Consider the following 57671-nt stretch of genomic DNA (forward strand, 5'->3'; position numbering starts at 1 on the left):
GGAGCTTTCCTCTGCCGGGAGCTTTCCCCTGCGGGGGGCTGTTCCTCTGCCGGGAGCTTTCCCCTGCGGGGGGCTGTTCCCCAGCGGGGGCTTTTCCCCTGCCGGGGGCCTGCCCGTGCCCGCGTCTATGCCACCGCTCCTGCTCCTGCCCCTGCCCGTCGCCCCGCCCCCGTGTGCCTGTCATCTCCGTGTCTGAAATCCGCCAGCCGACCTAGGTGCCTCCGTCGCACAATGGTCTTGTGATTGATGAAGAGACCAGGTATGAGGTGGTGCGTAGTCGGGACGGGCGGTTTGATGGGGCGTTTTTCTTTGGGGTGGAGACGACCGGGATCTACTGTCGGCCCAGTTGCCCCGCCGTCACGCCCAAGCGGCGGAACGTGCGGTTCTTCGCCACCGCCGCCGCCGCTCAGGGGTGCGGGTTCCGGGCCTGTCGGCGGTGTCGGCCGGACGCCGTGCCCGGGTCCGCCGAGTGGAACGTCCGCGCGGATGTCGTAGGGCGCGCCATGCGCATGATCGGGGACGGTGTCGTCGACCGCGAAGGCGTCGCCGGGCTCGCCGGGCGGCTCGGGTACAGCGCCCGGCAGGTGCAGCGTCAGCTCACCGCCGAACTCGGCGCGGGCCCCGTCGCCCTCGCCCGCGCCCAGCGCGCCCATACCGCCCGCGTGCTCCTCCAGACGACCGACCTGCCCATCACGGAGATCGCGTTCGCCGCCGGATTCGCCAGCGTGCGGCAGTTCAACGACACCATCCGGGCCGTGTACGCCATGACTCCGACCCGGCTCCGCGCCGCCGCACCCCGCCGCCCGGCGTCCGGCCCCACCGCCGGTATCCCGCTGCGCCTCGCGCACCGCGGCCCCTACCAGTCCGGCGCCGTCTTCGACCTGCTCGCCGACGAAGCGCTCGCCGGGGTCGAGCATGTGTCCGGGGCGCCCGGGAAGCGCACCTACCGCCGCACCCTCCGCCTCCCGTACGGCACCGGCATCGCCGCCGTCGACGAGCGGCCCGGCGTCTCCGGCGCGGGCACCGCACACCGGAGCGGCTGGCTCGACGCGCGCCTCCACCTCAGCGACCCCCGGGACCTCACCACCGCCGTCCAGCGGCTGCGCCGCCTCTTCGACCTGGACGCCGACCCCTACGCGGCCGACGAACGCCTCGCCGCCGACCCCCGCCTCGCGCCCCTCGTCGCCGCCCGGCCGGGCCTGCGCTCACCGGGCGCCGCCGACCCCGAGGAACTGGCGGTACGCGCCGTCGTCGGCCGCGTCGAGGCGGAGCAGTTGGTGCGGCGGTACGGGAAGGCCCTCGACGCTCCCTGCGGACCGCTCACCCATGTGTTCCCCGAGCCGGGCGTCCTCGCGCAGGCCGAGCCGGACGGCACCCTCGGCGCCCTGACCGCCGCCCTGGCCGACGGCGCCCTGCGGCTCGACGCGGGCGCCGACCGCGACCAGGCCGAGGCCGCCCTTGCCGCCCTGCCGGGCATGGACGCCCGTACCGTCGCCGTCATCCGCACCCGCGCCCTCGGCGACCCCGACGTCCCGCCGCCCGACCGGCCCGTACCCGAAACCTGGCGCCCCTGGCGCTCCTACGCCCTGCGCCACCTGCACACCGCCGGAGAGACGGAATGACCCCCATGACGACTGCCACCACGCTGTACACGACCGTCGCGAGCCCCGTCGGCGACCTCCTCCTCACCGGTGACACCTCCGGTGCGCTGACCTCCCTCTCCGTGCCCGGTCAGAAAGGTGGCCGGACCGTGCGTCCCGAGTGGCGCCACGCCCCGGACGCCTTCCGCGACGCCGAGCTGCAGCTCGCCGCCTACTTCGCCGGTGAACTCACCGTATTCGAGCTGGAGTTGCGGCCCGAGGGCACCGAGTTCCGCCGTCGGGTGTGGGACGCGCTGGACGACGTACCGTACGGCGCGACCACCACCTATGGCGCCCTGGCCGCGCGGATCGGCGCCTCGCGGATGGCGGTGCGCGCGGTGGGTGGGGCGATCGGCGCCAATCCGCTGCTCCTGGTCCGCCCCTGCCACCGCGTCATCGGCGCGGACGGCTCCCTCACCGGGTACGCGGGCGGCCTCGCCCGCAAGGAGTTTCTGCTCGGGCTTGAAGCGGGTGTCACTCCTCGTCCAGTCCCCAGCTGTGGATCCGCCTCGGATGGATCCTGATCACTTCCTCGCTCATGTGCGTGCCCAACTCGTGTGGCCCGGTGATGAGTTCGGCCTTGCCCCGGATGTCGACGCCCCGTACCTTCCACGGGCGTTCGCTCACGATGTCGTCGACGACCAGGGCGACCTTCGGATTCGCCGTCAGATTCCGCCACTTCTTCGTGGACCCCATCGAGAAACCGCCGATGAGGATCGTGCCGTCGTCCTGCGGGAAGAACCCGACCGGGTTGGCCTGCGGCTGCCCGTGCGGATCGACGGTGGCGAGCCGCCCGAGCCGCTGGGTCCGCAGGTACGCACGCTCGGCCTCGCTGAATTCGGTCATACCGCGAGCCTCGCAGAGCGCCCCAGGTCATGCCAGCCGACACCGGCCTCAGGGCGTCACCGACCTCACGGCTTCGCCGGTTTGCGCGCCAGGACGCAGACGTACGCCCGCTTCTTCCCCTCGTCCGGCCCCTGCTCCAGCCGCGCGGAGACGACCAGCCCCGCCGCCGCGAGCAGATCGGTGAGGCGGTCGAGGGGAAGGAAGTGGAACTTGTACGAGACCGGGTGGCCGTAGTGCTGGTCGGGCTGTACGTGCTCGTTGTCGCCGACATAGACGCCGATCAGCACGTGGCCGCCCGGTGCCAGCGTGCGGTGGAATTCGGCGAACACCGCCGGTAGCTGCTCGGGCGGGGTGTGCTGGATCGAGTACCAGGCCAGGACGCCGCCCAGCGTGTCGTCGCCGATGTCGAGCCCCGTCATCGAGCCTTCCTCGAACCGGAGTCCGGGGTGGGCCCGCCGGGCCAGCGCGATCATCCTCGGCGACACGTCGACACCGAACGCGGAGACGCCCAGCGTGGTCAGGTACGCCGTCACCAGGCCCGGCCCGCACCCCACATCCGCCACCGGGCCGCGCCCGCCGCCCCGCACCATCTCGGCGAACGCGGCGAACGTGGCCCGGGTCAGCGCATCCAGCTCGGCCGGCCGGGGAACCCGCTCCAGATAGGTGTCGGCGACGGTGTCGTACGACTCGCGTACGGCGGAGAGGTAGGAGAACTGGGTCATCCGCCGAACATAGGGCCTGGCCATCCGCGAAGCGACAGGGCCGCTCCCCACGCCAGAAGGCGCGTCAGCCAGGAAGCCCCCAGCGGGCCACCGTCCCATCCCCTGGTACCGGTGCGATCCGCAGATCCGGACGGTCTCCCGCCCGGGTGATCAGCGCCGCGTCCCCCTTCCGCAGCGCGATCCGGATCGCCCCGTCCCCGGCGTCCTCGTACCGCAGCGCCCGTCCCCGCCCGTCCCGTACGTCGATCGCGCCCGCGATCCCGTGGCGGACCACGCACGGCGCTCCCGCCTCGCTGGTCAGGCGCACCCAGCGCGTCGCGCCGTCCTCGCGCACCGCGCTCAGCAGGAACGCGCCCTGCGTACGGAAGTCGTGCACCACCAGGTCACGCCACGCGGCGGGCACCGCCGGGAACACGCGGACGACGTCACCCCACGACTGGCACACCATGTCGTGCAGGGACTGCGCGGCCGACAGCGGTGTCTCGATGACCGGGCCCGACTCCTTGTACATGGTGTTGGCCTGGATGTAACGGCTCATCAACTGGCCGAGGTACTTCAGGGCGTCGTCGCCCTTGCCGAGCAGCGCGGACATCGACGCGGCGCCGGTGAAGGTGTAGCCCTGGAGGGCGCCCTCGAAGCCGACCCAGTGGGCCAGGGACTTCTCGATCAGCGCGGTCTCCTGCGGTGTGCGGCCGGTGAGTTCGTACAGCGGGTACACGGCGAGCAGATGCGAGTAGTGCCGGTGCGACTTCGCGAAGGGGATGTCGGCGCCGATCATGAAGCCGTTGGCGTCCGTCGGGTACGGCGTCCTGCGCGCCAGGACCTCGCGCCAGCGCGGCGCCGCCTCGTCCTTGATGCCGAGGAGTTCGGCGGAGTCCAGGAGCGTTCGGCAGCCCCAGGTCAGCAACATCAGGTCGTAGTTGCAGTCGCGGGAGTTGCCGCCGTACTCCGGTGAGAAGGTCGCCGGGAGGTGCAGCTTCCCGTCGGCGCCCGGCTGGAGGAAGTGGAGGTAGTAGGCGACGGCCTTGCGCAGCAGGGGGAACAGGACATCGCGCAGGATCGACTCGTCCATGGTGTGCCGGTAGCTGAGCCATACGTTGTGCAGGGCCCAGACGAGGTTGCCGACCTCGGGCGTCGGCGCTTCCTGGCCCGGTATGCCGACGCCGTACCCCTGATCGCTCGCGGTCGCACCGCCGTTGACCAGGCGCGCGTCCGTGGTACGCGGAATGCCGAGCGAGTCCGCGCGGTACGCGGGCGCCATCTCGGCCGTGAGATGGTCCCGGAACTCACTCAATGCCCGGGTCACGGCGTCGAGTTCGAGATGGTTCGAGCCGTGGATCAGCCAGTACTCCAGTTGGACGTTGAGATTCCACCAGGTCGCGGGCCACGGTGTGGGCTCCAGCCAGGGCCCCGACGTCGCCATCACGGGCGCGTCCCGGCGGGCCGCCGACGCCGTCTTGTACAACTGGATCCAATAGAACCGCTGGATCCGCGCGTCCGGCAGCGACAGGAAACTCTTGCGGTAGAAGGCGTGCCACCAGGCACGGTGCGTGAGGGCGAGCGCGTCGTACGGCAGCAGCGCGGCTCCCCTGACCGCCCGCAGCGCCTCCGCCTTCGCGGTGGTACGGGGATGGGAGTGCGCCACGGTCACGTACAGCGTGCGCCGCGCGCCCCGGGTCCGTTCGCGCCACGCGGTGACGTGCTGTCCGCCCGCGAGCAGCGGCTGTACGGCGACCGATGTGCCGTCGACCGTGGTGACATCGGCGGGCGGATTGCCGGTGTATCCGTCGGGCAGCGGCTTGAACGCGGCGCGCGGGCTGATCGCCTCGGCCGGATGGAACACCCACCGGAAGCCCCGCTCGCCCGCGCTGGGCGTGACCTCGACGGCGAGGACCGAACGCGAGGTGTGGACGAGGGCGCGCAGGGTCAGGGTGCCCCGGTCCGTGGTGAGGGTGCCCGTGAGTTCCGCGTCGCGCAGCCCGAGGCGCCAGTCGAGGGCGGTGATCGTGCCGACCGGTTCCAGCGTGAAGTACCCGATCGGCAGCCGCGCGAGACCGAACAGCGAACCGAACTCGGGCCGGTGGTCCTGCACCTCGGAGTGCTGCACAGGGAAGCGGACGGCCTTGGTGGGGGCGGCCGGGTCGGCGTAGATCCCGGAGCCGAGGAAGCCGTTGCCGAGGTACGGGCCCTCGTACCAGGTCTTCGGCGCGCGCTGCCAGACGAGGTCCGCGTCGTCGAGCACCGCCCGCCACGGGTCACCGGACGGCCGCACGTCCGTCGCCCCGGCCGGCGACGCGGTCGTCCCGTACTCCGCCGCCGACGCCTGCGCGGGCACACCTCCGGCGAGTACGGCCCCGCCGCCCAGCGCGGTTCCGGTGGCGAGGACGGTTCGTCTGGACGGGCTGGGCATACGGGCCTCCCGGCGGCTCGGGCACGAAGGGTTCATCGAGCTGATTCATCGAGCTGATTCATCGGAGTTGATTCATCGGAGCTATCCCCCGCTGCAAGGTAGAGAGGGTGTGACTCGACGTCAACAGGTAGAGATAGATCCGATGTGCCGTTACGTATGTGGACCGGGGGCGGGGACATGGACGGACGTCAGCCCCAGATCACCGCTGCCAGCCATGCCCCGAAGATCAGCAGACACGCGAACAGCTCCGCGAGCACGCTCCAGCCCCCGGCCCGCATCGCGGTGCGCACGGCCGTCACCGCCTCACCGTGACCGCCCAGGCGCAGCCGCTCCGACACATAGATCCCGCCGATGAATCCGAGGATGCCGCCGAGCACCGGCACCACGAAGAACCCCACCAGCGCGCCGCACCCCGCCCACACCGCCATCCGGTGCGTCGCGCCGCTCTGCCGCAGCCGGCGCGGCGGCAGCTGCCAGCGCACGGCCTGCGAGACAAGCAGTACGAGGGTGGCGCCGACGAAGAAGGCCCAGGTCGGGCGGCGCGGGTCCTGCAACGCCCACCACAGCACGGAGGCCCAGACCAGCCATGAGCCGGGCACCCCCGGCACCAGCACTCCGCACAGCCCGAGCAGCATCACCACCCCGACGAGCAGGAGTTCCCACGCTCCCATCTGCCCAGGGTGCCGGAGGGCGGCCGAACCCGCCCCTCGCGTTAGCCCTCCGGAGTCGGGTCCGGTCGCGCGGGCACGTCACGCCGTACCGCCGGGTCCCGATGCGCCCGCGCCTCGCGGGCCACCCAGTCCTTCTCGTACGCGTGCCAGCCGAGCTGCAACCGGGTCGTCACGCCCGTCAGTTCCATCAGCCGCTTGACGCGGCGCTGCACGGTCCGCAGACCGAGGTCGAGCTGTTTCGCCACGCTCGCGTCGGTCAGCCCGGCGAGCAGCAGCGACAGGATCTCCAGATCGGTGCCGTCGGGCCCGTCCGGGTGCTGCTCCGTGATGCCGCCGCGCTGGCCGATGCGGAGCGGCAGCGCGTCCCGCCACACCGCGTCGAACAGGCCCGACAGCGACTCCAGGAGCCCACTGGCGTGCACGACGAGGGCGGCCGGCTCGGCGGTCCGCGAGGTGAGCGGCACCATCGCGAGGGTCCGGTCCGCGATCACCAGCTTCGTCGGCACCCGGTCCACCACCCGTACCTGCTCGTCGCGGCCGATCGCGGCGGACAGCTCAAGGAGGCCCGTGGGCAGGTTCAGCACCTCGCGTTCCACGACGACCCGATAGGCCACGCCCCGGCCCGCGGCCTGCTCCTCGGCCTTGTTGTCCATGCCCGACACCACCACCGGCTTGCCCGTCACCAGGGCGCACACCTCGTCGCTCGCGCCGAGCTGGAGCTGGAGGAACCGCTGCGCCACAGCGCCCGCGCCGGTCACCACCTCGACCAGGTCGTGCACGGCGGGCTCGGCGGCCTGCGCCCGGTACTCCTCGGCGAGCAGCGCCGCCGCCAGCTCCGCCTTCTCCAACTCGTGCCGCTGCTGGGTGAGGAGCGCCCCGAGCGCGACGCCCGGCGGCGCCGCGACCCAGCGCCCCGGACGCGCCGACGACTGCGCGGCGAGCCCGTGCCGTTCGAGCCGGCGCAGCGCCCGGTCCGTGGCGTCCTCGGCGAGCGTGAGCCGGCGCGCCAGATCCGGCACGTCGGCGGCGCCCACCGACACCAGGGCGCGGTACGCCGCCTCATGCACTTCATCGAGCCCCAGCGCGGCCAGCATGTGGCGACGTCCCTCCCCGAGCGTTCCGTTCCGGCGGCCCGTACCGCCCCCCGGTGGCGGAAAGCGGCCACGGCGTAAAGCCGCCCCGGCACATCATCGCCGCACCACCCGCCTCTCTGCCAAGGTGGCGCCACCGCAGCACCAACATCCGCCCGTAATGCGGAGCTTGGACCGTATTGGCCTGGGCTTTGTCGTACGGGCACCGGCTCGTCGTCCGGCCGGGCCCCGGCCCGTTCCCGGACGTCGGCAGAACCTTGGGGAGAGCGATGCGCGCGATATCGCGTACGGCGCTGGGCGCGGCGACCGCCGCCGTCCTGGCCGTCACGGCGGCCGTGCCCTCGGCGGCGGGGCCGCTGGGGGACACGGGCACGACCGGAAGACCGCTGACCGGCGGCGCGGCCCCGGCCGCGGGCGAGGGCGGCGGCGCCGTCGTCACGCTGGTCACCGGGGACCGGGTCGTGGTCACGACCGACGCGTCCGGACGCCCCGCCGCGTCCGCCCTGCCCGGCGCGGACGGCACGCCCCCGCTGCTCCAGACCCGGCAGGCGGGGGACGACCTCTACGTCTATCCCGCGTCCGCCGTCCGCGCCCTCGCCGACGGCCGCGTGGACGAGGAACTCTTCAACGTCACCGGCCTCGTCCGCCAGGGCTACGACGACGCGCACAGCGCCGCCCTGCCGCTGATCGCCGTGTACGACTCGTCCGTAGATGTCGCCCGCAGCGCCCCGGCCGCCCCGCGCGGAGCGACCCGCGGACTCGTCCTCGACTCCGTCGACGGCGTCGCGCTCAAGGCCGACAAGAAGAAGGCCGCCGACTTCTGGGCCGACCTCAGCGCCCCGCGCTCCCGCGCCGCCGGTGACCTGAAGAAGCTGTGGCTCGACAGCAAGGTGCGGGCGAACCTCGACAAGTCGACCCAGCAGGTCCACGCCCCCGAGGCGTGGGCGGCCGGCTTCGACGGCGAGGGCACCAAGGTCGCCGTCCTCGACACCGGAGTCGACGCCGAACACCCCGACCTCAAGGGCCGGATCGCCGCCGCCGAGAACTTCACCGACTCACCGGACACCGAGGACCGCAACGGCCACGGCACCCACACCACCTCCACGGTCGGCGGCAGCGGCGCGGCGAGCGACGGCAGGAAGAAGGGGGTCGCGCCGGGCGCTCAACTCCTCAGCGGCAAGGTCCTCAACGACTACGGCTCCGGCGCCACCTCCTGGATCATCGCCGGCATGGAGTGGGCCGTCGACCAGAAGGCCGACGTCGTCTCCATGAGCCTCGGCAACCCGGCCCGCACCGACTGCACCGACCCCATGAGCACCGCGACCGAGGAACTGGCGCGCACCGCGAAGAACACCCTCTTCGTCATCGCCGCCGGGAACACCGGACCGGGCCTCAACTCCGTGTCGTCGCCCGGCTGCGCGCCCAGCGTCCTCACCGTCGGCGCCGTCGACCGCGACGACTCCACCGCCTCCTTCTCCAGCCGCGGCCCCGCCTACGGCTCGCACACCCTGAAGCCCGAGATCACCGCACCCGGCGTCGCCATCTCGGCGGCAGCCGCGGGCGGCCGGGGCGTGTACGCGTACCAGTCGATGAGCGGTACGTCGATGGCCACGCCGCATGTCGCGGGCGCCGCCGCGATCGTGAAGGAGCGGCACCCCGACTGGAGCGCCCAGCAGATCAAGGCCGCCCTCGTGTCGTCCGCCGACAGCGCGATCCCCGGTGACGTACGCGAGACCGGCGGCGGGCGCCTCGACGTGAAGGCCGCGATCGACCAGAAGATCCTGGGCGCGCCCGCCGTGCAGGGCGGCAGCTTCGGCTGGCCCCAGGACAGCGGCGACCGCACCACGGTCCAGGTCCCCTACACCAACACCACCGGCAAACCGGTCACGTTGAGCCTCGCCGTGCGGGGCGTGACCGGCAACGACGGGTCCGCCGTCCGCTCCCCGGTCGCCCGCATCGGCAAGCGCACCGTCACGGTGCCCGCCCACGCGACCGTGAACGTCCCGCTGTCCCTCGACCCCGACGCGTCCCTGCGCGCCGCCCAGTACGGCGACGTCACCGGCCGCGTCCTCGCCACCGCCGCGGGTGTCACCGTCTCGACCCCGTTCGCGCTGTACGTACAGCCGGAGACCGTCAGCCTCCGCGTCAAGCTCGTGGACCGCTCGGGCAGGCCCGCCGCCGCGTCCTCGTCGGTGGACCTCATCGGCACCGACGACGCGACCGGTGAGCGGCGCTTCAACGACGGCGCGAACGACCAGACGTACCAGGTGCGGCCCGGCAGCTACTTCCTGTCGTCGTTCATCGAAACCCCCGACGCGACCCCGGCCCCGGTGGGCGGTTCCGCACTCGCCGACTCGCTCACCTACGCCGCCCGGCCCCAACTGGAGGTCACCAAGGACACCACCGTCGTCCTCGACGCCCGCAAGGCGCACCGGCTGACCGTCCGCACCGACCGGCCCACCGAGGACCGCACCACTTCGCTCGCCTTCGCCCGCACCTGGGACGCGTCCTGGCTGCACGCCGGGTCGGTCACCGGGGGCCGCCAGGTCCAGGGCTACTACGCCGACGTCCAGGGCCGCGCCCACGACGGCGACTTCGAGTTCGGCAGCTACTGGCGCCGGTACGCCCCGCAGCTCGACTCGTTCGGCGTGACCGGCGGGCCCCGGCTCCACCCGGTCACCGGCTCCACCGGATCGGCCAACCTGGACGGCACCGGCAAGGCCCGCATCGTGGACGCGGGCAGCGGTACGGCCGCCGAACTCGCCGCCGCCGGGGTCAAGGGCAGGGTCGCCCTGGTGAAGGTCCCGGACGACACCACCTCCGTCGCCCAGCAGGCGCAGGCCGCCGCGACCGCCGGAGCCGTCGCCCTCGTCGCGTACCACGAGTCGGCGGGCCGCTGGTACCCGTCGGGCGGCTTCACCGGCGCGGCGCTGCCCGTGCTCGGGCTGCCCGCCGCCGAGGCGAGGACCGTCATCGGCCGCCTCGCCCAGGGCCCGGTGACCGTCGACTGGAAGGCCACCGCCGCCAGCCCGTACGTCTACAACCTGGCGTTCCCCGAGGACGGCCCCGTCACATCGGACCGCTCCTACCGGGTCCGCGACGACCGGCTCGGCCGCACCGACGCCACGTACCACGCGATGGGCGTCGCGGGGGACTACCTCGACATGGTCACCGCCCACCGGCCCACCGGCGACGTCTACCTCACCGGCCTCTTCGACCAGGTCGCCGCGCCCGGCAAGCGCACCGAGTACTACACGGCGGGGGACACCGCGTTCTCCCAGATGGTCTCCAGCAGCTTCCCGTTCGGCGAGTTCATGAAGGGCTCCGCACACACCTACCGGGCCGGGGAGCGGCGTAACGAGAGCTGGTACGGCGGCGGTGTCGTGCCCGGAACTCCGCGTGACGCGGACGGGAAGCCCGTGCTCGCCGCCGAACGGCAGGGCAACCGCATCGGGATCGCCCCCGCCTTCTGGAGCGACGGCGAACACGACGGCGTCCAGGGCAGTTTCGGCGACATCGGCAATGTGAGCCTGCGCGTCGACGGCGAGGACGCCGGGAGCAGCGGCTACCCGTTCGGCGTCTTCGACGTCCCGGCCGCCGAATCCACACTCGAACTCACCCTGGAAACTCTCAAGTTCGGGCAGCCGGCGAAGGTGTGGCAGCGGTCCACCGGGACGCGGACGACCTGGACGTTCCGGTCCGGGCTCGACGAGAGCGCGTACTCGCAGGGGCTGCCGATCCTCTTCCCCTCCTACGGGCTGCCGGAGGACGGCATGAAGACGCTGCCCGCGAAGGACGGACAGCGGATCACACTCGGCGCCACCGGGCACGCCGGATACACCCCCGGGGCGCTCACCTCGGCGAAGCTGTCGTACTCCTACGACGACGGCGACACCTGGACCGACGCGCCCACCGCGCGGCGCGGCGGATCCTGGACGGCGACCGTCGACCACGCGGGGGCCACCGGACGCCACGTCACGCTGAAGGTCCAACTGACGGACAAGCACGGCGCGTCCGTCACCCAGACCGTGACCCGGGCCTACGACGTGCGCTAGCCACCGTAGCCCCAGGTCACACCGGCGACCGCCGGGCGGCACTCCCGTGGGGGGTGGAGCCGTCCGGCGGTCGCGCGCTTGTCGCTTGTACGCGGTCGCTACGGGTTTTTCCGGATGCCCCGTTTTCGCACGGGCCGCGCGGTGGACAATAAGGGCATGAGCCAGCAGGGGGACAGCCGCACCGGCCACGAGGACGACTGGTGGGGGGAGTTGTACGGGGAGCGGTCCGACGACACGGCACCCGCCCCCACCACGGACACCTTGGACGACAGGTTCAGCTCGGCCACATCCGCCGTGAACGGCGCGCGGGCCGAGCCCCGCGACACCGCCCCGCCCCCGCCGCGCCCCCCGGCCCCGCCGACCCCACCGACCGGGGACGCGCCCTCCGGGCTCGGGACGGCGCGGGCTCCCTGGGAGGCGCCCGCCGGCACGGCGGGACCCCGCACCTTCCCCGACCGGCCCCGGAAACCGCCCGCCGACCACCCCACCGAACCGCCCGGCGCCCTGCCGGGACCCCGCGCGGCGGACCCGCCCCCACCCCCGCCGGTGGAGCCCCCTCCGCCCCGCCGCCCCGCACCCGCCTACGTCGGCGACCGGCCCCCCACCTACGAGGCCGAGCCCACCGCCCTGCCGCCCGCCGACCCCGAGGACATCGGCGAGACCGTCGCCGACACCGTCCTCGACGGCGCCCGCTACGGGAGCAGCACCCTGCGGGCCGCGTCCGTGCGCGGGGACTCCGCCCGCTACCGGGGCGAGCCCCGCCGCGACGCCCTGCTCACCGCCCGTTTCGGTACCGGCGAGGGAGCGCTCGTGCTCGTCGCCATGGCCACCGGCGCCCGCGCCACCGCCGGAGCCCACCGCGCAGCCGCCGACGCCTGCGCCTGGATCGGCGGAGCCGTCGGCCGCAGCCACGCCCGGCTCGCCGAGGACGTCCGCGCCGGGCGCCGAGGCGACCTCAAGTCGGGCCTGCACCGCCTCACCGACCGCACCCTCGGCAAGCTGCGCGCACGCGCCGCCGAGTTGGGCGTCGAGCCCGGCGAGTACACGGCGAGCCTGCGCTGCCTGCTGCTGCCCGCCGACCCGGCGTGCCGTACCCGCGTCTTCTTCGGCGTCGGCGACGGCGGCCTGTTCCGGCTGCGCGACGGCGCCTGGCAGGACATCGAGCCGCAGCCCGCCGACACGGCGGGCGAACCCGTCGTCGGCTTCGGCTCCCCGCCCAGCGAGACCCCGGAGGGCGACCGCCTCACCATGGACCTGGGCATCACCACACCCCCCAGCCCCTACGAACCGGCCCCGGAGCCGCCCCGCGCCCCGTTCCGCTTCCGCGCCTCCGTCGCCCGCCCGGGTGACACGCTGCTGCTGTGCACCGGCGGCCTCGCCGACCCGCTGCACGGGGAACCCGGCCTCACCCGGCACCTCACCGCCCGCTGGTCCTCCGCCGAGCCACCGGGCCTCGCCGCGTTCCTCGCGGACGCCCAGGTCAGGGTCAAGGGCTACGCCGACGACCGCACCATCGCCGCCGTTTGGGAGGCGTGACGGCGCGCGCTGTGAATTCATGGACCCAGGCCCTGCCGTCCCAGGGAGGGCCGGCAGGGACAGCCAGCAGGGACACCTGAGGGGTACGTGAAGCCATGGCCAAGCAGAACGTCGCCGAGCAGTTCGTCGACATCCTCGTCCGCGCGGGCGTCAAACGCCTCTACGGCGTCGTCGGCGACAGCCTCAACCCCGTGGTCGACGCGATCCGCCGCAATGCCGCCATCGACTGGATCCACGTCCGCCACGAGGAGACCGCCGCGTTCGCGGCCGGCGCCGAGGCGCAGATCACCGGCTCGCTCGCCGCCTGCGCGGGCTCCTGCGGCCCCGGCAATCTCCACCTCATCAACGGCCTCTACGACGCCCACCGCTCCATGGCCCCGGTCCTGGCGCTCGCCTCGCACATCCCGTCCGGCGAGATCGGCCTCGGCTACTTCCAGGAGACCCATCCCGAGCAGTTGTTCCGCGAGTGCAGCCACTACAGCGAGATGATCTCCAACCCGAAGCAGATGCCCCGGCTGCTCCAGACCGCCATCCAGCACGCCGTCGGCCAGGGCGGCGTCAGCGTCGTCACGCTCCCCGGCGACATCGCCGACCAGCCCGCCCCGGACAAGGCCGCCGAATCCGCCCTGGTCACCAGCAGGCCCACGGTCCGCCCCGGCGACAGCGAGATCGACAAACTGGTCCGGATGATCGACGCGGCCGACAAGGTCACCCTCTTCTGCGGCAGCGGCACGGCGGGCGCGCACGCCGAGGTCATGGAGTTCGCCGAGAAGATCAAGTCCCCGGTCGGCCACGCCCTGCGGGGCAAGGAGTGGATCCAGTACGACAACAAATTCGACGTCGGCATGAGCGGACTGCTCGGCTACGGCGCCGCCTACGAGGCCACCCACGAGTGCGACCTGCTGATCCTGCTCGGCACCGACTTCCCGTACAACGCCTTCCTGCCCGACGATGTGCAGATCGCCCAGGTCGACGTGCGGCCCGAGCGGCTGGGGCGCCGCTCCAAGCTGGACCTCGCGGTCTGGGGCGACGTACGCGAGACGCTGCGCTGTCTCACCCCGCGCGTCAAGGAGAAGACGAACCGCCGCTTCCTCGACAAGATGCTGAAGAAGCACGCCGACCATCTCGAAGGCGTCGTCAAGGCGTACACCCGCAACGTCGACAAGCACATCCCCATCCACCCCGAGTACGTGGCCTCGGTCCTGGACGAACTCGCCGCGGACGACGCCGTCTTCACCGTCGACACGGGCATGTGCAATGTCTGGGCGGCCCGCTATCTGTCGCCGAACGGCCGCCGCCGCATCATCGGCTCCTTCTCGCACGGCTCCATGGCGAACGCCCTGCCGCAGGCGATCGGCGCCCAGTTCACCGACCGGAAGCGGCAGGTCGTGTCGATGTCCGGCGACGGCGGATTCACCATGCTGATGGGCGACTTCCTCACCCTCGTCCAGTACGACCTGCCCGTGAAGGTCGTCCTGTTCAACAACTCCTCACTCGGCATGGTCGAGTTGGAGATGCTGGTAGCGGGCCTCCCGTCGTACGGCACCACCAACCGCAACCCGGACTTCGCGGCCGTCGCCCGCGCCTGCGGTGCCTACGGCGTACGGGTCGAGAAGCCCAAGCAGCTCGCGGGCGCCCTGAAGGACGCCTTCCGCCACAAGGGCCCCGCACTGGTCGACATCGTCACCGACCCGAACGCGCTCTCCATCCCGCCGAAAATCAGCGCCGAGATGGTGACCGGGTTCGCGCTGTCCGCCTCGAAGATGGTCCTGGACGGGGGCGTCGGCAGGATGGTGCAGATGGCCCGCTCCAACCTGCGCAACGTCCCCCGCCCGTAGAGAAGCCGACCCCCGCGGCTATACGGGACGCAGCCGCAGCGTCAGGATCTGGAACGGCCGCAGCGCCAGCCGGAGACCCGTGTCACCGGTGTCGGCGGGGGCCAGTGGCCGTTCCAGCAGATCGGTCACCTCGGCCCGCGCCACCGGGAACGACGCCGTGAGCGTCGCGTCCGCGCGCCCGCCCCGCGACTCGTACAGCCGCACCACGACATCGCCGCTGCGGTCCTCCGCGAGCTTCACCGACTCGATCGTCACCGCCGGATGGTCGACCGCGACCAGCGGCGGCAGCTCCGGCGCCTCGGCGACCCGCAGCGGCAGATTCAGCGCCAGACCCTCCGCCACGGCGTCCCCGACCCCCGCGCCCGGCAGCAGCGCGTAGGTGAACCGGTGGGTGCCGAGGTCGGTCTCCGGGTCCGGGCTGTGCGGCGCCCGCAGCAGCGTCAGCCGGACCGTGGTGCCCAGACCCCCGTCGTACGGGGTACGCGTCACGTCGTGCCCGTACGTCGAGTCGTTGAGGACCGCGACCCCGTACCCCTCCTCGGCGACCCGCAGCCAGCGGTGCGCGCAGATCTCGAAACGGGCCGCCTCCCAGCCGGTGTTGGTGTGCGTCGGCCGGTGCACATGCCCGAACTGGATCTCGGCGGCCGACCGTTCCGCGTGCACGTCCAGCGGAAAGGCCGCCTTGAGCACCTTCTCGGACTCCCGCCAGTCGACATCCGTCACGAAGTCGACCCGGGCACTGCCCGCCGTGAGCCGGATGTCCTGCGTGATCCGCGAACCGCCGAACACCCGCACCACCCGGACCACGGCCCGCAGCGGCCCGGACTCGACCAGCTCCACGGACTCGGCGGCCGTCAGATCGGTGTGCCGGCGCCGGTAGTGCCGGTCGATGTCCCAGGCGTCCCACTTGTTGGGGTGATCGGGGTGCAGTTGAAGGAGGTTCGCGGGCGAGCCCGGCGCCAGGACCTCGCGGTCCGCGCGCAGATCACGGACCGACGCGACGAGCCCGGCCGCGTCGACGGTGACGCGCAGCAGACCGTTGTCGAGGACCAGGGAGCCGTCGGGCCGGCCCACCAGCGCGGTCACCTCCGTCTCCGGGACGGCCGCCGTGATCCGTGCCGACGCCAGCGCGCCCACGGTCACCAGCGCGGCCGGCGCTCCTTCCGGCGTGACCACCTCGGTCCGCCCGTACGGCGACGCGTTGAGCACCGAGGGCCCGCCGCCACCCAGCGCGCGGACCGCACCTGCCGTGATCTCCTCCAACTCGGCAAGCACCCGCGCGTAGGTGTCCCGGGCCTCCCGGTGCACCCACGCGATGGACGACCCCGGCAGGATGTCGTGGAACTGATGCAGCAGCACCGTCTTCCAGAGCCGGTCGAGCGCGTCGTACGGATACGCGTACTCCGTACTGCGCAGCGCGGCGGCCACGCACCACAACTCGGCCTCCCGCAGCCGGTGTTCGGAGTACCGGTTGCCCTGCTTCGTCTTGGCCTGCGTTGTGTACGTCGCCCGGTGCAGCTCCAGATACATCTCCCCGGACCACACCGGCGCCTGCGCCCCGTACTCCTCCTCGGCCGCCGTGAAGAACGCCGACGGACGCTCGATCTCGACCGTGGGTGAGCCCTCCAGGGAGCGCAGCCGGCGCGCCTTCTCCAGCATCTCGCGGGTCGGACCGCCCCCGCCGTCGCCCCAGCCGAACGGCACCAGGGAGCGCGTCGCCCGCCCCTTGTCGGCGAAGTTCCGCTCGGCGTGCGCGAGTTCACGGGCGTGGAAGTGCGCGTTGTACGTGTCCACGGGCGGGAAGTGCGTGAACACACGCGTGCCGTCGATGCCCTCCCACCAGAAGGAGTGGTGCGGCATCTTGTTGGTCTGGTTCCAGCTCAGTTTCTGCGTCAGGAACCACCGCACCCCCGCGAGCCGCGCGAGCTGCGGGAAGGCCGCCGTGTACCCGAAGGAGTCCGGCAGCCAGATCTCCTCCGTCTCCACGCCCAGCTCCTCGGCGAAGAACCGCTTGCCGTGCACGAGCTGGCGGGCCAGGGCCTCACCGCCGGGCATGTTCGCGTCCGACTCCACCCACATCGAACCCACCGGCGCCCAGGTGCCGTCCGCGACGGCCTGCCGGATCCGCTCCCAGATGTGCGGCTGGTTCTCCTTCACCCACGCGTACTGCTGCGCCTGCGAACACGCGAAGACCAGCTCCGGGTAGTCACGGGCGAGGGCGGTCACGTTGGCGAAGGTCCGGGACGCCTTGCGGACCGTCTCGCGCAGCGGCCACAGCCACGCCGAGTCGATGTGCGCGTGCCCGGCGGCCGACACCTTGTGCGCGCTCGCCGACGCGGGCCGCGACAGGGCCTCCGCCAGCTCGGCGCGGGCGGCGGACGCGGTGCCGGACACGTCGTGCAGATCGAGCGCGTCGAGCATGTTCTCCAGGGCCCGCAGGATCTCGTGCCGCCGGGGCAGCGCCGGGTCCAGCTCGTGCATCAGCTCCGACAGGACCTCGACGTCGAGGATCAGATGCCACACCTCCTCGTCCAGTACGGCGAGGTCGGCGGCGGCGAACCGGTACAGGGGCCGGTCCCCGGCCGTCAGGACGTCACCGAGCGGGGTCGGCAGGAAGTCGTGCAGGACGGCCGGGTTCGCCGCCGCCTCCAGGAGCAGCGCGACCGGCTCGCCGCCCCGCGCGGGGGAGCCGACGGTGAGATGCCGGTTGCGCGGGTGGATGCCCTTGATCGGTACGCCGGACGTGTCGTAGAGCATGCCCTCCGCCTGGAAGCCGGGCCCTTCCCCGGTGAAGCCCGGGTCCACGACCACCTCCACGGTCCGGCCCGCCCACGCCTCGGGCACGGCGCCGTCGAGCCGGAACCAGCTCGTCGACCAGGGCCTGCCCCACTCCGTCCCGGTCGTGAACGGCTCGTACGCGGCGGACAGGGCATCGGCGACGGGCACCGGCTCGCCCGGCGCGTGCCACACGGTCAGGGTCAGCGGAACGCGTTCGGCGTACTGGGCGGGGCGGACGAACTGGCGCATGGCCCGATCGAGTCGGCCCTCCACCAGCAGTCGGTCGTCGTGCACGGCGGCTCCTTCAGGTACTCGTTCAGCGACTCGCGCGGGTACTCGCACAGATGGTCCACCGCAGTGCCTTCCCCGCGCGGGGCCGGCACACCCGGCCGATGCGGGAGCAAAGCCATGCGTGCCGACCGCCGGGACGGGCATGCATCCCGTGTACGTGTTCGAGCAAGGAGGGTGGCATCGGCGTGCAGGCGGGGGTCATGACGGGGGAGAGCACGGACGACCCGGGGGAAGGACCGGAGAGCGGGGAACGTATACGACGGCTGCGGCGGCGTCTCGCCCGGTCGGATCTGCGGGCGGTGCCCGAGGCGCGGCGCGCGGTGCGGGAGCTGCTGAGCCACTGGGGGAGGCCGGACGGGGCGGCGACGGCGGAGTTGCTGACCAGCGAACTCGTCACCAACGCCCTCGTCCACACCGATCAGCACGCGATCCTGACCGTCACGGCGGACCCGGACCGGCTGCGCGTGGAGGTACGGGACTTCACGGAACGCCGCCCGAAGCCGCGGGTACCGGCCGCCGACGACGGTACGAGCGGGCGGGGGCTGTTCCTGGTGGAGGCCCTGGCGGACGCCTGGGGGGTCCTCGGGCAGGGCGTGGGGAAGGTGGTGTGGTTCGAACTGGACGGCGCCTGGACCTGACCGTACGGACTGACCGTACGGGCGCCGGGCCCCGGGAATGCGGTCGGGGCGGGGTACGGACCATGCCGTACCACCGCCCCGCTCCACCGCTCACTCGGCCGACTACTGCTCAGCCGAACTGCTGTTCAAGGTCCTTGAGCTTGCGCTCCAGGGAGTCGAGCCGGGGCAGTGCCTGGGTGTCGTCCTCGGCGGTGAGGTCGACGGTCCGGGACTCACTGCGGTAGTCACTCCGGAACTCACTGCCGGAGCCGATCGCCTGCAGCGACGGCCGGGCGCGCAGCGGCAGTTGCTCCGGCTCGGATATCGCAGGCTCCACGCCGGCCTGCCCACCGCCGGATCCGGCGGTGACGGCGGGCGGACCCTCGACGTGCGGGACCTGGCGTCCGCCGCCGCGCGGCCAGCCGCGCCCGTGGCCCCGGCTGAGCGCCTTGAGCTGCGCCCGCTTCAGCTTGTCCTGGTCGCGCCGGAGCAGTCGGTTCTGCTCGTTCGCCCGGCGGTCCTCACGGACCTCCTCGACGGCCTCGTCCAGGGTCCGCACATTCTCAAGCAGCATCAGCGACCAGGCGGCGAACGTCTCACGGGGGGCGCGCAGCCAGCGGACGATACGGATCTGCGGCAGCGGACGCGGTACGAGACCCTGCTCACGCAGGGCGGCACGGCGGGTCTGCTTCAGCGCGCGGTCGAACAGGATGGCGGCCGACAGGGACATTCCGGCGAAGAAGTGCGGGGCGCCCGCGTGGTCGATGCCGCGCGGTGCGTGCACCCAGTTGAACCAGGCGGCGGCGCCGGCGAACAGCCAGACCAGGAGCCGGGAGCCGAGGGCCGCGTCACCGTGGCTGGCCTCGCGTACCGCGAGCACCGAGCAGAACATGGCGGCGCCGTCGAGGCCGAAGGGGACCAGGTACTCCCAGCCGCCGGACAGGTTCAGATTCTGCTGGCCGAAGCCGACCAGGCCGTGGAAGGAGAGCGCGGCGGCGACGGCCGCGCAGCAGAACAGCAGGGCATAGGAGGCGGTCCCGTATATGGCTTCCTTGCGCCTGCGGCGCTCCTCGGTGCGCTCCCACGAGTCGTCGGCGGCGTCCTTCTCCTTGGCCTTCCTGGTCCGCGCGAGCACCGCGACCGCCGCCAGAATGCCCAGGAGCAGTACGGCGCCCGGAAGCAACCAGTCCAGCGATATGTCGGTCAATCTCATGGTGTGGGTCCCTCGCATCGCAGTAGGGCGTTTCGGGCGCCATAGTGGCTCAATCCCGGTTCCGCTCTGGGGGTTTCGGTGAAAGGGAACGCCAAAGGTGGTGCCGGGGTACGCCAAGAGCAGGCATCTTATCGAACTCACGCTTGCGGATGGCGCGTTCCGTTCGATTAACGCCACCCTTACGAGGGGTTCACGTGGAAGGAGCGGCACACAGCCGTGTCACGCGCTCCTCGTCACCGGTACGGGGGCAGGTGACGCACGTGTCCTCGGGGCGCAGCGTATAGAAGAGGCAGCAGCTCGCGCGGTCCCGGGTGGGCAGGGACTCGCCCTGCGGGCCGGTCAGTGTACGGAAGCCCGGGGTGCCGACGTACGGTTTGGTGGCGCCGGGCAGCAGGGCTTCCAACTCCCGCATGCCGCGCGGCTCTTCGCCGACGAGATCGGCGATGTACCAGAGTCCTTCGACGATCTCGTCGGTCGCCATGCCCCACAGGGCGCGGCCACGGCGCCGCATGCGCGGGCCGAACCCGCCGAGCACCGGCGCGAGATGTTCGGCGACGGCGTCCCGCACCTCGGCGCGCAGGGCTTCCTCGTCCGGTACGGTGCGGGCGCCCGGGAGGGTGGCCGCGGGGTCGTCCGGCAGACAGGCGAACTCCTCGACGCGCACGGCCCAACGGCCTTCGGCGCGGTGGTGGGAGACCTGTTCGGCGGGGAGGCGGGGGACCCTGCGGTGCAGGAACCAGGGGACCGTGATCAGCAGACAGGCCGGCCAGGCGTAGCGGTGCAGGCCGAAGCTGGCGACCACGTCGGGGCGGGCCCGCTGCCCGTAGTCCTCGACGACCTGTGCGTCGTCCCAGGCGAGGAACGCGTCGAGGGCGGGGCCGCCCGCCGCGAGCGCCGCCGCCGGGACCCAGCCGCCGTCCGCCGGCAGCGCGTCGGCCGGGCCCAGCTCCTCGATCCGCAGCTCCGGGAAGACCTCCGTCAGCCGGGTGTACGCGTCCTTGACCGGCGATCCCGAGAACACCGTCGGGTGTACGGGACGGCCGGAATGCCGGGCGTGCGGGGCGCTCGCGGCCAGGGCGGGAACGGTCATGCGGGACCACCGAATCACGATCGTCAGCAGGTTAGGCTTACCTTACCCGAAGTGATCGCAGTTTGAACTGCGGTCGGCTCGGCCTATCGTTCTGCGGGTGAGACCACACAGCCGCCAGGGCGTCCCGGACCGGACCGCGACGGGTGAGGCGCGGGCCGCCGAGGCGCCCCGGGTACCGCCGCAGGCCCCGGTTCCGGTCGCGCCCGACGGAGAGGTCCGGGGTGAGCACGTCCGGGGTGAGCACACGCACTCCGAGAGCCCGATGCCGCGCCCCCGGGTCCCGGTCGTCCAGCGGGCCAGTGTGCGCGGACAGGTGCTCGCCGCCCTGCGGACCGCCCTCGTGGACGGGGACCTGGTGCCGGGCGAGGTCTACTCGGCACCGGTGCTCGGTGAACGCCTCGGGGTCTCGGCCACGCCCGTCCGCGAGGCCATGCAGCAGCTCGCCGTCGAAGGCGCCGTCGAGGTGGTGCCGAACCGGGGCTTCCGGGTCACCCGGCGCAGTGCGCGGGAGCTGGCCGAGCTGGCGGAGGTACGGGCGCTCATCGAGGTACCCGTACTGCTCCGGCTCGCCCGGACCGTGCCGGCGGCCCGCTGGGCCGAGCTGCGACCGCTCGCCGACGCGACCAGCGCCGCCGCGGCGGTCGGTGACCGGGCGGGGTACGCCGAATCCGACCGCGCCTTCCACCGCGGGCTCCTGTCGCTCTCCGGCAACGAACAGTTGGTCCAGGTCGTCGAAGACCTCCACCGCCGAGCCCAGTGGCCGGTAATGACGGGCCCCCTACCCCACCGCCGAACCAACCTCCTGACGGACGCGGCCCAACACGTGTCCCTACTGGACGCCCTGACAGCGGGCGACACCACAAGAGTCCAGTCCGTACTACAGACCCACTTCACGGCGTCCTGATCAACGGCCCCGCCCCGCTGCCCTCCCACCCGGAGGGCCTGGCGGAACGGGTGACGGCGTCCGCCGTTTCGAATGCCGCCGGACTCTGACCGTGGTGGCGCACCACCGCTGCGGCGGGATTCATTTCGGCGGGGCCTCGGATGGCGGTGTTGGTGCGCGCCGCGTGGTGGCGTTCCGTCCGGTGGAGTGTGTGACGGCGTGGGCTGTCTCGTGTGTCGGGCTTGGGGGGCAGGTTCGGGTGGGTGGTTCGGTGCCCCGCCGTGGCCCTTCTCGCCCGGAGGGCGAAGTTCTTTCCGCCGCAGTGGTGGCGCGCCCACTGTGCGGTGGGTCCGGCGGTATGGGTGACGGTGTCTGCCGTCTCGTATGTCGGGCTTGGGTCGGCAGGTTTGGGTGGGTGCTTCGGCGCCCCGCCGCGCCCCTTCCCGCCCGGAGGGCGAAGTTCTTTTCGCCGCAGCGGTGGTGCGCCACCGTGTTGCGGGTCCGGCGGAATCGGTGACGGCGTCTGCTGTCCTGGGGTTCGGCGGGGCCCCGCCGCGTCGGGGCGGGCGGGTGGGGGGAGTACCGGTCGAGGGCGGGCCTACGGGAGTGGGGCCATGTGCTTCGGGATTCCGTCCAGGAGGCGGAGCAGGCGCGTTGCCTCCTGGCGGAGGCGGGTGGCCTCCGGCTCCGGTTCGGTCTGGGCGAGCGCCGCGAGCGCGGGGGCGGTGCCCACCAGGAACCCCAACTCCTCAAGGAGCCGCAGCGATTCCGTGAACCCGTGCCGCGCCTCCGCCAACTCCCCGTCCAGGAAGGCCAGTCCGGCGAGGTGATGCCAGGTGAACGACAGCAGCAACTGGTCGCCGTGCGCCGTGGCGCCGGCATGCGCCCGCCGGTACGCCGCGCGAGCGGACTGCGGGGACTCCGACAGGTTCTCGGCGATCAGCCCCCGCCGGAAGTCCAGGAGAGCCCGCCCCCGCGCCCCGGGGGCGATCAGCGCGGCGGCCCGCCCCAGCGCGGACCGCGCCTCGTCCGCCCGGTCCCGCACCCCGAGCAGCGTCGCCGCGTACGCCAACTGCCCCCGCTCGCAGGCCGCGGCCCCCCGCTGGTCGTCGTCCCCGGCCAGCGCCTCCGCCGTCCGCAGCGCGTCCTCGGCCTCCGCCCAGCCCTGCTCGGTGTACAGGCACCGCTCCACCAGAAGCGACGCCCGCTGCAACGCCGCCCCCGCGTCGGTGACCGCGAGCCGGTCGAGAAGCGCCGCCGCGTCGGTCCAGCAGGCGCGTGAGCGCAGCCGCCATACCGCGGTCTGGAGGGGATCGTGATTTTTGGTCGTTCCGGTACCAGACATGGCGGTATGCGCCACGTTGCCCTCCCCGAGCACACCCTTGTGATCCTGAGCCGATGCGGAATCTCAGCACGGATGCACGCGCCCGGCCAAGGGGGTGGGTGAAGGATTTCACAAAGTCATGGATCACGCGCCGTCCACGGCGCCCCTTGATCCACCCGCGGCACACCCGCCGCACCCCCTCGCCCCCCTTGCGGCGTCAGCTCATCCGCAGGGCGAGGAAGAAGTCGAGCTTGTCCTCCAGGCGCGAGAGATCACGCCCCGTCAACTGCTCGATACGGCCGACGCGATAGCGCAACGTGTTGACGTGCAGATGCAGCCGCGCCGCGCACCGCGTCCAGGACCCGTCGCAGTCGAGGAACGCCTCCAGCGTCGGGATCAACTCGGCCCGGTGCCGCCGGTCGTACGCCCGCAGCGGATCGAGCAGCCGCGCCGTGAAGGCCCGCCGCACGTCGTCAGGGACGAACGGCAACAGCAGTACGTGCGACGCCAGTTCGTGGTGTCCCGCCGCGCACACCCGCCCGGGGCGCGCCGCCGCGACCCGCCGTGCGTGCCGGGCCTCCTCCAGGGCGCCGCGCAGCCCCTCGGCGGAGTGCACGGCCGCGCTGACGCCGATCGTGAGCCGCCCGTCGTCCGCGAGCCCGGCCGTCAGAGGCCCCCGTACCGACCGCAGCAGTGTGTCCGCGAGCAGCCCGGTCTCCTCTTCGGCCTCCGAGTCCCCGGAGTCCGGGGAGTCCCCGGCCGCCCCCACCCCCGTACCGGACAGCTCCGGCACCGCGGGCAGCGGTACCAGCGCGACCGCCTCGTCCCCGGTGTGCGCCACCGCGATCCGGTCCGACGGCTCGGGCCCCGCCGACAGCGGGTCGACAAGGATCTCCTCCAGGAGGGACTGGGCCACCGGACCGCCCTCGATCTCACCGCCGTCCCACTCGACGCGCGCCACGACCACCTGCCAGTGCGGCGCGCTGCCGAGCCCCGGAAGCAGCACCGGCGCGGCGACCCGCAGCCGCGCCGCGATCTCGGCGGGCGCGGCGCCCGTCTGGACCAGCTCCAGGATCTCCTGGGCGAGCCGCCGCCGTACCGTACGGGCCGCGTCCCGCCGGTCCCGTTCCACCGCGATCAGCTGGGTCACGCCCTGGAGCAGGTCGAGCCGTTCGTCGGGCCAGTCCCCGGCGTCCGCGTCGACGGCGAGCAGCCAGTCCGACAGGACCGTCTCGCGCACGTCCCGCGACGCCGCCACGGCGCCGCGCCCGCTGCCCCGGATCGGGAACAGCGAGTACACCGTCCCGCCCACGGTCACCCGGTGCGGCCCCCGCCGCCCGGACCGGGTCGCGGCCAGATGCCCGGCGGCGAGCGCCTGGCACACCTCGCCAAGCAGCGCGGGCCCCGACCCCCGCGCGCCCGCGACGGTCCGCCCGGCGGGCGACAGCACCCAGGCCCGCAGATCGAGGTCGGTCCCGAGCAGATCGAGCACGACGTCCGGGCCGCCGCCCGCGGGGCCCGAGGTCATCAGGCGCCGGTGCCGGTCCACGACGGCCGCCAGATCCCCGGCCCGCTCGCCCGACACCTGCCGTACGACGTGCTCGGTGATCGTCGCGAACGCCACCCGCTCGTTCACCGCGAACAGCGGCAGCCGGTGCCGGGCACAGGCGGCGACGAGGTCGTCCGGGATGTCCCCCAGCTCGGCCTCGCCCGCCGCGAGCGCGGCCACGCCGGCGGCCGACAGGATCCGTACGAAGGGTTCCGCGTCGTCCGCGCCGCGCCGCCAGGCGAGACCGGTGAGGACCAGCTCGCCGCCGGAGAGATAGCGGCTGGGGTCCCGCAGGTCCGTCGTCATCACACCGCGTACGGTGCGGTCCAGCTCGTCCTCGCCGCCGAGCAGCCGCAGCCCCAGCGCGTCGGTGTCCAGAAGTGCGCGCAGCCGCATGTCTCGTCGCCGCCGATCTGTCGCGATGCCGTGCGTCCGCATCTCCATACATCCATGCATTCGCGCATCTGTTCGAATGGCCGTGGGGGTGGCCGGTGCTTGTGGTTTCCGAAGGAAGTCGAGGGGGTTAAAGCGCCTCATCCTTCATACGAATCTACAAGAGGGAGCGGTTGGCCAGCCAACTCCTTCATGGTTTCGGTGACTGACACTGGTGGTGTACGGAGCTGTGTACTGACCCCACTCCGGCCTCGGGACCGCTCTCCCGGACGCGGGGAAACGGCCCACGACACGAATGAAGAGAGCCGCCATGGACTTCCTTCGCCCTGCCAGCTGGGAGGAGGCGCTCGCCGCCAAGGCCGAGCACCCCACCGCTGTGCCGATCGCGGGGGGCACCGATGTGATGGTCGAGATCAACTTCGACCACCGCAGGCCGGAGTACCTTCTCGACCTCAACCGCATCGGTGAGCTGAGCGAGTACGAGGTCGGCGCGGAGTCCGTACGGCTCGGCGCCTCCGTCCCGTACACCCGGATCATGGAGAGTCTCCGCCGCGAACTGCCCGGCCTCGCCCTCGCCTCGCACACCGTCGCCTCACCGCAGATCCGCAACCGGGGCGGCGTGGGCGGCAATCTGGGCACCGCCTCACCCGCGGGCGACGCCCACCCGGCGCTGCTCGCCGCGGGCGCCGAGGTCGAGGTCGAGTCGGTGCGCGGCTCCCGCCGTATCCCCATCGACGCCTTCTACACGGGCGTCAAGCGCAACGCACTCGCCGCCGACGAACTCATTCGCGCCGTGCATGTCGCCCAGGCCGACGGACCGCAGCAGTACGCGAAGGTCGGCACCCGCAACGCGATGGTGATCGCCGTCTGCGCCTTCGGGATCGCCCTGCACCCCGCGACCCGGACCGTCCGTACCGGCATCGGCTCCGCCGCGCCGACACCCGTTCGGGCCAAGGACGCCGAGATCTTCCTGACCTCGGTGCTCGAAGAGGGCGGCTTCTGGGAGAACGGCCGGGTGATCACCCCGTCGGCCGTGAAGCAGTTCGCCGACCTGTGCGCGGCGGCCTGCAACCCCATTGACGACGTCCGCGGCACCGCCGCATACCGCAGGCACGCCGTCGGCATCATGGCCCGCCGCACGCTGACCTGGACCTGGGAGTCCTACCGCGGTACCGCCCGCGCCACCGAGGGAGCTGCGTAATGCGCGTGAACTTCACGGTCAACGGCCGTCCGCAGGAAGCCGACGACGTCTGGGAGGGCGAGAGCCTGCTGTACGTCCTGCGGGAGCGCATGGGCCTGCCGGGCTCGAAGAACGCCTGCGAACAGGGCGAGTGCGGCTCCTGCACGGTCCGACTCGACGGCGTCCCCGTCTGTTCCTGTCTGGTCGCCGCCGGACAGGTCGAGGGCCGCGACGTCGTCACGGTCGAAGGACTCGCCGACTTCGCCAGACAGCGCGCCGAGCGCACCGGTTGCGCGGGCCACTCCGCCGGCGAAGGCACCCCGCTCTCGCCCGTCCAGCAGGCGTTCATCGACGCGGGCGCCGTCCAGTGCGGTTTCTGCACCCCGGGCCTGCTCGTCGCCGCCGACGAGATGCTGGAGCGCAACCCGAACCCGTCCGACGCGGACATCCGCGAGGGCCTGTCCGGCAACCTGTGCCGCTGCACCGGCTACGAGAAGATCATGGACGCGGTCCGGCTGGCGGCGGCCCGCCAGGACCGTCAGGGAGAGGCGGTCTGAGATGGGCACCACCGGCACCCCCACCCACCTCACCCAGGGCACCCGCACCAAGGGCGGCATAGGCGAGTCCACCCTCCGCCCCGACGGCACCCTCAAGGTGACCGGCGAGTTCGCGTACTCGTCGGACATGTGGCACGAGGACATGCTGTGGGGCCAGATCCTGCGCTCCACGGTCGCCCACGCGGAGATCGTGTCCATCGACACCTCCGAGGCCCTTGCGCAGGCGGGCGTGTACGCGGTCATGACGTACGACGACCTGCCCACGGACGTGAAGAACTACGGCCTGGAGATCCAGGACACCCCCGTCCTCGCCCACGGCAAGGTCCGCCACCACGGCGAGCCCGTCGCGATCGTCGCCGCCGACCACCCGGAGACCGCGCGCCGCGCCGCCGCCAAGATCAAGGTCGAGTACCGCGAACTCCCCGTCATCACCGACGAGGCGTCCGCGACCGCGCCCGACGCGATCCTGGTCCACGAGGGCCGCACGGATCACCACATCGGCCATGTCCCGCACCCCAACATCGTCCACCGCCAGCCGATCGTGCGCGGCGACGCCGGTGAGGCCGCCGGGCGCGCCGACGTCATCGTGCGCGGCGAGTACACCTTCGGCATGCAGGACCAGGCGTTCCTCGGCCCCGAGTCCGGGCTCGCGGTGCCCGGCGACGACGGCGGCGTCGACCTGTACATCGCCACGCAGTGGCTGCACAGCGACCTGCGGCAGATCGCCCCTGTCCTCGGACTGCCCGAGGACAAGGTCCGGATGACGCTCTCCGGTGTCGGCGGTGCCTTCGGCGGCCGTGAGGACCTGTCGATGCAGATCCACGCCTGTCTGCTCGCCCTGCGCACGGGCAAACCGGTCAAGATCGTCTACAACCGCTTCGAGTCGTTCTTCGGCCATGTCCACCGCCACCCCGCGAAGCTCTTCTACGAGCACGGCGCCACGTTCGACGGCAAGCTCACGCACATGAAGTGCCGGATCGTCCTGGACGGCGGCGCCTACGCCTCCGCGTCCCCGGCGGTCGTCGGCAACGCGTCCTCGCTCGCCGTCGGCCCCTACGCCGTGGACGACGTCGACATCGAGGCGATCGCGCTCTACACCAACAACCCGCCCTGCGGGGCGATGCGCGGCTTCGGCGCGGTTCAGGCGTGCTTCGCCTACGAGGCACAGATGGACAAGCTCGCGGACAAGCTGGGCATGGACCCGGTCGACCTGCGCCGGCTCAACGCCATGGAGCAGGGCACCCTCCTGCCGACCGGCCAGCGCGTCGACTCACCGGCCCCGGTCGCCGAACTCCTGCGCCGCGTCAAGGCGATGCCGATGCCGCCGGAGCGCCAGTGGGAGACCACCGAGGGCTCCGACGTACGCCAACTGCCCGGCGGACTGTCCAACACCACGCACGGCGAAGGTGTCGTACGGGGTGTCGGCTACGCGGTGGGTCTGAAGAACGTCGGCTTCTCCGAGGGCTTCGACGACTACTCCACCGCACGCGTCCGGCTCGAAGTGGTCGGCGGTGAGGCGGTCGCCGTGGTGCACACGGCGGCGGCGGAGGTCGGCCAGGGCGGTGTCACCGTCCACGCACAGATCGCCCGTACCGAACTCGGTGTCACCCAGGTCACCATCGCCCCGGCCGACACCCAGGTCGGCAGCGCCGGTTCCACCTCCGCGTCCCGGCAGACGTATGTCACCGGGGGCGCCGTCAAGAACACCTGCGAGCATGTCCGCGAGGACGTCCTGGAGCTGGGCCGCCGCAAGTTCGGCACCTACCACCCGGCCTGGGCGACCGCCGAACTCCTCCTGGAGGGCGGCAAGGTCGTCACGGACGGCGGCGAAGTGCTCGCCGACCTCGCGGACGTCCTCGGGGACGACACCGTCGACCGCGAACTCGAATGGCGCCACCGCCCCACCGAACCCTTCGACCTGCGCACCGGTCAGGGCAACGGGCATGTCCAGTACTCGTTCGCCGCGCACCGCGCCGTCGTCGAGGTGGACACCGAACTCGGCCTGGTCAAGGTCATCGAACTGGCCTGCGCCCAGGACGTCGGCAAGGCGCTCAACCCGCTGTCCGTGCTCGGCCAGATCCAGGGTGGAACCATCCAGGGCATGGGCGTCGCGGTCATGGAGGAGATCATTGTCGACCCGAAGACCGCGAAGGTACGCAACCCGTCCTTCACGGACTATCTGATCCCGACCATCCTCGACACGCCGGTCATCCCCGTCGACGTGCTCGAACTCGCCGACGACCACGCGCCGTACGGGCTGCGCGGCATCGGCGAGGCACCCACCCTGTCCTCGACCCCGGCGGTCCTGGCAGCCATCCGCCAGGCCACCGGCCTGGAACTCAACAGAACTCCGGTTCGTCCAGAACATTTGACCGGTACGGCGTAAGCACCGCCGTAGAACCAACCGCCTCAAAGAAACACCCCGGTACATCACATCTCGGGCCGTCCCCCGGGTCGTGCAGCCGACACACCATCCCAAATCCCGCACCGGATCTCCCAGGAGCCCCCGGACGGGTGCCCCTGTGAACCTTGGGAGTTAGGCAACCATGACCCAATCCTCAGTGGAGCCGACGACCACCGCCGAAGACGCGGGCGCGGGTACGCGCCAGCCGGCCGGCCGGTCCTGGCTCGACCGCTACTTCCACATATCCGGAAGAGGATCCACGGTCGCGCGTGAGGTGCGCGGCGGCGTCACCACCTTCATGGCGATGGCGTACATCCTCCTGCTCAACCCGCTGATCCTGTCCGGCAAGGACGTCGCCGGGAACACGATGGGGCAACAGGCCCTCATCACCGCGACGGCGTTCGCCGCAGCGCTCACCACCCTCCTGATGGGCTTCGTCGGCAAGGTGCCGCTCGCCCTCGCCGCCGGACTCTCCGTATCCGGGGTGATCTCCTCGCAGGTCGCCCCCGCCATGACCTGGCCGCAGGCCATGGGCATGTGTGTGATGTACGGCGTCGTGATCATGCTTCTGGTGGTCACCGGGCTCCGCGAGTTGATCATGAACGCGATTCCGCTCGCGCTCAAACACGCCATCACCATGGGCATCGGCCTGTTCATCGCGCTGATCGGCCTCTACAAGGCCGGATTCGTCCACCAGGGCAAGGCGACCCCGATCACGCTCGGCCCGGCCGGTGAACTCGCCGGCTGGCCCGTCCTGCTGTTCGCGGTGACCCTGCTGCTGATCTTCATGCTCCAGGCCCGCGAGATCCCGGGCGCCATCCTCATCGGCATCATCAGCGGCACGGTCGTCGCGGCGGTCCTCAACGCGGCCGGTGTCATCGACCCGAAGCAGTGGGCGAACGGCGCTCCCGAACTGCACGGCGGCGCGGTCTCCGCACCCGACTTCTCGCTGTTCGGCAAGGTCGAGTTCGGCGGCTGGGGCGAGGTCGGCGCGATGACGGTCGGCATGATCGTGTTCACGCTCGTGCTCGCCGGGTTCTTCGACGCGATGGCCACCATCATCGGCGTCGGCACCGAGGCCAAGCTCGCCGACGACAAGGGCCGGATGCCGGGCCTGTCCAAGGCGCTGTTCATCGACGGCGCGGGCGGGGCCGTCGGAGGAGTCGCGGGCGGCTCAGGGCAGACTGTGTTCGTGGAGTCGGCGACCGGCGTGGGCGAAGGTGCCCGTACCGGACTCGCCTCGGTCGTCACCGGACTGTTCTTCGCCGCCTGCCTGTTCTTCACGCCGCTCACCGCGATCGTGCCGCAGGAGGTCGCGTCCGCCGCGCTCGTCGTCATCGGCGCGATGATGATGATGAACGCCCGGCACGTCGACTGGGGCGACCGCGCCACCGCGATCCCCGTCTTCCTGACGGTCGTGATCATGCCGTTCACGTACACCATCACGGCGGGTGTCGCGGCCGGTGTCATCTCCTACGTCGCCATCAAGGTCGCCCAGGGCAAGGCCCGGGAGATCGGCGCGTTCATGTGGGGCCTGACGGTGATCTTCCTCGTCTACTTCGCCCTCAGCCCGATCGAAGGCTGGCTCGGCGTCCACTGACGCGCGACGCCCTCCACGCACCCGTAAGGAGACCGAAATGCTGGACATCGCCGACGAGTTGCACCGGTGGGTCGGGCAGGGCCGTGGATTCGCCGTGGCGACGGTGGTGGCCGTGGGCGGCAGCGCGCCCCGGCAGCCGGGCGCGGCCCTGGCCGTGGACTCCGAGGGCACCGCGATCGGTTCGGTGTCGGGCGGGTGTGTGGAGGGCGCGGTCTACGAACTGTGCCGGCAGGTGATGGAGGACGGCCGCCCGGTCCTGGAGCGGTTCGGTTACAGCGACGAGGACGCCTTCGCGGTGGGCCTGACGTGCGGGGGTGTCATCGACATCCTGGTCACCCCCGTCCGCGCGGACGCGCCGGAGCGGGAGGTGTTCGCGGCGGCTCTGGCGGCTGCGGCGGCAGGCGAACCGGCGGCGGTGGTACGGGTCGCCGACGGGCCCGCCGAGCTGATGGGGGGTGTGATGGTGGTGCGCCCCGACGGGTCGTGTGCGGGTGGCTTCGGTGGGGACGAGGGGCTGGAGCGTACGGCGGTGGGGGAGGCGCTGGCACTTCTCGACGTGGGGCGGACGGGGACGGTGGAGGTGGGTGCCTCGGGTTCGCGGTGCGGTGTGCCGGTGACGTTACTGGTGGAGTCGTCGGTGCCGGCGCCCCGGATGATCGTGTTCGGTGCGATCGACTTCGCGTCGGCGCTGGTGCGGATGGGGAAGTTCCTCGGCTACCGCGTGACGGTGTGCGACGCGCGGCCGGTGTTCGCGACGAGGGCGAGGTTTCCGGAGGCGGACGAGGTGGTCGTCGACTGGCCGCACCGCTATCTGGAGGGTACGGAGGTGGACGGCCGGACGGTGCTGTGTGTGCTGACGCACGACGCGAAGTTCGATGTGCCGCTGCTGCGGCTGGCGTTGGGGCTGCCGGTGGCGTACGTGGGCGCGATGGGGTCGCGGCGGACGCACGAGGACCGCAACCGGCGGCTGCGTGAAGTAGGTGTGTCGGAGTGGGAGTTGGCGCGGCTGCGTTCGCCGATCGGGCTCGACCTGGGGGCGCGTACGCCGGAGGAGGTGGCGGTGTCGATCGCTTCGGAGATCGTCGCCCACCGCCGGGGCGGCAGCGGTGTGTCCCTGACCGGAGCGCACACCCCGATCCACCACGACGCCCCGGCGGACCGCCTCGACCCGGTCGCCTGACCGCGCCTGAACCTGCTCAAGCGTCCGCCAGCAACCGTCCGACCGCCCTGCCGAACAGCACCCGCCCCGCCCCGGCCAGCGGACCGTCGAAGGCGGACGGCAGCCACCGCACCCGCAGCTCCTCCCGCCACACCACCCGGGAGCCCGGACCGCCGTGCGCGTGGACCTCGATCTCCGCCCAGCCCGTGACGAAGGTGCCGCGCTTCTCCAGCCGGCACAGCCCCGCCGTCGTCGCGGTCGGCGGGCGCCAGACCACGACCTCCATCGGGTCGTCGAACCCCAGACGCCCGACGCCGGTACGGGCGACGAAGCGGGTTCCGGTGCGGGTTCCGGTGCCCGGCGGCGGGGGAGTGGCGACCGTGACCCGCGTGAACGGAACCGCCGTACCGTGCCGGGGCCAGTCCGTGAGCCGGCCCCACACCTCCGTGGGCGGCAGCGGGGATTCCCGTACGAGTGTGATGAGGGCCACTCGTGGATCGTAGGCGGCCTGTCGTGGCGGGGGTGTCTGCGGCACGATGGGCGCGACCGTATTCGCGTTTTCGGAGGGGCGGCCCATGGACCCTTCACGCCCGGCATCACCAGTATCCCCGGTATCCCCGGCACCTTCCGCACCGCTCGCGCGGCTCGACGCCTTGCAGCGCGACCCCTATCCGGTCTATGAACGGGCCCGCCGCGCCGACGGCCTCACCTATGTCGCGGAGTTCGACGCCTGGCTGGTCGCGCGGGACGCGGACGTACGGGAAGTGCTGCGCCGCCCCGACGACTTCTCGTCCGCCAACGCCCTGCGCCCCGATGTGATGCCCTGCCCGGCCGCGCTGGCCGTCCTCGGCGGAGGGTCCGCCAGGGGACCCGTCGTGCTCGGCGCGGACGGCGCACGCCACGCCGAACTGCGCGCGCCGATCGTCCGCGCGCTGTCACCGGCGCGGGTCGCCGCCGTCCGGCCGTACGCCACCGAGCGCGCCGCCGCCCTCGTGGACGCCTTCGCGGCGGACGGCGGGGTCGAACTGATGACCGCGTACGCCGAGCGGCTGCCCGGTGACGTCATCGGGCGGATCGTCGGGATCGACCCCGACGACGTGCCCGCCGTCGTGCGGGGCGGCCACCGCGCCGAGCAACTGCTGTTCCGGCCGCTCCCGGAGGGTGAGCAGATCGCCGCCGCCCATGACGTCGTCGCGATGCGCCGGATCCTCGACGCGGTCGTACGCGACCGCCGGGCCGCGCCCCGCGACGACCTCTGCTCGGAACTGGTCGCCTCCCTCGTCCCCGGCACCGACGACCTCACCCCGGAGCAGAGCGCGGAGTGCGTGGCGCACGTACAGAACCTGCTGCTCGCCGGGCACCTCACGACGACCGCGCTGATCGGTACGGCGCTGCTGCATCTGCTGCGCCACCGGGACCAGTGGGACCTGCTGTGCGCCGAGCCGGAGCGCATCCCGGACGCCGTCGAGGAAGCGGCGCGCTATGACACCGCGCTCCAGGGCTTCCGCCGGGTGACCACCCGGCCGATCGCGCTCGCCGGCACCGAACTCCCGGCGGGCGCACCGCTGTTCGTCGCCTTCGGGGCGGCAGGGCGTGACGGCGCCCGGCATGCGCGCCCCGACGTCTTCGACATCACGCGCGCTCCCGCCCGCCATCTCGCGTTCGGGTACGGCGTGCACGGCTGCCCCGGCTCCCAGCTCGCCCGCGACCAGGTGCGGCTCACGCTGGAGCTGTTCACACGGCGGCTGCCCACGCTCCGGCTCGCCGCCGACCGGCCGGTGACCATGCGCCCGACGATGATCCACCGCTCCCCGGAGACGCTCCATGTGGAATGGTGACCGTCAGGGGCGATAGACCGTCCCCGGCTCCGGCGTCCCCGGGGCCATGAGCTGCGGCACGGTCACGAACACGTACCCCCGCTTCTTCAGCTCGTCGACGATGCCGGGCACGGCGGGTACGGTGCCCTTGTAGATGTCGTGCAGCAGGATGATGCCGTCGCGGTCGGTCTGGTCGAGCACCCGCTTCTTGATGAGCGCCGAGTCCTCGGTCGTGTAGTCCTTCGCGGTGACGCTCCACAGCACCTCCGAGAGGCCGAACTCGCGGCAGATCTCGTGGACCGTGTCATTGGTGCGGCCCTGCGGCGGGCGCATCAGCGTCGGCCTGCGGCCGATCAGCTTCTCTATCGCGTCGTCGGGCCGCTTCAGCTCCTCGCGTATCTCGTCCGGCTCGATCTTGGTGAGGATCTTGTGGGACCAGGTGTGGTTCGCGATCTCGTGGCCCTCGGCGTCCATGCGCTTGACCAGCTCGGGGTAGCGCTCGATGTGCCGCTTGCCGAGCAGGAAGAAGGTCGCGGGCACCTTCTTCTCCTTGAGGATGTCGAGCAGCCGGGTGCTGTTCTCGCTCGGCCCGGCGTCGAAGGTGAGCGCCACACACTTCGCCTCACGGCAGTCCACCGTCCCGAACGCGCCCTTGCCGTCGTCGCCGGCGCCTTTGCGGACGGTGCTCGGCGACGTCGTGTCCAGCCGTGTGCACCCGCTCAGCGCGAGGCTCAGGGTCACCACCACGGAAAACAGGGCGGCGGCAGACAACCTCGACGGCCTTCGCCGCATCTTCGACGGTGCACTCATGTGCTTCGGTGACGCGTACATCTTTCGGGTGGACATGGCTCTGAGCGCGGACAGGGCGCCGCGCTGGTGATGTGCAGGCATATGACAACTATACATAGCGTGTATACACCACATGTATAGGGGGGGTCGCCACCCCCGGGACCGCCGCGGAATCCCCCGGACCCACCCGCGAACCACGACGTCTTTACGCCACCGGGTGATCTTTTTGCAGGTCAGGGGCGTGGGGCCGAACGGCGTACGGAAGCCGTCAATACCGTGCAGGGCAGCGTAAGAGCCCCGTCAACACCGGTCGGAAAGCGCCGGAAAGAAGGTTTCCTCAAACCGTTCGCTTGATCCACCAGAACCACTTTCCGCCAAGGAGCTAACGATGGCCGATGTGGCCTTCGTCGTCACCGTGATCGCCGTTTTCGCGCTGGTGGCGCTTGTCGCCAAGGGGGTGGCGAAGCTGTGAGCGCCGAGAACATCGTCGGCCTCGTCGTCGCCGTCGCCCTGCTGGGATATCTGATCCTCGCCCTCCTCTTCCCGGAGAGGTTCTGAGCGCCGACATGAGCCCCGAACTCGCCGGAGTGCTCCAGTTGCTCGCGCTCGTCGCGGCACTGGCGCTGGCCTACCGCCCGCTGGGCGACTACATGGCCCGCGTGTACTCCTCCGAAAAGCACCTCCGTGCCGAAAGATGGATCTACCGGAGCATCGGCGCCAACCCGAACGCCGAGATGCGCTGGCCCGCCTATCTCCGCTCGGTCCTCGCCTTCTCCGCCGTAGGTGTCCTCTTCCTCTATCTCCTCCAGCGGATCCAGGGCTCACTGCCCGGGTCCCTCGGCTTCTCCTCGATCGAGCCGGCGCAGGCGTTCAACACCGCCGCGTCCTTCGTGTCGAACACCAACTGGCAGTCGTACTACGGCGAACAGGCTATGGGCCATGTCGTGCAGACCGGCGGCCTCGCGGTGCAGAACTTCGTCTCCGCCGCCGTCGGCATCGCGGTCGCCGTGGCGCTGGTGCGCGGCTTCTCCCGGTCCCGTACCGGTGAACTCGGGAACTTCTGGGCCGACCTGGTGCGCGGCACCGTACGGATCCTGCTGCCCATCGCCGTGGTCGCCGCCGTCGTCCTGGTGGCGTGCGGCGCCATCCAGAACTTCTCCGGCATCCACGACGTCGGCCAGTTCTCGGGCGGCTCGCAGCAGTGGAACGGCGGCGCGGTCGCCTCGCAGGAGGCCATCAAGGAACTCGGCACCAACGGCGGCGGCTACTTCAACGCCAACTCCGCCCACCCCTTCGAGAACCCCAACGCGTTCTCGAACCTGTTCGAGATCTTCCTCATACTGCTGATCCCGTTCGCGCTCACCCGCACCTTCGGCACCATGGTCGGCTCGGTCCGCCAGGGCTACGCGATCCTCGGCACGATGGTCACTATCTGGGTCGCCTTCATCGCCCTGATGTGGTGGACCGAGTTCGCCCACCACAGCCCGGCGTACGAGATCGCGGGCGGTGCCATGGAGGGCAAGGAGAACCGCTTCGGGATCGGTGCCTCGTCCATCTTCGCGGTGTCCACGACACTCACGTCGACCGGCGCGGTCGACTCCTTCCACTCGTCGTACACCGGTCTCGGCGGCGGGATCACCATGCTCGGCATGATGCTCGGCGAGATCGCGCCCGGTGGTACCGGCTCCGGCCTCTACGGCATGCTGATCATGGCGATCATCGCGGTGTTCCTCGCCGGTCTGATGGTCGGCCGCACCCCCGAGTACCTGGGCAAGAAGATCGGCACCCGCGAGATCAAGTTCGCCGCGTGCTACATCCTCATCACCCCGGCGCTGGTCCTCGTCTTCACCTCCGCCGCGATGGCGCTGCCGACCCCGGGGCACTCCATCCTCAACCCGGGCGCGCACGGCTTCTCCGAGATCCTGTACGCGTACACCTCCGGCGCCAACAACAACGGCTCCGCGTTCGCCGGACTCAACGCGAACACCGACTGGTTCAACACCACGATCGGTCTGGCGATGCTGCTCGGCCGGTTCCTGCCGATGGTGTTCGTGCTCGCGCTCGCCGGATCACTCGCGCAGCAGCGGCCGGTACCGGTCACGGCAGGCACCCTCCGTACCGAGAAGCCCCTGTTCACCGGCCTGCTCGTCGGCACCATCCTCATCGTCACCGGTCTGACGTACTTCCCCGCGCTGGCCCTGGGCCCGCTCGCCGAGGGACTGGCGTCGTGACCGCCCGTATCCGCAAGAACGCACCGGACCACAACACACAGGACAAGAACGCAGAGGGCTCCATGTCCACAGCCACACCGACCCCCGCGCCGCACCAGGACGTGCCGACCGGGCACAAGGACGAAGGGCGGGTCGGCGCCGGTCTGTTCGACGCGCGGCAACTGCTGAAGTCGCTGCCCGACGCGTTCCGCAAACTCGACCCCCGGGTGATGGTCAAGTCGCCCGTCATGTTCGTCGTCCTCGTCGGCTCGGTCCTCACGACCGCGTTCTCGATCACGAAGCCCGGCGACTGGTTCGGCTGGGCGATCTCCGCCTGGCTGTGGCTCACGGTGATCTTCGCCAACCTCGCCGAGGCCGTCGCCGAAGGGCGCGGCAAGGCGCAGGCCGACACCCTCCGCAAGGCCAAGACGGACACCGTCGCCCGCCGGATCGGCGGCACCGACGGCAAGGGCGCCGCGGGCGGCAAGGGCTTCGAGGAGCGGGTGCCCGGCACCGAGCTGCGCATCGGGGACCTCGTGGTCTGCGAGGCGGGCGACATCATCCCCGGCGACGGCGATGTGGTCGAGGGTGTCGCGTCGGTGGACGAGTCGGCGATCACCGGTGAGTCGGCCCCGGTCATCCGGGAGTCCGGCGGTGACCGGTCGGCCGTCACGGGCGGCACCAAGGTGCTGTCCGACCGGATCGTCGTCAAGATCACGACGAAGCCCGGCGAGACCTTCATCGACCGCATGATCAGCCTGGTCGAGGGCGCCGCGCGGCAGAAGACACCGAACGAGATCGCGCTGAACATCCTGCTCGCCTCGCTCACCATCGTGTTCCTGCTCGCGGTCGCCACCCTGCCGCCGTTCGCGGACTACGCGGGCACCCACCTCAGCATGATCGTGCTGGTCGCCCTGCTGGTCTGTCTGATCCCGACGACGATCGGCGCACTGCTCTCCGCGATCGGCATCGCCGGCATGGACCGGCTGGTGCAGCGCAACGTGCTCGCCATGTCGGGGCGCGCGGTGGAGGCGGCGGGCGATGTGTCGACGCTGCTGCTCGACAAGACCGGCACCATCACCCTCGGCAACCGCCAGGCATCGGAGTTCGTCCCCGTGGCGGGCACCATGGAGGCCGAGGTCGCCGACGCCGCCCAGTTGTCGTCGCTCGCCGACGAGACCCCCGAGGGCCGCTCGATCGTGGTCCTCGCGAAGGAGCGGTACGGGCTGCGCGAGCGCCACCAGGGCGAGCTTGCGGGCGCCGACTGGATCGCCTTCACCGCGCAGACCCGGATGTCCGGCGTCGACGTGGACGGGCGCAAGATCCGCAAGGGCGCCGCCGGTTCGGTCCTGACCTGGGTCAGGGAACAGGGCGGCACGGCGTCCGACGACGCGGGCCGGATCGCGGGCGAGATCTCGGCGGCGGGCGGCACCCCGCTCCTCGTCGCGGTCCACGACACCGACGGGGCACGGGTCCTGGGCGTCATCCACCTCAAGGACGTCGTCAAGGACGGGATGCGGGAACGGTTCGGCGAGCTGCGCCGGATGGGCATCAAGACCGTCATGATCACCGGCGACAACCCGCTGACGGCGAAGGCCATCGCGGACGAGGCCGGCGTCGACGACTTCCTCGCGGAGGCCACGCCCGAGGACAAGATGGCGCTGATCAAGCGGGAGCAGGCGGGCGGCAAGCTCGTCGCGATGACGGGCGACGGCACGAACGACGCGCCGGCCCTCGCGCAGGCAGACGTGGGCGTCGCGATGAACACGGGCACCTCGGCCGCCAAGGAGGCCGGAAACATGGTGGACCTGGACTCCAACCCGACCAAGCTCATCGAGATCGTGGAGATCGGCAAGCAACTGCTGATCACCCGGGGCGCCTTGACGACGTTCTCCATCGCCAACGACGTCGCGAAGTACTTCGCGATCATCCCCGCGCTGTTCGCCGTGGTCTACCCGGGCCTCGACAAGCTCAACATCATGCGGCTGTCCTCGCCGGACACCGCGATCCTGTCGGCGGTCATCTTCAACGCGCTGATCATCATCGCGCTCGTACCGCTCGCCCTGCGCGGGGTCCGCTACCGGCCGGTGAGCGCGGACAAGCTGCTGCGGCGCAACCTCGGGATCTACGGGCTCGGCGGGCTGATCGCGCCCTTCATCGGCATCAAGATCATCGATCTGCTGATCTCCCTCATCCCCGGCCTGCACTGAACAGGAGCGTGTCGACAGCCATGAACAACTCGGTCACCAACACGGCGCGGCTGTTCGCGGCGGGCCTGCGGGCCCTCCTCGTCCTGACCGTCGTCACCGGAGTCCTCTACCCGCTCGCGATCCTGGGCATCGGTCAGGGCCTCTTCGGCGACAAGGCGAACGGCTCGGAGATCAAACACGACGGCAAGGTCGTGGGCTCCTCACTCATCGGGCAGGCGTACAACCTGCCCCTGAAGGCCGGGCAGGACACCCCGGAGCCCGATCTCAAGTGGTTCCAGGGCCGCCCGCAGAACGGCCTCGGCACCAACACCGTCAACACCCAGTACAAGCTGATCCTGTCCGGCGCGACCAACCTCGCCGGGGACAACGAGAAGCTGGTGAAGATGGTCGAGGACGCCAAGGCCGCCGTCATCAAGGACAACTCGACGCCCGGCTACACGGTCCGGCCCTCGCAGGTGCCCCCGGACGCGGTCACCTCGTCGGGCTCCGGACTCGACCCGGCGATCTCCCCGCAGTACGCGGATCTCCAGGTGCACCGGGTCGCCGAGAAGAACAACCTTCCGGTCGCCCAGGTGCAGAAGCTGGTCGACGAGCACACGGAGGGCCGTCTGCTCGGTTTCATGGGCGAGCCCACCGTGAACGTCCTCCAGTTGAACATCGCGCTCAAGAATCTCACCAAGGGCTGACCAACTCCCCACGCGGAGAAGGTTTATGAGGCAACATCACCTCGTTGTGTTCGCCGGAGGTGGTAGGTATGACGTCTTCCTCGACCACGGGTGTGCTGGCGCGCGTCCCGGAGCTGCTGCGGGGCGTGCAGCCGGAACAGGCGGGGGCGGTGTGGCGGCTGTCGGCGCAGGCCCGGCAGCTCGACGCCCATGTCGTCCGGCTGGGTCCGGGCGCACCGCTGGTCGCGCACGTGGAGCCCGATCTCGACGTGCTGCTGTACGTCACCGGTGGCAGCGGTTGGCTGACCACCGGCGGCAGCAGGCAGGACCTGGTCCCGGGCTCGGTCGCCTGGCTGACGCACGGCACCGCACGGACCCTCGTCGCGGGGGACGAGGGCCTGAGCTATCTGACCGTGCACAAGCGGCGCCCCGGACTGGCCATGCGGTCCTCGACGGCGCCGGGGCACGAGGACGGGGCGGGAGGCGGCAGTTCGGGAGGGGGCCGGGGCCGTACGGGAGTGGGCGGTGCCGGTTCCGGTGCCGGTGGGGCCAGGTCGGTCGTCTGCGCCGACTGCGGTCACTTTCCCCGCGAGTGGGACGCCCGGTTCTGTGCCCGGTGCGGGGCGCGGCTGATGCGGCAGGGGTAAGGCGGGCCGGATCGGGCCGACCGGATCGGGCCGGGGTGCGTGCGGGAAGGGACCCGCCGCCGACGTGCTGTGGGTGGGGTGGGCACGCCGGCGGCGGGCGACTGGGGCGGCGTCGGACGATGACGCCCTCGACGCCGAACTTCCGGTGGACGCCTGGAGAATCTACAGCACTGTAGAAGTTGCTGAACAGGCGACCGGTCGGGCGCCCTGGGTCAGTCGCGGGAGTTGCCGAACAGCAGGCGGTAGCCGATCAGCAGGACCAGGGAGCCGGCGATCGCCGCGCCCCAGGTGGGAAGATCGAAGAACTCCTTCGCGACGGGCCGGTCCAGGAACTTCGCGGAGAGCCAGCCGCCCACGAACGCGCCCGCGATACCGATGAGAGTGGTGCCGATCAGCCCGCCCGGGTCCCGGCCGGGCAGCAGGATCTTGGCGATCGCCCCGGCCACGAGTCCCAGGATGATCCAGCTGATGATGCCCACGGTGTCGACTCCTCGTATCTGACGCGTACGTGATGTATCTGACGCGTACGTGATGCGTATGCGATGATTCATTGCTTGGTTGCGCAACTGTACAGACGCTGAGGGAGACGCGAGAAGGGCGCCGCCGGTTGCGCCTGCCGGGCGCGTACCCGGGGAGACATCACCGCACGCCTAGACTGAGCGGCACATCCGGACGGACAGCACAGACAGCCAGCACAGACAGGCAGAACGGGAGAGGCACCGTGGCGGCAGAGGCCGGCGACTTCGAGGATCCGCCCGCCGACGTATTGGCGGAGGCGGCTGCCGCCTTCGGGCTGCTCGCATCGCCCGCGCGGCTGCACATCGTGTGGGCACTCGCCCAGGGCGAAAGCGATGTCACCGGGCTCGCCGAGCGCGTCGGCGGTGCGCTGCCCGCCGTGAGCCAGCATCTGACGAAGCTGAAACTGGCCGGGCTCGTACGGTCCCGGCGCGAGGGCCGGCGGCAGGTGTACTTCGTCGACGACACGGACGTGGTGACCGTGGTCCGGCTCATGGTCGGCCAGTTGACCGACCGCGCCGCGCACCCCGCCGCGCGCCCCCTCCGAGGCCTTGGCGCCTGAGACCGCCGCGGACCTCACCTCCTTGCAGGTCCTGCGGCACGTGGACAGCGGGCCGCGCGGGCTGACCGACGCCCAGGCCGAGGAACGGCTCGTCACCCTCGGCGCCAACACGGTGCCCGCCTGGCGCGCGCCGTCCTGGCCCCGGCTGCTCGTCCGCAGTGTGCGCGACCCGTTCACGGCCGTCCTGCTCTGCCTCGGACTCGTCTCCTCACTGGTCGCCGCCTGGGGCACCGCCTGTGTGATCCTCCTGCTGGTCGTCGTGAGCTGCGTCCTGCGCTCCGTCGGCGAGCACCGCGCCGACCGTTCCATGGCGTCCCTGCGGGACCTCGTCGCCACCACCGCCACCGTCCTGCGACGCACCTCGCCGGACGGGACGCCCCGGGCCCGCGAGATCCCCGTCGAGGAACTCGTACCCGGCGACGTCGTCCGGCTCGGGCCCGGCGATCTCGTCCCGGCCGATGTGCGGCTGCTGCGGTCCGGCGGACTGACCGTCCACCAGGCGGCGCTCACGGGGGAGTCGGCGCCCGTGGCCAAGGGCGCCGTCGACGCACCGGGTGTGACCGCGCTCGCCGGACCGGCCGGGCCACCGGACCCGTTCGGGGTACCGCAGCTCTGCTTCCAGGGCAGCAGCGTCGCCTCGGGCAGCGGGACCGCCGTCGTCGTCGCGACCGGCCCCCGTACCCGCTTCGCCGCCGCGTACCGCCGCCCCGGCCGCCGCGAGGCCAGCGCCTTCGACCGGTCCGTGCACGGCATCTCCTGGGTCCTCATCCGGTTCATGCTGCTCACCCCGCCGCTGGTCCTGATGGCCAACGCGGCGCTGCGCGGACGCGGCCTGGAAACCCTGCCGTTCGCCGTCGCGGTCGCCGTCGGACTCACCCCCGAGATGCTGCCGGTCATCGTCACCACCTGTCTGGCGCGCGGCGCGTCCCTGCTCGCCCGCACCCACGGCGTGATCGTCAAGCGGCTGCCCGCGCTGCACGACCTCGGCGCCGTCGACGTCCTGTGCCTCGACAAGACCGGCACCCTCACGCAGGACCGGCCCGTCGTGGACCGGGCGCTCGACGCGGCCGGGCGCGACGACCCCGACGTCCTGCGCTGGGCCGCCGTGAACTCCTGGTGGACCCTCCAGCTCGCCGACCTGCCCGCACCCGACGCCCTGGACGAGGCGATCCTCGACGCGGCGGGCGAGGACGAACCGCTGCGCCACGACGGCGTGACCGCCCTGCCCTTCGACCCGGTACGCCGCCTGTCCACGGCGGTCGTCCGGCCCCCGGGCCGCCTCGGCCTGCACACCCTCGTCGTCAAGGGCGCCGTCGAGGCGGTCCTCGAACGCTGCGCGATGGAGCCCGGCGAGCGGGACGCGCTGCTCGCCCTCGCCGCGCGCGAGGCGGACAGCGGGCTGCGCCTCCTCGCGGTCGCGACCGCCGAACGGCCCGCCCGCACCCGCGACTGGACGCCCGCCGACGAACGCGGACTCACCTTCGCCGGCTTCGTCACCCTCCGGGACGCACTCATACCGACCGCCGCCGACGCACTCAAGGTCTTCGCCGACCGGGGCGTCGCCGTCAAGATCCTCACCGGCGACCACCCCGGCACCGCCGCCCGCGCCTGCCGCGACCTCGGCATCGACCTCGGCCCCGGCGACCTCCTCACGGCCGACCGGATCGACGCCCTCACCGACGCCGAACTCGCCCGCGCCGCATCCCGTACGACGGTCTTCGCGCGCTGCACACCCGAGCACAAGGCCCGGATCACCGACGCCCTGCGCGCCGCCGGGCACACCACGGGGTTCCTCGGCGACGGCGTCAACGACCTGCCCGCGCTGCACGCCGCCGACGTCGGGATCGCCCCGCGCCAGGCCGTCGACGTGACCCGCGAGAGCGCCGACGTGGTGCTCGCCGAGAAGGACCTCACGGCCATCGACCACGCCATCACCGCGGGCCGCTACAGCAGCGGCAACATCGCCACCTATCTGCGGATCACCCTGTCGTCCAACCTCGGCAACGTCATCGCGATGCTCTCCGCGGGACTCCTGCTGCCGTTCCTGCCGATGCTGCCCGCGCAGGTACTCGCGCAGAACCTCTGCTTCGACGCCGCGCAGCTCGCCTTCGCCTACGACCGTCCGCACCCCGCCGCGCTGCGCCGCCCGACCGTGCTGCGGCCCCGGGACTTCCTGCGCTTCATCACCGGCTTCGGCGCCCTCAACGCCGTCGCCGACCTCGCCACCTTCACCGTCCTGTTCTTCGCGCTGCACAGCTCCGGCGCCGCCGACAACGAAGAGGTCTTCCACTCCGGCTGGTTCACCGAGAACCTGCTCACCCAGGCCCTGGTGATGCTGCTGCTTCGCGCGGGCAACCGCAGCGCGCAGGGCCGCGCGCCCAGCCCCGTCGCCTGGGCCGCCGCAGGACTCGCCGCCGTCGGCCTGCTGCTGCCGCTCTCACCGCTCGGCCCGCCCCTCGGCATGGAGGCCCTGCCCGGCCTCTACTACGTGCTGCTCGCCGCCGTACTCGCCCTGTACGCGACCGGCCTGATGGCGGTACGCGCCCGCTATGTACGGCGGTCGATGCGGGCCGGGATCGCGCCGTGAGCGGGAACGCGCCGCGCCGGCGCTGGATCGTTCTGCCGGTGGCGGCGCTCGCCGTCTGGGCGCTGGCGCGCGGCTGCGGCCCGGAATCGGGCACCGCGTCCCCCACGGCTTCACCGACGCCCCGTACCTCGGCCACTCAGCCGGAGAGCGGGTCGCCCTCACCCAGCCCGTCCGCCACGGGACTCTCCGGCTCCTACGACCCCGCCGACTACGCTTCCGAGGTCCGCACCCGGGCCCAACAGGCAGGCGTCAGCCCGCAGTTGGTCATGGCGGTCCTCTACAACGAGTCGTACAAACCGCACGACCCGGACCTGGAGCGGGCCTGGCAGCGCTACAAGCCCGACGCCGCCTTCGGTATCGGGAACATGCACCGGGCCACCTTCGACATGACCAAGCGCGGCCGGGACTTCGCGGACCGGAGCTGGGAGGAGTTGCCCGACGACCGGGACCTCGCGATCCGGTCCACCGCCTGGTACCTGCACGATCTGGCGGCCCAGCTCCCGTCCCGCTGGACCGGCCCCTACACCCGCGACGAACTCCTGGCCCTCGGCTACAACACCGGCGCCGGCAACATGCTCGCCTTCGCCCGCGACGTCTCACCGGGCAGCCAGGCCCGGTCCTATCTGACCCGGCTGCGCGACAACTGGGAGAAGGCGGGCAAGGCGGTCGACGCCCCCTCCTAGGCCGACAGGGCCTCGGGTCCGGTCAGCCGTACGACAGGTTCGAGCACGGGTTGTCGTCCGCCGAGCGGGCGTCGTCGGCGACCGTGGAGGGGACCGCCGTCGGTTCGGTGGAGGCGGGGGGCGAGGGGTCGGCCGCGTACGCCGAACCGAGGACCACGTTGATGCCGGCTGCCGCCGTCGTGGAGCGGAGTGCGGCCCCGGCGAAGAGACGGGCGACGGTCTCCGCCTTCGTCTTCTGCCCCGGCCCGTACTCGATGAGCGTGCCGGTGTGGTCCTGGGTGCTCGCGGTCGCCGTGCCCGTCACCGTGAATCCGTGCTCCTTGAGGGTGCCGGCCGCTTCGGCGGCGAGACCCGTGACGGTGGTGCCGTTGTAGACGGCGACGGCGATACCGGCGCCCGACACCGGTCCGCTCGGGCTCTTCGTGGTGCCCGGCTTCTTCGTCTCCTTCTTCTTGCCGCTGGCGTCCGTGCCGTCGATGGTGCGGTCCGCCTTGAGCGCCGCCCACAGCGCACTGGCGTCCGGTTCCACGATCGCGACGCGGTTGCCCTCGTAACGCCAGGGGATGGTGACGAATTTGGTGTTGTGCAGGTCGATGCTCTTCAGCGACATCGCGAACGAGATCAGCTTGTCGGCGGAGCCGAGGCCCGGGTCGACGGTCATCGAGTCGGTGGCGGCGTTCGCGAGTGGCAGCAGCTTGGTCGGCGTGAGCCCGTCGCTCTTCACCTTCTTCATCAGGCTGGCGACGAACGCCTGCTGGCGCTTGATCCGGCCTATGTCGGAGCCGTCGCCGATGCCGTGCCGGATGCGTACGTAGTCCAGCGCCTGCTGGCCCGCGACCTCCTGCTCGCCCTTGTGGAAGAGGAGTTTGCCCTGCGTGAGGCGGCTGGGGCTGAGGTCCTTCTGGTAGATGTCCTGCGGCAGACAGACCTTGACGCCGCCCACGACATCCGTCAGCGCCGCGAACCCCTTGAAGTCGACGACCACGGTGTGGTCCACGCGCAGTCCGGTCAGATGTTCCACGGTGTTCTGCGTGCACGCCGGGTTGCCCTTGGCCGTCTGGCCCACCGAGTACGCCGCGTTGAACATGGTGTTCTCCTGCGGCTTCGTCCAGGTGCCGTCGGGCAGTTTGCAGGGCGGGATGGTGAGCAGGGTGTCGCGGGGGATGGACACCGCGACGGCGTGCTTGTGGTCGGCGTACACATGCAGCAGGAAGGCGGTGTCCGAGCGGCCTATGTCGCCCTTGTCGCCGCCGCCGAGCGCGCTGTTGCCGCCGGTACGGGCGTCGGAGCCGATGACGAGGACGTTCTCGCCCTTGGACGCCGCCGCGTCGGGCCGGTTGTCGGAGAGGCCGTCCGCCTCGAACGTGTCGATGTTGCCGTTCAGCTTGAGGTACATCCAGCCCGCGCCCGCCGTCGCGAGGACCACCAGGGAGAGGAAGATCAGCAGGGTGAGGCGCAGCCCGCGGCCCTTGCGGCGCCGCCTGCCGCGTGCGGCGGCCCTGCCTTCGTGGGCGGCGGCCTCCGCGTGGGCGCCCCGGCGCCGTGGGGGTGCCGCCTGCGGGCTCCGTGTCATCTGCGCACCCCTCGTTCGGTCCGGATCCACCCGGTGGACGTCCGGCTCGGTCCGGCTCCGTCGGGAAGACGGTTGTCGGTCAGGTAGACGGTTGACCCCGCCCCTTGGTTGTACAGTTGCGCAATGTAGCAATCTTTAGTGGGTGCCATGCGAGCGGTCGGCGCCCTTGGCCGGAGAGGACGGGACGACGGGAATGTTGCGCAACGGACTGGAGCCATGGCATCTGCTGATCGTGGCGATCGTGCTCATCGTGCTGTTCGGCTCCAAGAAACTGCCGGACACGGCACGGGCCGTGGGGAAGTCCCTGCGGATCCTCAAGAGTGAGACGAAGGCGATGAAGGAGGAAGGGGCGGCCCCGGGCGGCCCGGCCCCCGCCGCCGCGACTCCGGCCGACCCGACTCCCGCCGACCGGACTCCTCCTGCCGAAGCGGTCGAGGGGGCGGCACGGCTCTCCACCGAGCAGAAGGACGCCGTGCGCTGACGCGAGTGCGGCCCGGCCCCGGGGCGGGGCCGGGCCGCCGCGCGTCGGGCGCGGGTGCGCGGTGGTGGCGTACGCGGCCTTGGTGTGCGCGGTGGTGGCGTACGCGCGCTCAGGGGCTCGCGCCGTCGAATCCGTACCGCACGGGCTCGTCGCCGCTGCTCAGCGCGCGCCGGTACACGTACAGCGCCTCCACCTTCACCCGTGCCTCGTTCGGTGCCGCGTCGACCTCGCACGGATAGGTCACCTGGACCACCGACGGCCGGTCGGCGACCCGCATCCGCAATCCGTCGGCGGGCCCTCCGGAGAGCACCGCCGTCTCCCACTCCGCCACTGCTTCAGCATCCATATGAATACTTTAAAGGTTGCGCAATGCTGAAAGTGAAGCCTTGGTGGCGCGGTCTTCGCGAGGTCTCCGTCAGGCCGTCGGGAGGTCTTCGTCAGGAGCCCAACTTGCCCTTGACGTCGGCGACCTGGGGCCCGGTGTCCTGGGCCGGAGGCCGCCAGGCGAACGGGGCCTCCGTGCCGTCCGTGTAGACGAGCTTGCCCTGCTGGGCCTGGGCGGGCGTGATGTCGAAGATCCGGGCGCGGGTCGCCGTCGTCCCCGGCTCGATGGGCCCTGACGCCACGTACCCGTCGAGGGTGACCTGTCCGGCGTTGCCGCCGCCCGGCGTGACCGGCTTGCCGTCCGGGCCGATCCACTGCCAGCCGCCGGCCGCCGACTCCTCGTCGGCGGCGTTCGCGCTCATCGACTTCTCGCTGAGGACGACGACGGCGAACACGCCGTTCTGCGGGGTCGCCGCGCCGCCCTTCGTGGCGTAGACGACGGTCGTCGGGGTGATCTCCAGGATGCCGATCGTCTTCCCGCCCACGGTCCGCTGGGGCTCGTTCCAGCCGACGGCGGCGGGACCCGAGTCGTCGACGGCCGGTGCGTCGGTGGCGGTGGTGGTGGGGCTCGGCTGCTTCGCGGGCTGGGACGTCGTGGGACTGGCCGACGGCTTGGCGCCGCCGTCGTCGTCGGTGCCGTTCTCACAGGCGGTGAGGGCGAGACAGGTGACGGCCGCCAGGCTGGCGGCGATGAGTGCTCTGCGCATGATTCCCCCCAAGGCTTCGGTACGCAGGGGGACCGTAGCGCTCACAGATGGCGCACAGGAGTCCGGTCGCGGATTTGGGACGTACGGGATACCGCCGTGACAGATCCGCCGCATTCCCACCCGTCCCACGGGCCCCGCTGTCCCCTTCGCCGGCCTTTCCCAGGGACGCTCATGACCGTCCGCTCACCGATTGCCCGCCGTCTCCGCGAGCACGCGTACCGCCCGCGTGGAGCGGGAAGACCCCCGGATACGGCGGGCCACGGAGGGCACCGCCCAAAAGCCGCGCGGTGACGGGGGCCGTGGCGGCACGCCCGGCACACGGAAGGAGAGCGGATGAGCATCGACAGACCGTGGTCGTACCGACCGGAGAGCGGACACAAGGAGGGCCAGGACCTGACAGGGTTCACCGTCGAGGCGACCGACGGCACGGTCGGACAGGTGGACCGGCAGGCCGACGTCTCCGACATGCGGCACCTCGTGGTCGAGACCGGGGTGTGGGTCTTCGGCAAGAGCGTCCTGGTCCCGTCGGGAGCCGTCACGGGGATCGACCCGGGAGCCCGGCAGATCACGCTGGCGTTCACGAGGGACGAGGTCAAGGCCGCCCCCTTGTTCCGGACCGACAGCGAGACACGGGACCCGGACTACTTGGGCAGGGTCGACGCGTACTACCGGGCGCTGCCCCCGAGGCAGCCCGCGTGAGCTGACACCCGCGAGGGCCCGCGACGCCCCGCGAGGCCCCGCGACCGAACTCCCGCCGACCCGCCCCGTGGCCGAACCGGCCACTGGTGAGCGGGGTCGGCGGCCATCGGCCCCGTAGCGAGCCGCCACCGGATCTGGTGGGCGTGTGTGGCGTGGGGTGTGGCGGCCGTGGTCCGATGAGCGCATGGAACTGCGGGAGATGCGCGCGTTCGTCGCGGTCGTCGAGGAGGGCGGGTTGTCCGCCGCGGCCCGCCGACTGCACCTCAGCCAGCCGGCCCTGTCGCAGACCATGGTGTCCCTGGAGCGGCAGTTCGGCGTGCGGTTGCTGGAGCGCAGCAGTTCCGGGGTCCGGCCCACCGACGCCGGGACCACCCTGCTGAGCGAGGCCCGCGCGGTACTGGCCCGCCATGACCGGGCGCTGACCGCGATGGCCGCCCACACCGCTTCCGGAGGCGGCGTGCTGCGGATCGGCATCCCGCTGGAGCTGCCGGGTGACCTGCTCCCGCGCGCCCTGGCCGCACTCGCCGACGCCTACCCCGACACCCGCGTCCAGGCCCGTCACCTGTCGACCGCCGAGCAGGTGACGGCCCTGCGCACCGGCGAACTCGACCTCGGCCTGCTGCGTGAACGGCCCGCGGGACCGGACCTCGACGCGATGCTCGTCGTGGCGGAGCCCCTCGGTGTCCTGCTGGCCACGGAGCTGGCCGACAAGGTGAGGGGACCCGAGGGGATCCGTCTGGACGCCCTGGCCGGACTGGACTGGGTCGGCTTCCCCCGCGCGGGCAGCCCCGCCTGGTACGACACCCTCACCGCGACCCTGCGCGGCCACGGCATCGACCCCGGCCCCGAAGCCCCGGCGGGACAGACGCTCATCGCCGAGGTCAAACTCGCCGCTGTCGGCACCGGCCGGGCGTTCACCCTCGCGCCCCCCGACTGGTCGCAACCGCTCCCGGACACCGTCACCTGGTCCCCGCTCACCGGCCACCCTCTCGTAAGGCGCACCTGGGCGGTCTGGCCCGCCGGCTCCCACCGGCGCGACCTCGGCCACCTCGTCGCGGCCCTGGACCAGCCGCCGACCGCCGACGAGTGACGTTCGAGCCCGTGTGGTTTCGGCCCTGAAGTTCCAGGTCAGAGCCCTCTAAGCGGCGCTTATAGGGGCCATCGGTCCCGTGTATGGCCTCCCGGGAAGTGCGCGCGGCGTCCGCGGCTTGCACCACGTGCGTCCACACATTCGCGCAGCACGTATGCGCAGCACACATATTCAGGAGTGAGCGGCAATGTCTGAAGCATCTGAACTGGCCGGGGCGTCGGCCCTGGTGACGGGCGGGACCAGCGGTATCGGCCGGGCGACCGCGCTGGCGCTGGCCGGCCTCGGCGCGCGGGTCGTCCTCTCCGGCCGTGACGCCGACCGCGGCGGCAAGGTCGTGGCGGAGATCGAAGCGGCGGGCGGCGAGGCCCACTTCGTGGCCGCCGACCTGCGCGACGAGACCTCGGCCCGCACCCTCGCCCGCGAGGCCGCCGCGCTCGTCGGACCGCTCGACATCCTCGTCAACAACGCCGGGATCTTCCCGTTCGGACCGACCGGCGAGGCCACGGAGGCCGACTTCGACGCGACGTACGGGCTGAACGTGAAGGCGCCCTACTTCCTGGTCTCCGAGATCGCCCCGGGCATGGCCGAACGCGGCCGGGGCTCGATCATCAACGTGAGCACGATGGTCGCCGAGTACGGCGCGGACGGCATGGCCCTGTACGGCTCCAGCAAGGCCGCGCTGGTCCTGCTGACCAAGGCGTGGGCGGCGGAGTACGGGCCGCGCGGCGTCCGCGTGAACGCGGTCAGTCCGGGCCCGACCCTCACCGAGGGCACCGCCGGAATGCCCGACGGCTCCCTCGACGCCCTCGCCTCCCAGGCCCCGGCCGGCCGGCCGGGAACCACCCAGGAGGTGGCCGCCGCCATCGTCTACCTCGCCACGGACCGCTCCAGCTTCGTCCAGGGGGCGGTACTGCCGGTCGACGGGGGTCGGATCGCCGTCTGACGCACCCTCAACTCCGGTCTGGGGGACCGGCCGGGCGCGGGCCCACGTCGTCATCATGGCCGCGTCCGGCCGAGTCGCTGGATGCCCCTCAGGCCGGAAGGGCGGCACCGCGCACCGCCTCCGTACCCGCACGCGGTCACCGAACAGGAAGGGTGGTGACGACACTTACGGGTACGCGGGCCCGTTCCGCGGTCGGTGAAGGTAGAACAGCTCGGGGTCGCCCTCGTCGAGGCCGTGGAGGAGGCCGGCCGGGCTCCATCCGGCGCGGTGGAGCAGGCGCTGCATCGGCTGGTTGGAGACGTTGGTCGAGGTGAACAGCTTCGGGGTCGTGCACGAGGCGGCCGTGGCGTCCAGCAGCCGGCGGCCGACGCCTCTGCCGCGCGCTGGCGGCGCCACCATCAGCATCGTGACGAAGCCCTGCTCGAAGAACGTGTACTCCAGCACGCAGTAGCCCAGCAGACCGGACGAGTCCTCCGCCACGAGCGCCCGACCCCGCCCGCACCACCTGCGGATACTCGCTCGGCGCTCGCCGTCCCCGCCCGCCGCGACCGTGTCGATCTCCGCCAGCGCGTCCGACTCCGTCTCCAGCGCACGGCGCACAACGATGTCGCCGAGGTCCACCACTCCGTCCACGAACCCATGCTGCCAGTCGGCGGCGCCCGCCGCCCAGGCGGATTTCTCAGGCGCTCCGGCGCGGTGCCGCAGGGGTCAGGCGGGCCGCCGGTGGGAGCGGGGTGTGGTCCGGGGACGACTGGAAGGCCTGGATCGCGAGTGCGGCGAAGCGGCGGGAGGCCGCGATCCGGACGGTCGGCGTTCCGGCGTGGATGCCGCCGTTGGCCATGAGCATGAGGATCAGATCGTCCAGGACGAAGTCGGGGCGCAGACGGCCGGTGTCCTGGGCGCGGCGGGCCAGTTCGGCGATCGACGTGAGTGTGGCCGCACGATCCGCGGCGAAGTCGATCGCGCCGGGGAACGTCGACATGAAGGCCGCGGTGAAACCCCGGTCGCGCGCGTGCAGCTCGCAGATCCTCTCGATCACGAGGCAGAAACCGTGCCACGGATCCGGGTCGGCGAGCCCTTCCTCCACGATCGTCCGGCATACGCGCATCTGGTCCGTGAACGCCTCCGTCGCAAGGAGCTGCTTGGTCGGGAAGTGGCGGTAGAGGGTGGCGGGGCCGACCCCGGCGCGCCGGGCGATCTCCCGCAGCGGCACGTTCAGACCCTCGACGGCGAACACCGCACGGGCCGCGTCGAGGATGCGCTCGCGGTTGTCCCGGGCGTCGGAGCGCGGGGTGTGAGGCAAACGGTCGGTCACGCTCTCACTTTAGCCAAACGGACGCAGGCGTCCGTTAACGTCCGACGGCAGCACAGAACACAGAGCACCCAGCACCCAGCACCCATCCGATCGGTCGCAGAACAGTAGGAGCCGGCAGTGAAGGCAGTCGCGATCAAGGCGTTCGGACGCCCCGAAGGTCTGGCGGTCATCGACCTCCCCGCCCCGGTCCCCGCCGAGGGACAGGTGCTGATCGCCGTCGAGGCGATCGGTGTCGGTGGCGTCGACGCCGTGATCCGGAGCGGCGCGCTCGCTGCCTACGGATTCAAGGAAGGGCACATCCCCGGCGGCGAGGTGGCGGGCACGGTGACCGCGGTCGGTGACGGCGTCGACACCTCATGGGTCGGCCGGCGCGTGTGGGCGTTCACCGGCGACGGCGGCTACGCCGAGCAGGTCGTCGCCCTCACCGAGGAGGTCATCCCCCTCCCCGCCCACCTGTCCGCCGCCGACGCCGTGACGCTCGGCAGCTCCGGAGCGGTGGCCCACTTCGCACTGGCCCACGCCCACTTCACCCCCGGCGAATCGGTACTCGTGCGGGGCGCGGCAGGCAGCATCGGCATCATGACGGTCCAGCTCGCGGCCCGTGCCGGCGCCGGCGCGGTGGCGGTCACCACCTCGTCGGCCGAGCGCGGCGCCCGCCTGCGCGCCCTGGGAGCAACCCACGTACTCGACCGCTCCGGCGCAGGACCCGACGGCGACGAAGCCGCCCCCACGGGCTACGACGTCATCATCGACATCGTCGCCGGCCCCGACCTGCCGTCCTTCTTCTCCAGGCTCGACCCGAACGGTCGCATGGTGGTCGTCGGCGCGGTCGCGGGCCAACCGCCCGCGGACTTCGGTACGGAGATGATGGCGGCGTTCCAGAAGTCGATGTCGTTCGCCACCTTCAGCGCCGCCACCGTCGCCGCGCCCGATCTCCGTACCGTGCGAACGGAGCACTTCGCCGCTGCCGCCCGCGGCGACCTGCACACAGTGGTGCACGAACTGCTGCCGCTGGAGCAAGCCGTCCTCGCCCACCGGAAGATGGACGCCGGCGAGGTGTTCGGCAGGATCGTCCTGACCCCGTAGCTGCCGCCCCGCCCTCGGCGCCGTTCTCAGATCGGATACGCCGTATGGATATGGCCGTCGCGGATGACGACTTCCACGGTGCTGGTTTCCCTGCCGCTGCCGTTGATGCCGACCGGTTCGCCGTGGTCGAAGCGGTGCAGATGGGTGTCCTGCCCGGCCCTGGCACGGGGGTTGGGTATGGCCGGGGTCCCGTCGACGCCCTCCCGGAGCCGCCGGCCGAGGACGAAGTCGTCGCCGTCCCACAAGAAGTCGTCGTAGAACTCACCGGGCAGTGAGGGCTCAGGGCCGGTGGGGTCGGCGTTCTCCCGTACCCGGTCCTGCGCCCCCGGTCCGTGCTGGCCCTCGATATGGGCCTCGCGCTCCGCCGTGATGCCGTGCCTGCTGCTCTCGCAGTTCACCAGCCCCCAGGGGTCGGTCCAGCGCAGCGGGTCGGGGACGTAGGCGTGGTGGTTCGGTGCCGGGGCGAGGCCCAGCGGGTCCGGGCTGATGTAGCGGGCGTTGTCGGGGTCGTAGTAGCGGCGGAAGTTGTAATGGAGGCCGGTCTCGGGGTCGTGGTACTGGCCCGGGAAGCGGAGGGGGCAGTCGACCGGGCCCGCGGAGCCGCCGCCCAGAGGTGTGCCCCACAGCGTGGTACGGGCCCGCCAGGCGATCCGGCCCTCGTCGTCGACCAGTTCGGTGGGGGTACCGACCAGGTCGGTGACGATGGCGTAGAAGCGGCGGTCGACCTCGTCCTGGTCGAGCTGGAGCAGGGCGCGGTTGGTGCCGGGCGCCCATTCCCAGCTCCGGGTGGGACCGTCGGCGGAGCTGGCCTGTTCGACCAGGTGGGAGCTGTCCCAGGTGAAGACGGTCTCCTCGACCGGTCGGCCGTCGTCGGACAGCAGGCGCTTGGCGACCCGTCGGCCGAGCCCGTCGTAGACATACGCCCAGCGGCGTCCGTCGGGCGTCGTGACCTGCGTGAGCCGGTCCTCGGCGTCCCACGCGTAGGTCCATTCCCGTACGCCCCCCGACAGCAGCTTGCGCGTCTGCCGGACGAGGCGCCCCTGCGCGTCGTGCGCGTAGGTGATGTGGCCGGCCCTGCGGATGAGTGTGCCGTCGTGGACCCGCTGCCCCTGCACACCCTCCGGTGCGTCCGCCCCGCTGACATTGCCGGCCGCGTCGTAGGCGTACCGCTCGGACCACCCGGAGGCGGAGACCGTCTCCACCCGGCCGAGACGGTCACGGGTGAAGCGGCGGACGCCGTAGGTCTGGTCCTCGACGGCGGCGAGCCCGCCGTCCTGCCCGTACGTGTACGAGCGCCGCAGCAGCGCCTCACCCGACGCGTCCGTGCCGGAACCGGTCTGTCCGAGAACCGTCTGGCCGGTCAGACGGTGGCCGGCGTCCCACTCCTGGGACAGCACCGCAGTCTCCCCGAACCGCCGTTCGGTCTCGTGCCCCGACGCCCCATAGGCGAAGGACAAGGCGTTACCGGCGAGCCGGACCCGGGTGGGGCGGTTGTTCGCGTCCCATTCCCAGCGGCTGACGGCGCCCGACGGAGTGCGGCGCTCCACCCGCCGGCCGAGGAGGTCGTACGTCGAGTGCAGCGCACGGCCGTCGCACTCCTCGGTGACGACCCGGCCCACCGCGTCGCGGGTGAGGGCGAGAGCCGTGTCGGGCGTGACCGCCGCGACCAGGTGGCCGGCGGAATCGTAGGCGAAGGTCGTGGCCGCTTCGCCGGAGCGCCGCTCCACGACCCGTCCGCACGCGTCGCGCACATAGGTGGTGATCTCGCCCGCGCCGTTGGTACGCCGGATCAGACGGCCCGCCGCGTCGTAGGCGTACGAGACGGCACGACCGTTGAAGTCGACCTCGCCGACGAGACGGCCCCCGGGGTCGTACGTGTACGACCACACCGCGCCCGACGCGCTCTCCACGGAGGTCAGCCGCAGCTCGGTGTCGTACGCGAACCGCGTCGTGGAGCCGTCCGCCTCCGTACGGGCGCGGAGCAGGTCGAAGTGGGTGAAGGCGTGGGTGGTGCTCCGGCCGTCGGGGCCGGTGTAGCGGACGACGTTGCCCTCACCGTCGTAGGACCAGCTTTCGCCGCTGCCGTCGGCCAGGACGCGCTCAGCGGGCAGGCCCTCCACCGTCCACGCGGTGCGGGTCGTCGCGCCGGCGGCGTCGACGCTCTCGACGATGCGGCCGAAGGCGTCGCGGGTGAGGTGGGTCGTACCGCCCAGCGGCGCGGTGACGGAGTCCGGCAGACCCAGCGCGCCGGGCCGGACCCGGTGCGTGGCTCCCAGCGCGTTGGTCACGGCGAGCAGTTCACCCGAGGCGCCATGGGCGTACGTGGTCACGGCGCCGTCGGCGTCGACCACGGCTGTCGGGTGGCCCTGCTCGTCGTACGCGTAGCCACGCCTGCCGCCGGTCGGCAAAGTGATCCACAGGGGGCGGTCGAAGGTGTCGTACTCGCAGGTGGTGACCGTGCCGTCGGGCCGGACCACACGGGTGAGGTTGCCGCGCTCGTCGTAGGCGAAACGGGACGTCTGGTCCAGCGGATTCGTCCGTGAGAGCAGCCGGTTGTACGTGTCCCACTCGGCGCGGGTCGTGTGACCGAGCGGGTCGGTCTGGGCGACGACCTGTCGGCGGTCGTTGTACCGGTAGACCGTGGTGTGGCCCAGCGAGTCGGTGTAGCGCGTCTCTCCGGCTTCCGGGTCGTAGGCGACGGAGCAGGACAGGAACCCGTCGGCGCCGTCGCCCCGAACGCACCGGTCCTGGTCGTCGTAGGCGAAGCGGTACCAGGCACCGTTGCGGTCGGTCCAGGAGGTGATGCGTCCCTGGATGTCGTACGTGAACGTGAGCGGGAGGCCGCTGGAGTTGCGGATCTCCGTGAGGTGTCCGTCGGCGCTGTATCCGTAGCGCAGCAGCGTCGTGCCGTCGGGCCCGTCCTCCTCGTCGCGCAGCCGCAGCCCGACGACGCGGTCGCCTTCGGTGTCGATGTGCAGGTGACGCCCCGCGGAGTCGCGGACGGCGGTGGGAGTGCCGGTTTCGTCCCGGTCGAAGTCGATGCGCCTGCCGAACCGGTCGGTCACCGCGGCCAGGGGGAGGGCGAACGCGTCGTGTGCGGCGACAGATCCGGCGGCAGGTCCGGCGACAGGTTCCGCGAGCGGGGCGAAGTGGCGGGTGCGGCCCGTGGCCGGGTCGGTGATGCGGAGGGGCGCGCCGGGCGCGCCGTCCCAGTCCAGCGGCCAGCGCGGGCCTTCCGACGGCATGACCGACGTACCGGGCTCAGGTACCGGATACACGAGGATCATGCCGTCGTCGGCGGCGAAGACGGCGCCTTCCCCGTCGAGTTCGAGACGCTCGTCGAGCGTCGAGGCCCAGGACGGACCGAACGACCGGCCCCAGTGGTACGTCGAGAGATGTGTACGCCGCAGCACGAGCGGAAGGAGCCCCGGAAGCTCGACGTCGGTGGCCTCCATGAGCATTTCGCCGGAGACCATGTCGATCGGATCGCCGTTCTTGCACCGCCCCTTGGCCGGCTTGCTCTTGCCGAGGACGTCGTCGGCTCCCTTACGCAGACCTTTCCCGAGGCCCTTGGCCATGGCCTTGAGACCGCCCTTGCCCAGGGCCTTCATGCCCGTGGCGAGTTTGCCGAGCGTCGTGATGCCCTTACCGCCCGGGATGCAGTCCAGCGCGGCGAACGCCACGTCCCACAACGTCGCCTGTCCCTTGGCGTATTTGCTCAAGGTGTCCGCGAGGACGACGAGGGCCGCGATCAGGACGATTGCTCCCAGGATCGGGCCGCCGATGATCAGCGCGATGATGCCGACCACCGCGACGACGACTTTGCAGACGGCGACGATGGTGTCCCAGTTGTCGGTGAACCAGTCCCCGACCTCTTCCCACCACTTCCGGTTCTGGATACCGGCGTCGGATGCGTCGCCGATCTTGTCCTTCGCCTCTCGCGCCGCGTCCTCGCGCATCTTCCGGGCGTCGGCGGCCATCTTCTTCGCCGCGTCGAGCGCGTTCGAGGCGGAGGACACGTCGGACTGTGCGCTGGTCCGGGCGTTCTTCGCGCTCTGTGCGTCCCGGGTGGCCGCTTTCACCTTGTCCGGGTCCGGCTTGGGTACGTCCTTGCCGCCGGTCGGGTCGTCCTTGTACTTGTCGGCTTCCTTGCCCGCCCGGTCGACCCAGGATTCGGCGGAGGTGAGACGGGACTGGGCGGAGGAGAGGTCGGCCTGTGCCTCGCGGCCCTTGACGAGTGCCTTGTCGGCGAGGGCCTGGGCGCGTTCCAGTTTCGGCCAGTACGCGGCGAGCGCGTCGCCCGCCATCTCGTACGACTTCTTCAGCTTCCGCAGATTCTTCGGCACACCCGAGAACTCGTCCTGGAACGCCTTGGCGGACTTGCCCGCCCACGTCAGGACTGCGTCCTCCTCCGCCATCCCCTTCACCAGCCGCAACGCCTCACCGACGTCATCAGCGAAGTCGTGCAGGCCCTTCGCCAGCGTTCGCACCCGGTCCGGATCACCCGGCGTCGGATCCTTGTCCAGGTCCAGGACATGCCAATCCGTTGGCCGAAAAGCCATGCTGTTCCCCCCGTTGCATCGCCGCACCCCACGCACGTATGCCTCAGCAAACCTACTGGGTCCCCGGCTCGTAGACTCGGCGGGTGAGCCACAACCACCTGACACCTGGCGACGACGCTTCCGATCACTCCCTCTGGGAGCGGTGCGAACCGGCGGAGTTGAAGCAACTGGCCGAGCAGCGGCCGGAGGTGTTGTACGGAGCGGTGGAGCAGTTGTGCCGCCGTGTGTCCGGCGGCGGGCCCGATGGAGCTGCCGCGGCGCGGACCGTGGGGCGGATCGCCGTGACCCTTGCCGAGAC

General features: G+C 71.7%; 46 protein-coding genes (1 of these 46 cut by a window edge). 27 read left to right on the plus strand and 19 right to left on the minus strand.

Features of this window, described 5'->3' with window-relative positions:
- The first annotated feature begins 242 nt into the window (after positions 1-242).
- On the plus strand, positions 243-1622 hold the full coding sequence (locus ACIQNU_RS27435) for a DNA-3-methyladenine glycosylase 2 family protein (RefSeq protein ID WP_401371622.1): 1380 nt from the start codon (positions 243-245) through the stop codon (positions 1620-1622).
- On the plus strand, positions 1619-2164 hold the full coding sequence (locus ACIQNU_RS27440) for a methylated-DNA--[protein]-cysteine S-methyltransferase (protein ID WP_401371546.1): 546 nt from the start codon (positions 1619-1621) through the stop codon (positions 2162-2164). Before ACIQNU_RS27435 ends, ACIQNU_RS27440 begins: the two co-directional genes overlap by 4 nt.
- Here ACIQNU_RS27440 and ACIQNU_RS27445 read toward each other — a convergent pair.
- From ACIQNU_RS27445 to ACIQNU_RS27465, 5 genes are all read right to left on the minus strand, one after another.
- On the minus strand, positions 2115-2486 hold the full coding sequence (locus ACIQNU_RS27445; RefSeq protein WP_401371547.1) for a PPOX class F420-dependent oxidoreductase: 372 nt from the start codon (positions 2484-2486) through the stop codon (positions 2115-2117). The two genes, ACIQNU_RS27440 and ACIQNU_RS27445, sit on opposite strands and share 50 nt — an antisense overlap.
- A gap of 65 nt (positions 2487-2551) precedes the next feature.
- Positions 2552-3208 (minus strand): class I SAM-dependent DNA methyltransferase, encoded by a 657-nt coding sequence (locus tag ACIQNU_RS27450; protein WP_401371548.1) that lies wholly within the window; start codon positions 3206-3208, stop codon positions 2552-2554.
- Between the two features lie 64 nt (positions 3209-3272).
- Complete coding sequence (locus tag ACIQNU_RS27455; protein ID WP_401371550.1) at positions 3273-5618, minus strand: glycosyl hydrolase family 95 catalytic domain-containing protein; 2346 nt, start codon at positions 5616-5618, stop codon at positions 3273-3275.
- 188 nt (positions 5619-5806) lie between these two features.
- The gene (locus tag ACIQNU_RS27460; RefSeq protein WP_401371552.1) at positions 5807-6289 is read right to left on the minus strand and encodes a DUF456 domain-containing protein; all 483 of its coding nucleotides are present in this window, start codon (positions 6287-6289) and stop codon (positions 5807-5809) included.
- A 41-nt stretch (positions 6290-6330) separates the two neighbouring features.
- Positions 6331-7383, minus strand: a complete 1053-nt coding sequence (locus ACIQNU_RS27465) for a helix-turn-helix domain-containing protein (protein WP_401371553.1) — start codon at positions 7381-7383, stop codon at positions 6331-6333.
- A 266-nt stretch (positions 7384-7649) separates the two neighbouring features.
- Between ACIQNU_RS27465 and ACIQNU_RS27470 the strand changes: the two genes are divergently transcribed.
- The 3 genes from ACIQNU_RS27470 (at position 7650) to ACIQNU_RS27480 (ending at position 14809) form a co-directional block, all read left to right on the plus strand.
- Positions 7650-11435 carry a S8 family serine peptidase gene (locus ACIQNU_RS27470; RefSeq protein WP_401371555.1) on the plus strand — a complete coding sequence of 1262 codons (3786 nt, stop codon included), beginning with the start codon at positions 7650-7652 and terminating at the stop codon, positions 11433-11435.
- Positions 11436-11591: 156 nt separating this feature from the next.
- Positions 11592-12971: a protein phosphatase 2C domain-containing protein gene (locus ACIQNU_RS27475; protein WP_401371556.1), complete on the plus strand. Its 1380-nt coding sequence runs from the start codon at positions 11592-11594 to the stop codon at positions 12969-12971.
- Between the two features lie 95 nt (positions 12972-13066).
- Positions 13067-14809, plus strand: a complete 1743-nt coding sequence (locus ACIQNU_RS27480) for a pyruvate dehydrogenase (protein ID WP_401371557.1) — start codon at positions 13067-13069, stop codon at positions 14807-14809.
- An 18-nt stretch (positions 14810-14827) separates the two neighbouring features.
- On the opposite strand, the gene ACIQNU_RS27485 is transcribed toward ACIQNU_RS27480, so the two are convergent.
- Positions 14828-17881 (minus strand): alpha-mannosidase, encoded by a 3054-nt coding sequence (locus ACIQNU_RS27485; protein WP_401371559.1) that lies wholly within the window; start codon positions 17879-17881, stop codon positions 14828-14830.
- Positions 17882-18078: 197 nt separating this feature from the next.
- Here ACIQNU_RS27485 and ACIQNU_RS27490 point away from each other — a divergent pair, with 197 nt between their 5' ends.
- Positions 18079-18516 (plus strand): ATP-binding protein, encoded by a 438-nt coding sequence (locus ACIQNU_RS27490; protein ID WP_401371560.1) that lies wholly within the window; start codon positions 18079-18081, stop codon positions 18514-18516.
- 109 nt (positions 18517-18625) lie between these two features.
- Here the strand turns inward: ACIQNU_RS27490 and ACIQNU_RS27495 are convergent, their stop codons facing one another.
- Positions 18626-19708, minus strand: a complete 1083-nt coding sequence (locus ACIQNU_RS27495) for a DUF2637 domain-containing protein (RefSeq protein ID WP_401371562.1) — start codon at positions 19706-19708, stop codon at positions 18626-18628.
- Positions 19709-19898: 190 nt separating this feature from the next.
- Positions 19899-20798, minus strand: a complete 900-nt coding sequence (locus tag ACIQNU_RS27500) for a (2Fe-2S)-binding protein (RefSeq protein ID WP_401371564.1) — start codon at positions 20796-20798, stop codon at positions 19899-19901.
- 97 nt (positions 20799-20895) lie between these two features.
- Between ACIQNU_RS27500 and ACIQNU_RS27505 the strand changes: the two genes are divergently transcribed.
- Positions 20896-21702 (plus strand): GntR family transcriptional regulator, encoded by an 807-nt coding sequence (locus ACIQNU_RS27505; RefSeq protein WP_401371565.1) that lies wholly within the window; start codon positions 20896-20898, stop codon positions 21700-21702.
- A gap of 577 nt (positions 21703-22279) precedes the next feature.
- On the opposite strand, the gene ACIQNU_RS27510 is transcribed toward ACIQNU_RS27505, so the two are convergent.
- Both ACIQNU_RS27510 and ACIQNU_RS27515 read right to left on the minus strand, forming a co-directional pair.
- Positions 22280-23026, minus strand: coding sequence for a hypothetical protein (locus tag ACIQNU_RS27510; RefSeq protein WP_401371566.1), 747 nt, complete (start codon positions 23024-23026; stop codon positions 22280-22282).
- 196 nt (positions 23027-23222) lie between these two features.
- Complete coding sequence (locus ACIQNU_RS27515; RefSeq protein ID WP_401371624.1) at positions 23223-24950, minus strand: PucR family transcriptional regulator; 1728 nt, start codon at positions 24948-24950, stop codon at positions 23223-23225.
- A gap of 307 nt (positions 24951-25257) precedes the next feature.
- On the opposite strand from ACIQNU_RS27515, the gene ACIQNU_RS27520 reads away from it, so the two are divergent.
- The 5 genes from ACIQNU_RS27520 to ACIQNU_RS27540 all read left to right on the plus strand — a co-directional run bounded on the left by ACIQNU_RS27520 (position 25258) and on the right by ACIQNU_RS27540 (position 31868).
- Positions 25258-26148 carry an FAD binding domain-containing protein gene (locus ACIQNU_RS27520; RefSeq protein WP_401371567.1) on the plus strand — a complete coding sequence of 297 codons (891 nt, stop codon included), beginning with the start codon at positions 25258-25260 and terminating at the stop codon, positions 26146-26148.
- Positions 26148-26684, plus strand: coding sequence for a (2Fe-2S)-binding protein (locus tag ACIQNU_RS27525; protein ID WP_401371568.1), 537 nt, complete (start codon positions 26148-26150; stop codon positions 26682-26684). Before ACIQNU_RS27520 ends, ACIQNU_RS27525 begins: the two co-directional genes overlap by 1 nt.
- Position 26685: 1 nt before the next feature.
- Positions 26686-29070: a xanthine dehydrogenase family protein molybdopterin-binding subunit gene (locus ACIQNU_RS27530; protein WP_401371570.1), complete on the plus strand. Its 2385-nt coding sequence runs from the start codon at positions 26686-26688 to the stop codon at positions 29068-29070.
- A gap of 160 nt (positions 29071-29230) precedes the next feature.
- Positions 29231-30688: an NCS2 family permease gene (locus tag ACIQNU_RS27535; protein ID WP_401371571.1), complete on the plus strand. Its 1458-nt coding sequence runs from the start codon at positions 29231-29233 to the stop codon at positions 30686-30688.
- Between the two features lie 37 nt (positions 30689-30725).
- Positions 30726-31868: an XdhC family protein gene (locus ACIQNU_RS27540; protein WP_401371573.1), complete on the plus strand. Its 1143-nt coding sequence runs from the start codon at positions 30726-30728 to the stop codon at positions 31866-31868.
- Positions 31869-31884: 16 nt separating this feature from the next.
- On the opposite strand, the gene ACIQNU_RS27545 is transcribed toward ACIQNU_RS27540, so the two are convergent.
- Positions 31885-32337 (minus strand): SRPBCC family protein, encoded by a 453-nt coding sequence (locus tag ACIQNU_RS27545; RefSeq protein WP_401371575.1) that lies wholly within the window; start codon positions 32335-32337, stop codon positions 31885-31887.
- Positions 32338-32500: 163 nt separating this feature from the next.
- Here ACIQNU_RS27545 and ACIQNU_RS27550 point away from each other — a divergent pair, with 163 nt between their 5' ends.
- Positions 32501-33685 carry a cytochrome P450 gene (locus ACIQNU_RS27550; RefSeq protein ID WP_401371576.1) on the plus strand — a complete coding sequence of 395 codons (1185 nt, stop codon included), beginning with the start codon at positions 32501-32503 and terminating at the stop codon, positions 33683-33685.
- Between the two features lie 3 nt (positions 33686-33688).
- Here ACIQNU_RS27550 and ACIQNU_RS27555 read toward each other — a convergent pair whose 3' ends face one another.
- Positions 33689-34456 carry a polysaccharide deacetylase family protein gene (locus ACIQNU_RS27555; protein ID WP_401371626.1) on the minus strand — a complete coding sequence of 256 codons (768 nt, stop codon included), beginning with the start codon at positions 34454-34456 and terminating at the stop codon, positions 33689-33691.
- Between the two features lie 465 nt (positions 34457-34921).
- Between ACIQNU_RS27555 and kdpF the strand changes: the two genes are divergently transcribed.
- The 5 genes from kdpF to ACIQNU_RS27580 all read left to right on the plus strand — a co-directional run bounded on the left by kdpF (position 34922) and on the right by ACIQNU_RS27580 (position 40185).
- Positions 34922-35011 (plus strand): K(+)-transporting ATPase subunit F, encoded by a 90-nt coding sequence (kdpF, locus tag ACIQNU_RS27560; protein WP_401371578.1) that lies wholly within the window; start codon positions 34922-34924, stop codon positions 35009-35011.
- An 8-nt stretch (positions 35012-35019) separates the two neighbouring features.
- Positions 35020-36684 carry a potassium-transporting ATPase subunit KdpA gene (gene kdpA, locus ACIQNU_RS27565; RefSeq protein WP_401371580.1) on the plus strand — a complete coding sequence of 555 codons (1665 nt, stop codon included), beginning with the start codon at positions 35020-35022 and terminating at the stop codon, positions 36682-36684.
- Between the two features lie 62 nt (positions 36685-36746).
- Positions 36747-38873, plus strand: a complete 2127-nt coding sequence (gene kdpB, locus ACIQNU_RS27570) for a potassium-transporting ATPase subunit KdpB (protein WP_401371628.1) — start codon at positions 36747-36749, stop codon at positions 38871-38873.
- Positions 38874-38893: 20 nt separating this feature from the next.
- On the plus strand, positions 38894-39559 hold the full coding sequence (locus tag ACIQNU_RS27575) for a potassium-transporting ATPase subunit C (protein WP_401371582.1): 666 nt from the start codon (positions 38894-38896) through the stop codon (positions 39557-39559).
- 68 nt (positions 39560-39627) lie between these two features.
- Positions 39628-40185: a cupin domain-containing protein gene (locus ACIQNU_RS27580; protein WP_401371583.1), complete on the plus strand. Its 558-nt coding sequence runs from the start codon at positions 39628-39630 to the stop codon at positions 40183-40185.
- 212 nt (positions 40186-40397) lie between these two features.
- Here ACIQNU_RS27580 and ACIQNU_RS27585 read toward each other — a convergent pair whose 3' ends face one another.
- On the minus strand, positions 40398-40664 hold the full coding sequence (locus ACIQNU_RS27585) for a GlsB/YeaQ/YmgE family stress response membrane protein (protein ID WP_401371585.1): 267 nt from the start codon (positions 40662-40664) through the stop codon (positions 40398-40400).
- Positions 40665-40906: 242 nt separating this feature from the next.
- Here ACIQNU_RS27585 and ACIQNU_RS27590 point away from each other — a divergent pair, with 242 nt between their 5' ends.
- Genes ACIQNU_RS27590 through ACIQNU_RS27600 form a run of 3 tightly spaced genes read left to right on the plus strand, consistent with a single transcriptional unit; the run spans position 40907 to position 44533 of the window.
- Complete coding sequence (locus tag ACIQNU_RS27590; RefSeq protein WP_389888317.1) at positions 40907-41263, plus strand: ArsR/SmtB family transcription factor; 357 nt, start codon at positions 40907-40909, stop codon at positions 41261-41263.
- Positions 41253-43850 (plus strand): magnesium-translocating P-type ATPase, encoded by a 2598-nt coding sequence (gene mgtA, locus ACIQNU_RS27595; RefSeq protein WP_401371587.1) that lies wholly within the window; start codon positions 41253-41255, stop codon positions 43848-43850. The genes ACIQNU_RS27590 and mgtA overlap by 11 nt, the downstream gene beginning before the upstream one ends.
- Positions 43847-44533, plus strand: a complete 687-nt coding sequence (locus tag ACIQNU_RS27600; protein ID WP_401371588.1) for a lytic transglycosylase domain-containing protein — start codon at positions 43847-43849, stop codon at positions 44531-44533. Before mgtA ends, ACIQNU_RS27600 begins: the two co-directional genes overlap by 4 nt.
- Before the next feature lie 22 nt (positions 44534-44555).
- Here ACIQNU_RS27600 and ACIQNU_RS27605 read toward each other — a convergent pair whose 3' ends face one another.
- Positions 44556-46106, minus strand: a complete 1551-nt coding sequence (locus ACIQNU_RS27605; RefSeq protein WP_401371590.1) for an LCP family protein — start codon at positions 46104-46106, stop codon at positions 44556-44558.
- A gap of 193 nt (positions 46107-46299) precedes the next feature.
- Between ACIQNU_RS27605 and tatA the strand changes: the two genes are divergently transcribed.
- Entirely contained in the window at positions 46300-46587 is a 288-nt protein-coding gene (tatA, locus tag ACIQNU_RS27610) for a Sec-independent protein translocase subunit TatA (protein WP_401371592.1), read from the plus strand.
- 109 nt (positions 46588-46696) lie between these two features.
- On the opposite strand, the gene ACIQNU_RS27615 is transcribed toward tatA, so the two are convergent.
- Both ACIQNU_RS27615 and ACIQNU_RS27620 read right to left on the minus strand, forming a co-directional pair.
- Positions 46697-46933: a hypothetical protein gene (locus tag ACIQNU_RS27615; RefSeq protein ID WP_401371593.1), complete on the minus strand. Its 237-nt coding sequence runs from the start codon at positions 46931-46933 to the stop codon at positions 46697-46699.
- A 91-nt stretch (positions 46934-47024) separates the two neighbouring features.
- Positions 47025-47678 (minus strand): hypothetical protein, encoded by a 654-nt coding sequence (locus ACIQNU_RS27620; RefSeq protein ID WP_401371595.1) that lies wholly within the window; start codon positions 47676-47678, stop codon positions 47025-47027.
- A gap of 333 nt (positions 47679-48011) precedes the next feature.
- On the opposite strand from ACIQNU_RS27620, the gene ACIQNU_RS27625 reads away from it, so the two are divergent.
- The 3 genes from ACIQNU_RS27625 (at position 48012) to ACIQNU_RS27635 (ending at position 50410) form a co-directional block, all read left to right on the plus strand.
- Positions 48012-48377, plus strand: a complete 366-nt coding sequence (locus ACIQNU_RS27625; RefSeq protein WP_401371597.1) for a PRC-barrel domain containing protein — start codon at positions 48012-48014, stop codon at positions 48375-48377.
- A 184-nt stretch (positions 48378-48561) separates the two neighbouring features.
- On the plus strand, positions 48562-49467 hold the full coding sequence (locus ACIQNU_RS27630) for a LysR substrate-binding domain-containing protein (RefSeq protein WP_401371598.1): 906 nt from the start codon (positions 48562-48564) through the stop codon (positions 49465-49467).
- 187 nt (positions 49468-49654) lie between these two features.
- A complete protein-coding gene (locus ACIQNU_RS27635) occupies positions 49655-50410 on the plus strand; it encodes an SDR family NAD(P)-dependent oxidoreductase (protein WP_401371600.1) in 756 nt (251 codons plus the stop codon).
- 165 nt (positions 50411-50575) lie between these two features.
- On the opposite strand, the gene ACIQNU_RS27640 is transcribed toward ACIQNU_RS27635, so the two are convergent.
- Positions 50576-51043: a GNAT family N-acetyltransferase gene (locus tag ACIQNU_RS27640; RefSeq protein ID WP_401371601.1), complete on the minus strand. Its 468-nt coding sequence runs from the start codon at positions 51041-51043 to the stop codon at positions 50576-50578.
- Positions 51044-51089: 46 nt separating this feature from the next.
- Positions 51090-51725 carry a TetR/AcrR family transcriptional regulator gene (locus tag ACIQNU_RS27645; protein WP_401371602.1) on the minus strand — a complete coding sequence of 212 codons (636 nt, stop codon included), beginning with the start codon at positions 51723-51725 and terminating at the stop codon, positions 51090-51092.
- A gap of 117 nt (positions 51726-51842) precedes the next feature.
- Between ACIQNU_RS27645 and ACIQNU_RS27650 the strand changes: the two genes are divergently transcribed.
- The gene (locus ACIQNU_RS27650) at positions 51843-52811 is read left to right on the plus strand and encodes a zinc-binding dehydrogenase (RefSeq protein WP_401371604.1); all 969 of its coding nucleotides are present in this window, start codon (positions 51843-51845) and stop codon (positions 52809-52811) included.
- Positions 52812-52837: 26 nt separating this feature from the next.
- On the opposite strand, the gene ACIQNU_RS27655 is transcribed toward ACIQNU_RS27650, so the two are convergent.
- Positions 52838-57373, minus strand: coding sequence for a DUF6531 domain-containing protein (locus ACIQNU_RS27655; RefSeq protein WP_401371605.1), 4536 nt, complete (start codon positions 57371-57373; stop codon positions 52838-52840).
- Between the two features lie 83 nt (positions 57374-57456).
- Between ACIQNU_RS27655 and ACIQNU_RS27660 the strand changes: the two genes are divergently transcribed.
- Positions 57457-57671: the start of a DUF6183 family protein gene (locus ACIQNU_RS27660; protein WP_401371607.1), read on the plus strand. 976 nt of this gene lie beyond the right edge of the window; only the first 215 of its 1191 coding nucleotides appear in the window; its start codon is at positions 57457-57459; the stop codon falls past the right edge of the window.

It is taken from the genome of Streptomyces sp. NPDC091292, from assembly GCF_044757265.1.
GTDB lineage: Bacteria > Actinomycetota > Actinomycetes > Streptomycetales > Streptomycetaceae > Streptomyces.

Coding starts and splice junctions, on each gene's coding strand:
- ACIQNU_RS27540 (WP_401371573.1), top strand. CDS start 30,726: ATGCTGGACATCGCCGACGAGTTGCACCGGTGGGTCGGGCAGGGCCGT.
- ACIQNU_RS27615 (WP_401371593.1), bottom strand. CDS start 46,933: ATGGATGCTGAAGCAGTGGCGGAGTGGGAGACGGCGGTGCTCTCCGGA.
- ACIQNU_RS27655 (WP_401371605.1), bottom strand. CDS start 57,373: ATGGCTTTTCGGCCAACGGATTGGCATGTCCTGGACCTGGACAAGGAT.
- ACIQNU_RS27535 (WP_401371571.1), top strand. CDS start 29,231: ATGACCCAATCCTCAGTGGAGCCGACGACCACCGCCGAAGACGCGGGC.
- ACIQNU_RS27470 (WP_401371555.1), top strand. CDS start 7,650: ATGCGCGCGATATCGCGTACGGCGCTGGGCGCGGCGACCGCCGCCGTC.
- ACIQNU_RS27495 (WP_401371562.1), bottom strand. CDS start 19,708: ATGAGATTGACCGACATATCGCTGGACTGGTTGCTTCCGGGCGCCGTA.
- ACIQNU_RS27490 (WP_401371560.1), top strand. CDS start 18,079: ATGACGGGGGAGAGCACGGACGACCCGGGGGAAGGACCGGAGAGCGGG.
- ACIQNU_RS27445 (WP_401371547.1), bottom strand. CDS start 2,486: ATGACCGAATTCAGCGAGGCCGAGCGTGCGTACCTGCGGACCCAGCGG.
- ACIQNU_RS27520 (WP_401371567.1), top strand. CDS start 25,258: ATGGACTTCCTTCGCCCTGCCAGCTGGGAGGAGGCGCTCGCCGCCAAG.
- ACIQNU_RS27635 (WP_401371600.1), top strand. CDS start 49,655: ATGTCTGAAGCATCTGAACTGGCCGGGGCGTCGGCCCTGGTGACGGGC.
- ACIQNU_RS27475 (WP_401371556.1), top strand. CDS start 11,592: ATGAGCCAGCAGGGGGACAGCCGCACCGGCCACGAGGACGACTGGTGG.
- ACIQNU_RS27555 (WP_401371626.1), bottom strand. CDS start 34,456: ATGCGGCGAAGGCCGTCGAGGTTGTCTGCCGCCGCCCTGTTTTCCGTG.
- kdpB (WP_401371628.1), top strand. CDS start 36,747: ATGTCCACAGCCACACCGACCCCCGCGCCGCACCAGGACGTGCCGACC.
- ACIQNU_RS27500 (WP_401371564.1), bottom strand. CDS start 20,798: ATGACCGTTCCCGCCCTGGCCGCGAGCGCCCCGCACGCCCGGCATTCC.
- ACIQNU_RS27625 (WP_401371597.1), top strand. CDS start 48,012: ATGAGCATCGACAGACCGTGGTCGTACCGACCGGAGAGCGGACACAAG.
- ACIQNU_RS27515 (WP_401371624.1), bottom strand. CDS start 24,950: ATGCGGCTGCGCGCACTTCTGGACACCGACGCGCTGGGGCTGCGGCTG.
- ACIQNU_RS27480 (WP_401371557.1), top strand. CDS start 13,067: ATGGCCAAGCAGAACGTCGCCGAGCAGTTCGTCGACATCCTCGTCCGC.
- ACIQNU_RS27605 (WP_401371590.1), bottom strand. CDS start 46,106: ATGACACGGAGCCCGCAGGCGGCACCCCCACGGCGCCGGGGCGCCCAC.
- ACIQNU_RS27530 (WP_401371570.1), top strand. CDS start 26,686: ATGGGCACCACCGGCACCCCCACCCACCTCACCCAGGGCACCCGCACC.
- tatA (WP_401371592.1), top strand. CDS start 46,300: ATGTTGCGCAACGGACTGGAGCCATGGCATCTGCTGATCGTGGCGATC.
- ACIQNU_RS27460 (WP_401371552.1), bottom strand. CDS start 6,289: ATGGGAGCGTGGGAACTCCTGCTCGTCGGGGTGGTGATGCTGCTCGGG.
- ACIQNU_RS27620 (WP_401371595.1), bottom strand. CDS start 47,678: ATGCGCAGAGCACTCATCGCCGCCAGCCTGGCGGCCGTCACCTGTCTC.
- ACIQNU_RS27525 (WP_401371568.1), top strand. CDS start 26,148: ATGCGCGTGAACTTCACGGTCAACGGCCGTCCGCAGGAAGCCGACGAC.
- ACIQNU_RS27575 (WP_401371582.1), top strand. CDS start 38,894: ATGAACAACTCGGTCACCAACACGGCGCGGCTGTTCGCGGCGGGCCTG.
- ACIQNU_RS27580 (WP_401371583.1), top strand. CDS start 39,628: ATGACGTCTTCCTCGACCACGGGTGTGCTGGCGCGCGTCCCGGAGCTG.
- ACIQNU_RS27455 (WP_401371550.1), bottom strand. CDS start 5,618: ATGCCCAGCCCGTCCAGACGAACCGTCCTCGCCACCGGAACCGCGCTG.
- ACIQNU_RS27630 (WP_401371598.1), top strand. CDS start 48,562: ATGGAACTGCGGGAGATGCGCGCGTTCGTCGCGGTCGTCGAGGAGGGC.
- ACIQNU_RS27510 (WP_401371566.1), bottom strand. CDS start 23,026: ATGTCTGGTACCGGAACGACCAAAAATCACGATCCCCTCCAGACCGCG.
- ACIQNU_RS27440 (WP_401371546.1), top strand. CDS start 1,619: ATGACCCCCATGACGACTGCCACCACGCTGTACACGACCGTCGCGAGC.
- ACIQNU_RS27465 (WP_401371553.1), bottom strand. CDS start 7,383: ATGCTGGCCGCGCTGGGGCTCGATGAAGTGCATGAGGCGGCGTACCGC.
- ACIQNU_RS27450 (WP_401371548.1), bottom strand. CDS start 3,208: ATGACCCAGTTCTCCTACCTCTCCGCCGTACGCGAGTCGTACGACACC.
- kdpA (WP_401371580.1), top strand. CDS start 35,020: ATGAGCCCCGAACTCGCCGGAGTGCTCCAGTTGCTCGCGCTCGTCGCG.